The 57671-nt window shown below is 49.6% G+C and carries 49 protein-coding genes, 1 tRNA gene, 1 other RNA gene, 1 riboswitch and 2 other annotated features (2 of these 54 only partly in view); of the genes, 3 read left to right on the plus strand and 48 right to left on the minus strand.

The features are described 5' to 3' along the window. The 6 genes from I2G42_RS01260 to I2G42_RS01285 form a co-directional block, all read right to left on the minus strand. Window positions 1-1228 carry the 5' portion of a 2-isopropylmalate synthase gene (locus I2G42_RS01260; RefSeq protein ID WP_195530637.1) on the minus strand. It extends 434 nt beyond the left edge of the window, so 1228 of the gene's 1662 nt are visible here — the first part of the coding sequence; its start codon is at window positions 1226-1228; its stop codon lies off the left edge, out of view. Between the two features lie 100 nt (window positions 1229-1328). Further along, window positions 1329-1592 (minus strand) — a binding site (T-box leader). Window positions 1593-1717: 125 nt separating this feature from the next. After that, entirely contained in the window at window positions 1718-3322 is a 1605-nt protein-coding gene (locus I2G42_RS01265; RefSeq protein ID WP_055218096.1) for a type 2 periplasmic-binding domain-containing protein, read from the minus strand. A gap of 30 nt (window positions 3323-3352) precedes the next feature. Next, window positions 3353-4258: a carbohydrate ABC transporter permease gene (locus I2G42_RS01270; RefSeq protein WP_055218098.1), complete on the minus strand. Its 906-nt coding sequence runs from the start codon at window positions 4256-4258 to the stop codon at window positions 3353-3355. Window positions 4259-4279: 21 nt separating this feature from the next. Continuing rightward, window positions 4280-5233 (minus strand): ABC transporter permease, encoded by a 954-nt coding sequence (locus tag I2G42_RS01275; RefSeq protein WP_070100779.1) that lies wholly within the window; start codon window positions 5231-5233, stop codon window positions 4280-4282. 404 nt (window positions 5234-5637) lie between these two features. Next, window positions 5638-6660, minus strand: a complete 1023-nt coding sequence (locus I2G42_RS01280; protein WP_055266621.1) for a LacI family DNA-binding transcriptional regulator — start codon at window positions 6658-6660, stop codon at window positions 5638-5640. Between the two features lie 95 nt (window positions 6661-6755). Beyond that, a tRNA-Pro gene (locus tag I2G42_RS01285) sits at window positions 6756-6829 on the minus strand. A gap of 265 nt (window positions 6830-7094) precedes the next feature. Between I2G42_RS01285 and I2G42_RS01290 the strand changes: the two genes are divergently transcribed. After that, window positions 7095-7451, plus strand: coding sequence for a sporulation initiation factor Spo0A C-terminal domain-containing protein (locus I2G42_RS01290; RefSeq protein WP_173858900.1), 357 nt, complete (start codon window positions 7095-7097; stop codon window positions 7449-7451). A 157-nt stretch (window positions 7452-7608) separates the two neighbouring features. Here the strand turns inward: I2G42_RS01290 and ilvC are convergent, their stop codons facing one another. The 29 genes from ilvC to I2G42_RS01435 form a co-directional block, all read right to left on the minus strand. Next, entirely contained in the window at window positions 7609-8628 is a 1020-nt protein-coding gene (ilvC, locus tag I2G42_RS01295; protein ID WP_195530638.1) for a ketol-acid reductoisomerase, read from the minus strand. 157 nt (window positions 8629-8785) lie between these two features. Beyond that, entirely contained in the window at window positions 8786-9292 is a 507-nt protein-coding gene (gene ilvN, locus I2G42_RS01300) for an acetolactate synthase small subunit (RefSeq protein WP_055226439.1), read from the minus strand. 121 nt (window positions 9293-9413) lie between these two features. Beyond that, window positions 9414-11216: a glycoside hydrolase family 2 protein gene (locus I2G42_RS01305; protein WP_195530639.1), complete on the minus strand. Its 1803-nt coding sequence runs from the start codon at window positions 11214-11216 to the stop codon at window positions 9414-9416. A 107-nt stretch (window positions 11217-11323) separates the two neighbouring features. Further along, on the minus strand, window positions 11324-12268 hold the full coding sequence (locus I2G42_RS01310; protein ID WP_022462279.1) for an AEC family transporter: 945 nt from the start codon (window positions 12266-12268) through the stop codon (window positions 11324-11326). After that, window positions 12265-13290, minus strand: coding sequence for an aldo/keto reductase (locus tag I2G42_RS01315; RefSeq protein WP_195530640.1), 1026 nt, complete (start codon window positions 13288-13290; stop codon window positions 12265-12267). Before I2G42_RS01315 ends, I2G42_RS01310 begins: the two co-directional genes overlap by 4 nt. Window positions 13291-13608: 318 nt before the next feature. Next, window positions 13609-14256 (minus strand): histidine phosphatase family protein, encoded by a 648-nt coding sequence (locus I2G42_RS01320; RefSeq protein WP_195530641.1) that lies wholly within the window; start codon window positions 14254-14256, stop codon window positions 13609-13611. A gap of 5 nt (window positions 14257-14261) precedes the next feature. After that, on the minus strand, window positions 14262-16706 hold the full coding sequence (pheT, locus tag I2G42_RS01325; RefSeq protein WP_195530642.1) for a phenylalanine--tRNA ligase subunit beta: 2445 nt from the start codon (window positions 16704-16706) through the stop codon (window positions 14262-14264). 31 nt (window positions 16707-16737) lie between these two features. Beyond that, entirely contained in the window at window positions 16738-17784 is a 1047-nt protein-coding gene (pheS, locus tag I2G42_RS01330) for a phenylalanine--tRNA ligase subunit alpha (RefSeq protein ID WP_022461828.1), read from the minus strand. 165 nt (window positions 17785-17949) lie between these two features. Further along, window positions 17950-18202, minus strand: a binding site (T-box leader). Between the two features lie 72 nt (window positions 18203-18274). Next, entirely contained in the window at window positions 18275-19144 is an 870-nt protein-coding gene (locus I2G42_RS01335) for a YihY/virulence factor BrkB family protein (RefSeq protein WP_195530643.1), read from the minus strand. A gap of 114 nt (window positions 19145-19258) precedes the next feature. Then, window positions 19259-21103: an alpha-amylase family protein gene (locus tag I2G42_RS01340; protein WP_195530644.1), complete on the minus strand. Its 1845-nt coding sequence runs from the start codon at window positions 21101-21103 to the stop codon at window positions 19259-19261. A gap of 252 nt (window positions 21104-21355) precedes the next feature. Continuing rightward, the gene (locus I2G42_RS01345) at window positions 21356-22333 is read right to left on the minus strand and encodes a LacI family DNA-binding transcriptional regulator (RefSeq protein ID WP_055226539.1); all 978 of its coding nucleotides are present in this window, start codon (window positions 22331-22333) and stop codon (window positions 21356-21358) included. A gap of 78 nt (window positions 22334-22411) precedes the next feature. Further along, window positions 22412-23851 carry a SpoIID/LytB domain-containing protein gene (locus I2G42_RS01350; RefSeq protein WP_055226445.1) on the minus strand — a complete coding sequence of 480 codons (1440 nt, stop codon included), beginning with the start codon at window positions 23849-23851 and terminating at the stop codon, window positions 22412-22414. 101 nt (window positions 23852-23952) lie between these two features. Next, window positions 23953-24153, plus strand: a riboswitch (cobalamin riboswitch). 575 nt (window positions 24154-24728) lie between these two features. After that, window positions 24729-25772 carry an aldose epimerase family protein gene (locus I2G42_RS01355; RefSeq protein WP_055226541.1) on the minus strand — a complete coding sequence of 348 codons (1044 nt, stop codon included), beginning with the start codon at window positions 25770-25772 and terminating at the stop codon, window positions 24729-24731. 70 nt (window positions 25773-25842) lie between these two features. Beyond that, window positions 25843-26037: non-coding RNA, 6S RNA (ssrS, locus tag I2G42_RS01360), on the minus strand. A gap of 104 nt (window positions 26038-26141) precedes the next feature. After that, a complete protein-coding gene (spoIVA, locus tag I2G42_RS01365) occupies window positions 26142-27611 on the minus strand; it encodes a stage IV sporulation protein A (protein ID WP_022461834.1) in 1470 nt (489 codons plus the stop codon). A 171-nt stretch (window positions 27612-27782) separates the two neighbouring features. Continuing rightward, window positions 27783-28634 (minus strand): bifunctional 5,10-methylenetetrahydrofolate dehydrogenase/5,10-methenyltetrahydrofolate cyclohydrolase, encoded by an 852-nt coding sequence (locus I2G42_RS01370; RefSeq protein ID WP_022461835.1) that lies wholly within the window; start codon window positions 28632-28634, stop codon window positions 27783-27785. A gap of 87 nt (window positions 28635-28721) precedes the next feature. After that, the gene (locus I2G42_RS01375; protein ID WP_055226446.1) at window positions 28722-29354 is read right to left on the minus strand and encodes a cyclodeaminase/cyclohydrolase family protein; all 633 of its coding nucleotides are present in this window, start codon (window positions 29352-29354) and stop codon (window positions 28722-28724) included. Window positions 29355-29415: 61 nt separating this feature from the next. Beyond that, complete coding sequence (locus I2G42_RS01380; protein ID WP_055226447.1) at window positions 29416-30087, minus strand: DUF3786 domain-containing protein; 672 nt, start codon at window positions 30085-30087, stop codon at window positions 29416-29418. Between the two features lie 94 nt (window positions 30088-30181). Next, the gene (gene acsV / locus I2G42_RS01385) at window positions 30182-32107 is read right to left on the minus strand and encodes a corrinoid activation/regeneration protein AcsV (protein ID WP_055226449.1); all 1926 of its coding nucleotides are present in this window, start codon (window positions 32105-32107) and stop codon (window positions 30182-30184) included. A 134-nt stretch (window positions 32108-32241) separates the two neighbouring features. Then, complete coding sequence (gene acsE / locus I2G42_RS01390; protein WP_022462424.1) at window positions 32242-33027, minus strand: carbon monoxide dehydrogenase/acetyl-CoA synthase methytransferase subunit; 786 nt, start codon at window positions 33025-33027, stop codon at window positions 32242-32244. A gap of 93 nt (window positions 33028-33120) precedes the next feature. Further along, on the minus strand, window positions 33121-34476 hold the full coding sequence (gene acsC, locus I2G42_RS01395; protein ID WP_022462425.1) for an acetyl-CoA decarbonylase/synthase complex subunit gamma: 1356 nt from the start codon (window positions 34474-34476) through the stop codon (window positions 33121-33123). A gap of 37 nt (window positions 34477-34513) precedes the next feature. After that, complete coding sequence (gene acsD, locus I2G42_RS01400) at window positions 34514-35455, minus strand: acetyl-CoA decarbonylase/synthase complex subunit delta (RefSeq protein WP_195530645.1); 942 nt, start codon at window positions 35453-35455, stop codon at window positions 34514-34516. 297 nt (window positions 35456-35752) lie between these two features. Then, window positions 35753-37882, minus strand: coding sequence for an acetyl-CoA decarbonylase/synthase complex subunit alpha/beta (gene acsB / locus I2G42_RS01405; protein WP_022462427.1), 2130 nt, complete (start codon window positions 37880-37882; stop codon window positions 35753-35755). A 15-nt stretch (window positions 37883-37897) separates the two neighbouring features. Further along, window positions 37898-38686, minus strand: coding sequence for an ATP-binding protein (locus I2G42_RS01410; protein ID WP_022462428.1), 789 nt, complete (start codon window positions 38684-38686; stop codon window positions 37898-37900). Between the two features lie 62 nt (window positions 38687-38748). Then, window positions 38749-40641, minus strand: coding sequence for an anaerobic carbon-monoxide dehydrogenase catalytic subunit (gene cooS, locus I2G42_RS01415; RefSeq protein WP_117760360.1), 1893 nt, complete (start codon window positions 40639-40641; stop codon window positions 38749-38751). A gap of 126 nt (window positions 40642-40767) precedes the next feature. Further along, the gene (locus I2G42_RS01420; protein ID WP_022462430.1) at window positions 40768-41538 is read right to left on the minus strand and encodes an ATP-binding protein; all 771 of its coding nucleotides are present in this window, start codon (window positions 41536-41538) and stop codon (window positions 40768-40770) included. A gap of 38 nt (window positions 41539-41576) precedes the next feature. Then, a complete protein-coding gene (locus I2G42_RS01425; RefSeq protein WP_022462431.1) occupies window positions 41577-42509 on the minus strand; it encodes a methylenetetrahydrofolate reductase in 933 nt (310 codons plus the stop codon). Window positions 42510-42644: 135 nt separating this feature from the next. Continuing rightward, the gene (locus tag I2G42_RS01430; RefSeq protein ID WP_117509049.1) at window positions 42645-42827 is read right to left on the minus strand and encodes a CooT family nickel-binding protein; all 183 of its coding nucleotides are present in this window, start codon (window positions 42825-42827) and stop codon (window positions 42645-42647) included. 14 nt (window positions 42828-42841) lie between these two features. Further along, window positions 42842-43192, minus strand: a complete 351-nt coding sequence (locus I2G42_RS01435; RefSeq protein ID WP_055218122.1) for a DUF8180 domain-containing protein — start codon at window positions 43190-43192, stop codon at window positions 42842-42844. 362 nt (window positions 43193-43554) lie between these two features. On the opposite strand from I2G42_RS01435, the gene I2G42_RS01440 reads away from it, so the two are divergent. After that, complete coding sequence (locus tag I2G42_RS01440) at window positions 43555-44376, plus strand: aldo/keto reductase (protein WP_055226455.1); 822 nt, start codon at window positions 43555-43557, stop codon at window positions 44374-44376. A gap of 48 nt (window positions 44377-44424) precedes the next feature. Here I2G42_RS01440 and I2G42_RS01445 read toward each other — a convergent pair whose 3' ends face one another. The 8 genes from I2G42_RS01445 to I2G42_RS01480 all read right to left on the minus strand — a co-directional run bounded on the left by I2G42_RS01445 (window position 44425) and on the right by I2G42_RS01480 (window position 53006). Beyond that, window positions 44425-45081 (minus strand): ATP-binding cassette domain-containing protein, encoded by a 657-nt coding sequence (locus tag I2G42_RS01445; RefSeq protein ID WP_195530646.1) that lies wholly within the window; start codon window positions 45079-45081, stop codon window positions 44425-44427. Next, window positions 45078-45860, minus strand: a complete 783-nt coding sequence (locus I2G42_RS01450; RefSeq protein WP_117760362.1) for an ABC transporter permease — start codon at window positions 45858-45860, stop codon at window positions 45078-45080. Before I2G42_RS01450 ends, I2G42_RS01445 begins: the two co-directional genes overlap by 4 nt. Further along, complete coding sequence (locus I2G42_RS01455; protein WP_242856671.1) at window positions 45838-46920, minus strand: ABC transporter substrate-binding protein; 1083 nt, start codon at window positions 46918-46920, stop codon at window positions 45838-45840. The genes I2G42_RS01450 and I2G42_RS01455 overlap by 23 nt, the downstream gene beginning before the upstream one ends. A 25-nt stretch (window positions 46921-46945) precedes the next feature. Next, window positions 46946-48469, minus strand: coding sequence for a 4Fe-4S dicluster domain-containing protein (locus tag I2G42_RS01460; RefSeq protein ID WP_055266593.1), 1524 nt, complete (start codon window positions 48467-48469; stop codon window positions 46946-46948). Window positions 48470-48658: 189 nt separating this feature from the next. Further along, a complete protein-coding gene (locus I2G42_RS01465) occupies window positions 48659-49672 on the minus strand; it encodes an NAD(P)H-dependent glycerol-3-phosphate dehydrogenase (RefSeq protein WP_195530647.1) in 1014 nt (337 codons plus the stop codon). Window positions 49673-49675: 3 nt separating this feature from the next. Next, window positions 49676-50323: a glycerol-3-phosphate 1-O-acyltransferase PlsY gene (plsY, locus tag I2G42_RS01470; RefSeq protein WP_117760364.1), complete on the minus strand. Its 648-nt coding sequence runs from the start codon at window positions 50321-50323 to the stop codon at window positions 49676-49678. Window positions 50324-50329: 6 nt separating this feature from the next. After that, window positions 50330-51658 carry a ribosome biogenesis GTPase Der gene (der, locus tag I2G42_RS01475; RefSeq protein WP_117760365.1) on the minus strand — a complete coding sequence of 443 codons (1329 nt, stop codon included), beginning with the start codon at window positions 51656-51658 and terminating at the stop codon, window positions 50330-50332. Beyond that, complete coding sequence (locus tag I2G42_RS01480) at window positions 51612-53006, minus strand: DUF512 domain-containing protein (protein WP_055226462.1); 1395 nt, start codon at window positions 53004-53006, stop codon at window positions 51612-51614. Before I2G42_RS01480 ends, der begins: the two co-directional genes overlap by 47 nt. Window positions 53007-53217: 211 nt before the next feature. Between I2G42_RS01480 and I2G42_RS01485 the strand changes: the two genes are divergently transcribed. After that, window positions 53218-54381 (plus strand): ribose-phosphate pyrophosphokinase, encoded by a 1164-nt coding sequence (locus I2G42_RS01485; RefSeq protein WP_022461516.1) that lies wholly within the window; start codon window positions 53218-53220, stop codon window positions 54379-54381. Between the two features lie 85 nt (window positions 54382-54466). Here I2G42_RS01485 and pgeF read toward each other — a convergent pair whose 3' ends face one another. The 5 genes in view from pgeF to lepB are tightly spaced (at most 36 nt apart) and all read right to left on the minus strand, a layout consistent with a single transcriptional unit that may run on beyond the window. Next, window positions 54467-55321 carry a peptidoglycan editing factor PgeF gene (gene pgeF / locus I2G42_RS01490; protein ID WP_226906311.1) on the minus strand — a complete coding sequence of 285 codons (855 nt, stop codon included), beginning with the start codon at window positions 55319-55321 and terminating at the stop codon, window positions 54467-54469. Between the two features lie 13 nt (window positions 55322-55334). After that, entirely contained in the window at window positions 55335-55697 is a 363-nt protein-coding gene (locus tag I2G42_RS01495; protein ID WP_022461514.1) for a YraN family protein, read from the minus strand. A 34-nt stretch (window positions 55698-55731) separates the two neighbouring features. Further along, the gene (locus I2G42_RS01500; RefSeq protein WP_055266587.1) at window positions 55732-56499 is read right to left on the minus strand and encodes a ribonuclease HII; all 768 of its coding nucleotides are present in this window, start codon (window positions 56497-56499) and stop codon (window positions 55732-55734) included. Window positions 56500-56535: 36 nt separating this feature from the next. Further along, window positions 56536-57378: a ribosome biogenesis GTPase YlqF gene (ylqF, locus tag I2G42_RS01505; RefSeq protein ID WP_055226467.1), complete on the minus strand. Its 843-nt coding sequence runs from the start codon at window positions 57376-57378 to the stop codon at window positions 56536-56538. Window positions 57379-57402: 24 nt separating this feature from the next. Next, window positions 57403-57671, minus strand: the end of a protein-coding gene (gene lepB / locus I2G42_RS01510) for a signal peptidase I (protein ID WP_055218369.1). Its footprint extends 292 nt past the window's final position; 269 of the gene's 561 nt are visible here — the last part of the coding sequence; the start codon falls outside the window, past its right edge — the gene reads right to left on this strand; the stop codon is at window positions 57403-57405.

A 57671-nucleotide genomic window follows, 5' to 3' on the forward strand; every position in this document is an offset into this window, starting at 1 on the left:
AGCTCATAGCCTCGCGCATCTTCGCCGGCAGATTCAGGCCGTATTTCGTCTCCAGAATATAGCCGACACCGCCCTTTCCAGACTGGCTGTTGATGCGGATGACGTCTGCATCGTAGTTTCTTCCGATATCGGTCGGATCGATCGGCAGATACGGAACGGTCCAGGTATCCGGTGCTTTCTCCTCGATCCAGTGCATGCCTTTTGCGATCGCATCCTGATGGGAACCGGAGAAGGCTGCAAATACGAGAGATCCGCAATACGGGCTTCTCGGGTTGATGCTCATACCGGTGAAGGATTCAAATGCATGGCAGAGTTTCGGCATATCGGAGAAGTCAAGCTCCGGATCGACGCCCTGCATGTACATGTTCATGCCGACCGTGATAATATCCACGTTTCCGGTTCTCTCGCCGTTTCCGAACAGCGTTCCCTCGATACGGTCTGCTCCGGCAAGGATACCCATCTCTGCATCGGAAACGCCGCAGCCGCGGTCATTGTGCGGATGAAGGGAAAGAACGACATTATCGCGGTATTTCAGGTTTTTGCTCATGTATTCCACCTGGCTTGCATAAACGTGCGGCATGGAAAGCTCCACGGTGCTCGGCAGGTTGATGATGGCTTTGCGGTCTGCAGTCGGCTGCCATACGTCGAGAACGGCGTTGCACACCTCAAGCGCATATTCCGGCTCGGTTCCGGTAAAGCTCTCCGGGCTGTACTCGAAGCGGTATTTCTCGCCGGCCTCTTCTGTCAGCTCTTTTAAGAGCTTTGCTCCCTCAACGGCGATTTTCAGGATGTCTTCTTTCGATTTTTTGAAGACCTGCTGACGCTGTGCATAGGAAGTGGAATTGTAAACGTGAACGATGGCATTCTTGCAGCCCTTTAATGCCTCGAAGGTCTTGCGGATGATATGCTCTCTCGCCTGGGTCAGAACCTGAACGGTTACGTCATCCGGGATCAGATCATGCTCGATCAGGGTGCGAAGGAATTCGTACTCGGTCTCAGATGCTGCCGGGAAGCCGACCTCGATCTCTTTGAAACCAACCTCAACGAGGAGTTTGAAGAATTCTACCTTCTGCTCCAGGCTCATCGGAATTACAAGTGCCTGGTTTCCGTCACGAAGGTCAACGCTGCACCATACCGGTGCTTTGTCAATGCTGTCTTTTTCTGCCCAGTCCATGCACGGAACCGGCGGCATATAATACTGTTTCTGATACTTCTTTACATTCATCATGATTTTTTCCTCCCAGAAAGTGAAATACAATTTATTCTGCCGACATAAATTCGGGATGAAAGCATAAAAAAATCTCTCATCTTCTGTGTCGGCTTCTGACACAAGAGACGAAAGACTTGATATCTTACGCGGTACCACTCCTGTTTTACAGAGATTTTCTCTGTACACTCTGCGGATACGGATGAAACATCTGCATATCCTGCCCTTCTAACGGTGGGTTTCCGTCTGCACCTACTCTTTTTATTCTAAATTTGGGAGCAGCGGCTCTGAGGTCAGTTCCACGGAATTCGTCTGCTGTTTCACATCACCCAACAGCTTTCTGGATTCGGAAGCTCCATGTAGTATTCCTCTTCTTTGCCTTTTTCCTAACTTGGCTCTTATGTTACCATTTTTCTCCATCTCTGTCAAGCGGAAAACGCAGGATTCCGTAAAAATACACCCGCCGGAAAGGAGGCTCCGGCGAGTGCTCTAACGCATGATTTCGTTGTTTTATTTGTTGTACTCTTCCAGGTATTTCTGGTAATCCTCTACCTGTTTTCCGTGGATTTCCTTGAGCTCATCCAGCACATCCTGCAGACCGAGCCCATTGATTTTATCAACGTAGGAATCCCAGTCATCCAGAGATTTTCCGCCGCCGATGACACCCCAGGTGTATTCTTTCATCGCGTCACCGATATCGGTTCCGAGATCATTGTTTACGGTATATGCATCCGGGTTCTTCTTCTCGATGGTCTTTGCATAAGCATCACGGCTGTTCTCTTTTACTTTTTCAAAGAGTTCGGTCGTCTCTTCTGTATTGGCAATGTTGGCAGCATCTTTTCTTGCGAAGAGATCCTGGAACAGGTTGATACCAAGGTTCTGCTCGGTGTTGACTGCACCATCGCCCGGGTTGATGATTTCGTAGGTTCCGTCGCCGTTGTCTTTGTAGTCTCTTCCCTCAACGCCGAATTTCTTGTGAATCCAGTTCTCCGGTGTTGCCATGTCATCAAAGATCGCATACGCTCTTTCCGGATCGGAGCAAACGTTTGTGATACCGAAGTAGCACCATGCTGCGATGGTTGCCGGCTCGTCCTGCGGGTTGCCGTTGTCGCCGCTTACCATATCGATCGGAATCCACTCTGCATCCGGGTTGGAAGCATAGAAGGACTGCATCGTACCGCTGGACGGGTTGTTCCAGGATACCCAGCTGTAGGTTGCGCCGAATCCGCCGTTTGCCATCTCCTCATCACGGTCAGTATCGGTGATGATGCTCGGATCGATGACGCCGTCTGCGTACAGTTTTGCTACGCGTCCCAGCCACTCTTTGCAGTCATCGGTGGTCGGTCCGTAGATGTAGGAACCGTCTTCCAGACGAAGGAAGTCCATACGTCCGTTTCCATCGCCGCTTCCCTGGATCCATGGCCAGAAAGTACGGTAATCGTATCCATCACCATTCCATCCGTAGGTGTCATCCACACCGTTTCCGTCCGGATCGTCGAAGGTAAATTTGTACAGGCAGTCTTCCAGCTCATCCAGTGTAGTCGGAACAGCCAGTCCTAAGTTGTCCAGCCAGTCTTTCCGGATCCACAGAGTCTCACATGCCGGCTCTGCAACGTCGCCCGGGATACGGTAAATTCCGTTGTCTCCGGATGCGTAGAACATAACGCCAGGATCTACGCTGTTGTAGTAGTCAACCATGTTGGTATATTTCTTCATATACGGAGAAATATCCACCAGAAGGCCTGCGTCTACCCATTTCGTATAGTCAGCTTCCATGTTCCACCACCAGATGATGTCCGGTCGCTGTGTCTCATCGCCCATCAGAAGGGAAATTTTGGATGTTGCATCCGACCAGCCCGGCAGTGCGATGATATCGATATCCAGGTTGTAGCGGTCCTCCATCCATTTCTGCATTTCGCTGTCCGGCTGGGTATAACCCTGCAGGCACACGATGGAAAGTTTCATTTTCTCATCCTGATTCAGCACGTCGATCGGTTCATCCGACTCTTCTCTTACGACTTTTCCGCTGTCTGCGGATTTGCTGCTTCCGCAGCCCGACATCATTCCCACTCCCATTACTCCTGCAAGGAGCAGTGCCATCATTCTTCTCTTCATTTCTCTTCCTCCTCTTTTTTATCGTTAAAATCAGCCCTTAACGCCGCCGATCATAACTCCTTTTACAAAGTACTTCTGCACGAAAGGATATACGCACAGAATCGGTACGGTTGCAACGACAACGGATGCTGCTTTGATCGTAGCTGCCGTTACGTTGGTCGTTGCTGTTACGGTAACACCGGCAGACTGCATTGCCTGGTTGGTGTTGGTCAGCATGTAGCGGAGAACCGCCTGCAGAGACCATCTGCTCTTGGTGTTGATATACAGAACGCTGGAGAAGTAATCATTCCAGTAACCGACTGCGGTGAACAGCGCGATGGTCGCGATGCTGGCCTTGGAAAGCGGAAGAACGATTTTTGCAAAGATCGTAACATCGTTCGCACCGTCCAGTCTTGCGGACTCCTCAAGGCTCTCCGGAATTGTGGAGAAGAAGCTTCGCATAATGATTACGTTGTATGCACTGATGAGTCCCGGCAGAATCAGAGACCAGCGGTTGTCGATCAGATGCATGTTTTTGATCAGCAGGTATCCAGGGATCATACCGCCGGAAAACAGCATGGTGAACAGGATCAGAAAGTTCAGTGTTTTCTGGAACGGCAGGTTTGCCTTGGAAAGCGGATATGCGGTCGTTGCGGTAAACAGGGTTCCAAATACGGTTCCAAGTACGGTAACGCCGATTGTTGTAGCGTATCCGGTCCAGATGGACGGATCTTTAAATACTTTTGCGTAGGTGTCCAGGTTGAATCCCTGCGGATAGAGGAATACGCCTCCTTTTGCCGTTGCTTCCACTGAGCTGAAGGACATCATGATGACATGCCAGAACGGGTAAACCATCACGATACTCAAAAGAATAAAAAAGATGTAGTTGAATACGGTAAAAGCTTTCTCTGCTTTTCCACGTTTGATTACGGTACCACCGCTTTTGGATGCTTTCATTTTCATTCCTTCCTTTCTCTCTTAGAACAGACCTTCGTTGCCGGTTCTCTTGGCAACCTGGTTGACGAACAGAATCATGATCAGTGCGACAACAGATTTGAACATGCCGGCTGCTGTCGAGAAGGAATAATCATTGTTGATAATACCCATACGGTATACATAGGTATCAATGATATCCGCTACGTCGTAAACGTGTGAAGTGTACAGCATGAAGATCTGGTCGAAACCGGCGTTCAGAATGTTGCTGCTGCTCAGGATGAACTGGATGATAATGGTCGGTACAATACACGGCAGTGTAATGTTGATGGCCTGTTTCCATTTTCCGGCTCCGTCGATCGCAGCCGCCTCATAAAGCGATGGGTCAATACCGCTGATTGCTGCAAAGTAGATAATCGTTCCCCATCCAAGACCCTTGTAAATATCCGTGATGATCAGCATCGGAACGAAGTATCTTGAATCCGTCAGTACCATGATATGCTGTCTGGTGAGCGTCTGGATCAGGTTGGTGATCATACCGTTATCCGGATCAAGTAATGTCATGATGATACCGGAGAGGATAACCCAGGAGATAAAGTGCGGCAGATAAAGCAGTGTCTGAGAAACTTTCTTAAATGCCATATTTTTCATCTCATTCATCATCAGTGCCAGGATAACCGGAATCGGGAATCCCAGGATCAGTTTTAAAAGACTGATGACAATCGTGTTCCGTAGAACCGGTAAGAATGAGTTTTTAGAAAACAGATCCATAAACTGCTGAAATCCGACCCACTGGCTTTTGGACGGATCGTACTGGTTGTAATCCTGAAATGCAATTTTCAAGCCGTACATCGGGATATACTTGAAAACCGCGAAGAAAATGATTCCCGGAATCAACAGGAAAAATAACCAGCGTCTTTTTACAACTTCGCGTGCGGTTCTCGCACATCTTTCTTTCCAGGTTTCTTTTTTGCCTGAAACTGTCTTTACTTGTGCCATTTCGCTCTCTCCTTTCCTTCCGGCGATACAATGCATTATTTTGCACTATTAATTTTTAATATGTGATATTAACGAGGTTTTTATTCGTGCGTTTTGTTACTTTTGAATATTGCATTTTTTCGCCATCCGTTAATCATATTAAACAATGTTTTCGGACTAAAGTCAAGATTTTTTTGTGCATTTATTGCGTTTTTGTCATTTTTGTTCAGTTTAGCTTTCCTTAATTGCACTATTTTGCATTATTAATTAGTGTTTTTCTACATGGCATTTATGCACGAATTTGAATCATCGCAAAAAGGGAGCCGGAAACGCCCCGGCAGACGGTTTTTCTTCTCGTCCGCCGGGGCGTTTCCGGCTCTCTTTCTTTTTTCATTTTTTCCTGTTTTTTCTATTTCTTTCTATCCCTAGCGCTTGCACGAGGAACGGCGTACCACAACCTCACCCGATACGAGAATCCTCTCTTTCGGCGCTTCCGGGTGCTCCTCCCGCCATAAAAATTCATGTACCATACGGCGGCCAAGCCACTTTGTATCAACGTGAACGGTCGAGAAAAACGGATACAGCATCCGGTCCTCGTCATCATCAAACCCGGTCAGCGCCACATCTTCCGGCACGCGCACACCGATTTTCCGGAAGGACTCTGTCAATCTTTTGGCGATCATATCGTTGCCGCAGACAATCGCTTCCGGCAGGGTATCATAGCTCGCCACAATCTTGTCAAAATTTTCCGGGTAATAAAAATGATCGCTCTCCATATTGGGGCGCACAAGCTCCTCCTCGAGCGGAATGCCCGCCTGTTCCATCGCTGCAAGGAAACCGACATACCGGTCATGCATCGACTCATACGTGCTGCTGTGCTCACTTAGGAAACCGATCCGCATCATGCCCTGCTCGATCAGATGGGACGTCAGAAGACTCACCGGCTGCACACCGTCCACACGCACGATATCGCCCATCGGCCGCTGTTCGATACCGCAGTAATGGTCAAGCTGAAAAATGCGATACCCCAGATTTACCAGTTTCTGCATATATTCCGGCGGCAGCATCTTAATGCAGAAGATTGCATCGATATTTTCATCCAGTCCGAGCGGCAGAATACCGTTCTCTTCCTCACGCTCCGTCACGACCGCAACGCGCGTCTGACAGTTGTTGAGGCTCGCCTCCTCAGAGATGCCGCTCACGACGCGGTCCCAATAAACAGCGGCATCCCGCGTACGCAGAACCATAATATTGTAATGCTTCTCCTGTGGTGCCCGAACCTCTTCCACGTATACATTTTCGCCCAGATACCCATTCCTTTTCGCCATCCGAAGAACTCTCTCCCGTGTCACCGGAGCCACCTTCGGATCATCCTTTAATGCCATGGCAACCGTATTCCGGGACAGTCCCAGCTCCTTTGCCATACTCTGTATCGTTACTTTCCCCATAACTTCCTCCCTGTTTTTTCTGCGCAATTCATTTTTCTCTCGCACACGTCTTTGTCCGTAAGAAAAAAAGTGCCGTAAAACGACACTCTTACCGATCGGGGCAACAGGATTTGAACCTGCGACCTCACGGCCCCCAGCCGTGCGCGCTACCAAGCTACGCCATACCCCGTAATCATGTTTTCATTATACCAGCGAACTTCTGAAAAATCAATGTTATTTTTCCCTCTCCCGTTTCATTACATTCATTTCTTTATTTCGTGTCATATTCTCTTTTATTTTACTATATTGTCACTTTTTCTTTCTGAATATGTAATTTTTCGACGTTTTCCACGTATCATAAGTGAAAGGGGAAAATCGTATGCCATACAAACTTTCACCTCTGGCATGCCCGTCTGCAAAGACTATGTAAAAACTGAATAAAAGGAGACATCGTAATGGAAACTAAAATTTACTTTCTACTACACTCTTTAGGAATTGGTGCAAAATACCGCGGATTTCGCTATCTCGCCTATGGTATCGCTTTATGCATGGAAGACGAAGATTATCTCCTTCGGGTCAGCAAAACGCTGTACCCAAAGATCGCGCAAACGTTTCAGGTATCGTCCTCATGCGTCGAACGAGACATCCGCACCGCTATTTCCGTCTGCTGGACCCGCGGAAACCGTGATCTGCTCTTTTCGCTTTCTGTGCATCCGGTTCTGACAAAACCGACCAATTCCGAATTTTTTGATATTTTAAGTTCTTATATCAAATACTACTGTGCTTTTCCTGCCTGTCGTCAGGAGGCATAAAAAAACGAATACAGAAAAGATAACACTTCCGCGCCCTATCATATTGGGGGATATGCATGGCGCGGAAGTGTTTTTTCTATGATAAAACGATAGAACGAAAAAAGGAGACTGCCCGCAAAGGCAGCCTCCCGATATGGATCATTTGACAGCAAACCGATTAGTTGTTGATCAGTTTGTCTTCGTTGCTCCAGCTGTACAGCTTTCTGATTTCTTCTCCGACTTTCTCTGACGGATGCTCTGCAGCTTTTCTTCTCATAGCACGGAAGTGAGCCTGTCCGCCTGCCGGGGACATATCCAGAAGGAAGTCTTTTGCAAAAGTACCATCCTGGATGTCTGCAAGGATCTTCTTCATGGTCTTCTTGGTCTCTGCTGTGATCAGCTTCGGTCCGGTGATGTAATCGCCGTACTCAGCTGTGTTGGAGATGGAGTATCTCATTCCGGAGAATCCTGACTGATAGATCAGGTCTACGATCAGTTTCATCTCATGGATGCACTCGAAGTATGCATTTCTTGGATCGTATCCAGCCTCGCACAGAGTCTCGAATCCAGCCTGCATCAGGGCGCATACACCGCCGCAGAGAACTGCCTGCTCACCGAACAGGTCTGTTTCGGTCTCAGTTCTGAAGGTTGTCTCCAGAAGACCAGCTCTTGCTCCGCCGATTCCAAGGCCGTAAGCCAGTGCTCTGTCCAGAGCTTTTCCGGTGTAATCCTGCTCAACAGCAACCAGGCAAGGAGTTCCTTTGCCAGCCTGATACTCGCTTCTTACTGTGTGGCCAGGTGCTTTCGGAGCGATCATAGCTACATCTACGTTCTTCGGAGGTACGATCTGTCCGAAGTGGATAGCGAAACCATGAGCGAACATCAGCATGTTGCCCTCTTCCAGGTTTGGCTCGATATCTTTTTTGTACATTGCAGCCTGTTTCTCATCGTTGATCAGGATCATGATGATATCAGCCTGTTTTGCAGCCTCAGCAGCGGTATATACTTTGAATCCCTGTGCCTCTGCTTTTGCCCAGGATTTGCTGCCTTCATAAAGTCCAATAATAACATCACAGCCGGAATCTTTCAGGTTCAGTGCATGAGCATGTCCCTGGCTTCCGTAGCCGATAATTGCGATTTTTTTGCCTTCCAGTAAAGAGAGATTACAATCTTCCTGATAAAAAAGTCTTGCTGCCATTTTATTTTCCTCCATATATATAGAATGTCTTGACCGGCGGCAGGTCGGTCAATTTATACAGCGAAAAGCATTTCTGCCTTTTGCTGTTTGTCAGGGAAATGAACTTTTCTATACAAAAATTTCATTCCTCCAGCAAACGTATGTAATGTGATCTGCGTTAATCGAGGTAACGCACATCGTGGACTCCTCTGGAGAGTCCTGTCACTCCTGTTCTGGCCAGTTCCAGGATTTCGTATCCCTGTACCAGATTCAGGAACCCTTCGAGCTTTGACTGGTTTCCGGTCAGCTCTACAATCAGGCTTTCCTGTCCCACATCCACGATTCTTCCACGGAAGACATCGGAGATGGCGATGACATTGCGGCGTTCATTTTCATTCACACGGATTTTGACCAGCATCAGCTCTCGTCTGACACTCTCGTCCGGCTTCAGCTCTTTGATATCCCGCACATCGACAAGTTTTGCCAGCTGTTTTTTGATCTGCTCCAGAATCATTTCATCACTGCAGTACAGAACAACAGTCATTCTTGTGTATCGCGGGTCTGCTGTCACACCGGCGGTGATCGTCTCGATATTGTATCCGCGTCGGCTGAAAAGACCAGCTACTCTGCTTAAAAGTCCCGGCGTATTATCCACCAGCAGGGATAATGTTCTTTTCTGTTCCATAAACACCAACTTTCCTCCATCCGCAGGCGCCGCGGATTTTCAGCAATTTCTTACAACTTCCAACGCCTTATCCAATATATTAGCAACTTATCCTCGCTTTGTCAACAAAAATTTTACCAAATTATTCTTTTGGGCAAAAATCTTTTGCCTCCTGTGGTTCCCATTTGCACACCTTCCGGTCATACGTAAGGATGCCGTTCGACTCCTCCTCGACATCGGTAAGCTGTGTGTAGACTGCTGCGGCAAGTCCCTGTTCTGTGAGTTCTCTTATCTTTTCTGCCAGTGCATCCATCGCTTTCTGGTACTGTGCCTGGTTCTGGTATGTGCGGTAGCCGAACGATTTTTCGGAGTAGAGATGCTCCTGTACCGGATACGTATAGCCGCCGTATTCAGAAAAAGCAAACGCGCGCTCCTCCGGTTTTACTTTTAACGGACGAAAGTAATTGTGAAGGCTCTTGATGTCCCCCGCTCCCTGATCGTACCAGCCGCTCGCGTGGTCGATCTGCCGCGTCAGATCGAGAGCGCGCACCATTTCTGTCATCTCCCTGGCATCAAACTGTCCCCATCCCTCGTTGAACAGAACCCAGAGCGACACGCACGGTGCATTGTAAAGCTGATGAACCGTCTCGCGGCACTCCCGCTTCCACCACTCTCTTCCCGTTTTTGAGGTCCGCGAAAAGAGCGGATAACAGTTATCCCTGAATTCCGTTGTCACAAACGGCAGTACGGTCGGAAGGTACAAAAGGAACGTCTGGATCGACCGGCCGCCGCCGTTGATCATATCCTGCCACACCAGCATACCGATATGGTCGCAGTGGGAATACCATCTTGCGCACTCAACTTTCAGGTGTTTCCGGATCATATTGAAACCGAGGCGTTTGGCCGTCTTAATGTCATAAACCATCGCCTCATCGGACGGCGGCGTGTAGAGGCTTTCCGGCCAATAACCCTGGTCGAGGACACCGTTCTGGAAATACGGCTTTCCGTTTAAGAGAAGACGCGTGATTCCTTTCTCATCTTTTCCAATGCCGAATTTGCGCATGCCGAAATAACTCTCGATGCGGTCTTCTCCCGCTTCAATGGAAACCCCATAGAGATGCGGATGTTCCGGGCTCCAGCCTGCAAAATTACCGAGAATCAGCTCCGCCTCGTTTTCTCTCGTCTCCCGGACGCAGATCACCTTCGCATCCGGCGCTTCGCTCTCCCGCACCGTAATTTTTTTCGTCAGTCCCGCATCCGGTCCGTTGAGGAAAACCCGTACTTTTACGCTCGCCGTATCATATTCCGGCGTGATCACGATGCGTTCCAGATACGTCTCCGGCACCCATTCCATCCAGACGCTCTGCCAGATGCCGCTCTGCGCGGTGTAAAACATGCCGCCCGGGGTAAGGCTCTGCTTTCCGCGGCCCTTCCAGTCCGTGTCCGTCTCATCGCGCACCTTGACGGCAAGCTCGTTCTCTCCCGTTTTGAGATACGGCGTAAGATCCACTGAAAAAGAAAGATACCCGCCGAGATGGCCTCCGGCACGCTTTCCGTTGCAGTAAATTACCGCATCCTGATCCACGGCGCCGAACTGCAGCAACAGCCGTTTTCCGGCAAGAATTTTGGGAAGCTGAATCGTGCGGAAGTACCACAGATATTCTTTTGGAAGCAGCTGCCGCTTCACGCCGGACGCATCGCACTCCGGGGAAAACGGAACGAGAATTTTTCCGTCCCGCTGTTTTGGCATTTTCTGCGTTTCCGTGAACGCATACTCCCACCATCCGTTCAGATTTGTCCAGTTTTCCCGGCGCATCTGCGGACGCGGATATTCCGGAAACGGGAGCTCTTCTTCCGGATTTTTCCCAAATTCCGTAGAAAGGCGGAATTTTTTTCCTTCCTTTTTTCCAATCTGTAATGCTTTGACCGCATTTTTGAAGTCCATTCTTTTCCCTCTTTTTCTGATTTTTATGATTGATAAAAGCGTGCCCGTACAAAATCCCGGACACGCTTTTGGTGTACTGAAAATCAAAGCGGATATTCACAATCCGGTTAGATAAACGCCAGCGTTTTCATCAGATACAGCCAGAACGTCAGCGTAAAGGCACTGCCGCACGTTGTGAGCATAACGGTGTTTGCCGTCAGACTTCCCTCATGACCCATATTTTTCGCCATGATAAAACTGCTCACCGTCGTTGCGGAACCCAGCATCACAAGGATTGCCACCAATTTTTCCTGACGGAAGCCAAGTATCACGGCGATCGGCAGAAAGACAGCTGCAAGACCGACCAGCTTAATCGCAGCTGCAGCAATCGACGGCCGGATATTCTTTGCCGCGCTCTTTGCCTCAAACGACGCCCCCATCGCAATCAGGCCGAGCGGCGTTGCAAGTACCGCAATATTCTGCACCGTTTTCTGCAGAATCACCGGCTTTGGAATGCGAAGCACCGACCAGAGAAGTCCTGCAGCGATCCCGAGGATAATCGGGTTTGTCACGATATTTTTCGCCGTCTTTTTCACAAAATCTGCCGTGATCTCCTCCCGTTCCGGACGGAATACTGCAAGAACGACAACCGCCATGATATTATACAGCGGCACACTGCTGATGATCATCAGCGGCGCCATGCCGGAATTTCCGTAGATATTCTGGATAAAGGCAATACCAAGGATCGCCGCACTGCTCCGGTACGCCGCCTGGATAAATTCGCCTCTTGCACTTCTCTCTTTTAAGAGATGGGAAAGTCCCCATACCGCAAGAATTGAGAGCAGTGTTGCAAAGAAGCAGAACAGAACGAATTTGATATCCCACACAGCGGAGAAATCAGAATCCGACAGGTCCTGGAACAGCAGCACCGGGAGTGCGATTTTAAACACAAATTTGTTCATTTTGCTTGTGAACGATTCGTCCAGAATACCAACCTTTCGAAAGAAAAGTCCCAAAATCATTGTCAGGAAGATCGGCATCGTCGCGTTCAGGCTGAAGATCAGATTACTCATACCAGTGTTTTTCCTGCCAGTACATTTTTATAATCTTCGTAGTTCTCTTCGAGAAGCTTCGGCGTATTCAGACCGTAGGGACATTTCTTCATGCAGGCGCCGCAGTGGAGACAACCTTCGATTTTCTTCATCATCGCCTGGCCGCGCCCGGTGAGCTGGTTGGCGGACGGGGAACGGCGCAGAAGCAGGCTCATGCGCGCGCAGGTGTTAATCTCAATGCCTGCCGGACATGGCATACAGTAACCGCAGCCGCGGCAGAAGTTGCCGGAGAGCTCTTTCTGGTCTTTCTCGATGATCGTCTTGATTTCATCCGTCATGGCAGGCGGACAGGCAATGTAGCTTAAGAACTCGTCCAGCTCTTTTTCTCTCTGGACGCCCCAGATCGGAAGCACGTTGTCGTACTGATCTTCAAAAGCATATGCAGCCGCGGAGTTTGTGATCAGCCCGCCCGAGAGCGCTTTCATTGCGATAAAGCCGATATTTTTCTCTTTGCATCCCTGTACCAGTGCTTTCTCACGGTCCGTTGCCAGATAGCAGAACGGGAACTGCAGCGTCTCATAAAGACCGGACTCGATGATCTCCTCTGCCACGCTCATGCGGTGGTTCGTGATACCGATGTGGCGGATTTTTCCCTGTGCTTTTGCTTCCAGCATCGCCTCATACAGGCCGGTTCCATCTCCCGGCTTAGGACAGAAGGACGGATTGTGGAACTGATAGATATCGATGTAATCCGTCTTCAAAAGGGAAAGGCTTGTCTCCAGATCCTTCCAGAAGCCCTCCACATCCTTTGCCATCGTCTTCGTAGAGATAAAGACCTTCTCACGCATTCCCTCAAACGCTGCGCCTAATTTTTCCTCGCTGTCGCTGTAGGCACGCGCGGTATCAAAAAAGCGGATGCCTCCGTCATACGCTTTGCGCAGCAGATAAACAGCGTCTTCTTTCGTGACACGCTGTACCGGCAGCGCGCCGAAGCCGTTCTTGTTTACACAGATTCCTGTGCTTCCCAGTGTTACCATGGACATACTTATGTTCCTCCTTTTTCGCTTTCATTGTTTCAACTCACAGTCGGTATTTCACGGAGTCTGACATATCGAAAATAGTTCGACTGTGACTTGCCTCATGTCAGTGGAGAATACCGATTTCTCTCCGCCCGCCACTGCCGTTATGTTTCTTTTAGCAATTCATCCCACCGCTTCAGAAACGGGGGACTTCTTGTCTACTGGTGTTAAAATCCGTTATTTCTATAGTATCACACTTTCTGTCAGACGGCAAACGCGATTTAAAGAGGCAGGCACAAAGGGAAATACTTTCCTTTTATGTCTGCCTCTGAATATCATTTTTTATTTTACTTCTTTATAAAAGTTTACGCAGTCCGACGGATCATAATAGATTTTATTATCCGCAAGCAGCGTGGAAACACCGTTCTGTACTTCGATGATGCTGACCGCACAGTTGTACGGCACGCCGCCGTGCCAGAAGTCGTTCTTGTCTTCATAGACATTGCGCAGCAGCGCACGCATGCAGCAGCCGTGGGTGGCGATCAGGATCGTCTTGTCCTGGAGCTCCGGTTTCGCAGTCAGCTCATGATAGAACGCTTCTGCCCGGTCGCAGACCTCCTGGATCGTCTCTCCGTCTCCCGCCGGGCGGAAGTGGAACGGATCTCTGTAAAAATCGTCGAAGTGTTCAGACGGAATCTCAAAATTGTTTGCCCGGCATCCAAGCCCTTCCCAGGAGCCAAAGGAAAGCTCCATCAGGCGGTCGTCGGTCGTAAGCGGCACATTTCTGCCCGCAAGGACGAGCTCTGCCGTGTGCTTTGCGCGGCGCAGTGGACTGGAAATTCCAAGGTCAAACGGGATATTTTTCAGTCCTTCCGCCGTCACTTTCGCCAGACGGACACCGTTCTCATTCAGCTCGGTGTCCGTCTGGCCCTGCAGTCTGCCTTCTACGTTCCACGCGGTTTCACCGTGGCGCATGATATAAAGTTTCATAAAAATCAGCCTCTCAGTTCGATGTTGAACTCATTCTGCAGTTTCTTGCAGATCTTCTCGACAAATTTCTGTACTTTTTCGAAGTCAAATGCTTCTTCCTTCGGTGCAAAGGTGACGGTGAACGCCATGCTCTTCTTGCCTTCCGGAATCTGGCCGCCCTCGTAAACATCGAACAGACGGATCTCTTTTACGTATTTGTTTGCCTCGCGGATACAGTTCTCTACATCGCCGCAGCTGATGTTTTTGTCCATGACAAATGCCAGGTCACGTTTTTCCTCCTGGAATTTGGAGATCGGCTGGAAGGTGCGTTTTTTGCCGTACCATCTGGAGAGCTCTTTTAAGTCAAGCTCCATGATATAAGCGGAAGTACGCATGCTCAGCTCGTTCTGGATATCGTATGCTGCTTTTCCGAAGTATCCGATTTCTGTACCCTCGCAGAGTACTTTCACTGCCTGATACGGATGCAGGAAGGATTTCTGAACCGGCTCGTAGGTGAACTCAATGTCCATGCTCTCGGCGATAGTGTTGGCGATGCCCTTCATAGTGAAGAAGCTCTCGTTGTTTCCGAAGGTTCCGACGCAGAGAACTTTTCTCTCATCCGGGTAGGATGTCAGCGGCAGGGACTCCGGAATGTAGATGCTTGCTACCTCGAACAGTCTTCCTTCAAGGGTGCCCTGTTTCTCATTTCTGGAAATGGCATTCAGCATGGAAGCTGCCAGTGTGGTACGCATCAGGGACAGATCCTGGTTGATCGGGTTGATGATCTCGATGGCATTTCTCTCTTTTGCATCTGCCGGCAGTTTCAAAAGATCCAGATCTGCAGGGGAGAAGAAGGAGTAATGCATGCACTCGTAGATACCCATGGTGCATAAGGTATTCTTCAGTGCCAGCTCGCCTTTCTGCTCTTCATTGTAGCCGCCCATCGTTACCTGTGCAGCGGAAAGGAAGGTATCGGTTACGTGATCGTAGCCGTACATACGGATGACTTCCTCTGCCACGTCCGGATAGCGCTCGACATCGTTCTCTCCCTCCGGCAGCATATCCTCACGATAAGCCGGAACCTGGATGGTCAGCTCATCGCCGTTGATTTCCGGTGCAAAGTTCAGGTTTTTCATAATGCGGAGAATCTCTGCTTCCGGAACTTCGATACCGAGTACGCCGTTTACTTTGCTGACACTGACGGTCATCGGAGTCGGATCGATGGAGTTTCCGGTGTTCACATCGAAATGGGTACGGGAAACTTTACCGCAGCCAAGCTCTTCCATCAGATGCAGGGCACGTTTCATACCAAGTACGGTTGAATACTCGTCTACGCCTTTCTCATATCTTGCACTGGCATCCGTCGCTTTTCCAAGCGCACGGGCTGTCTTTCTGACGTTGTCGCGTGCGAATTTTGCGGACTCAAACATAACAGCCTCTGTCGTGTCGCGGATCTCGGAGTTTAAGCCTCCCATGACACCGGCAAGTGCAACCGGTTTTACGCCGTCGCAGATCACGAGGTTGTTCTCATTCATTGTGTATTCCTGCTCATCGAGGGTCACAATCTTTTCATTTTCTTTTGCTCTTCTGACACAGATTTCATTGCCTTCCAGATAAGAGCAGTCAAAAGCATGCATCGGCTGGCCGATCTCTTTTAAGACGTAGTTTGTGATATCAACCACGTTGGAGATCGCGGACATGCCGACGAGTGCCAGACGGCGTTTCATCCATGCCGGGGACTCTCCGATTTTTACGTCATATACGTAATGAGCGCTGTAACGCGGGCAGAGTTCCGGAGCTTCCACGCGGACAGAGAAGCCTTCTTTTTCCACATCCGTCTCGGTGTAATCGGTTGCCGGCATTTTTAAAGGTTTTTCCAGCATCGCCGATACTTCTCTTGCGATACCGAGGATACTCTGGCAGTCTGGTCTGTTTGCAGTCAGGGAGATATCAAAGATCCAGTCGTCAAGACCTGTCAGCTCTTTGACATCTGCGCCAAGCTCGGCATCTTCCGGCAGAACAAGCAGTCCGTTGTAGCCTGCGCCCGGGTACAGATCCTCGGTAAGGCCGAGCTCCACGCCGGAGCAGAGCATTCCGCAGGACTCATATCCTCTTAATTTTCCTTTTTTGATGGTCATAACACCCTCGATGGTCTTATGATCTTTTGCTGTTGCATAAACAGAAGCGCCAGGAAGGGCAACCGGGAATTTTCCGCCGGTGTGCACGTTGTCTGCGCCGCAGCAGATCTGCATGGCGCCGTGTTCTCCTGCATTTACCTGGCACACATGAAGATGGGTCTCCGGGATCGGCTCGCAGCCCTCCACCAGACCGACAACAACATTGCTGATGTCTTTTCCCACCTGATAACGCTCTTCTACTTCAAAACCGCCGTCGAACAGTTTTTTCTCCAGTTCTTCCGGGGTAACATCGATATCTACATATTCTTTCAGCCAACTTAACGGTACTAACATATTAAACCTCCAAATTCAAACTGTTTCGTCTTTATTTCTCGTTAATCTGATTTAAAACCCGCAGATCGGAACCGAATAACAGTTTGATGTTGTTGATTCCGTATTTCAGCATGGCGATACGCTCCAGGCCGATACCAAAAGCGAAGCCGCTGTACTCTTCTGAATCAATGCCGCAGTTCTCCAGCACACGTTTGTTTACGATACCTGCTCCAAGGACCTCGATCCAGCCGGTTCCCTTGCAGAGGCTGCATCCTTTTCCGCCGCAGGCGAAGCAGCTGCAGTCTACCTCAACGGACGGCTCCGTGAACGGGAAGTAAGACGGACGGAGACGGGTTGTGGTTCCCTCGCCGTAGATCTTCTGTACGAGTACGTCGAGCATTCCTTTCAGGTCGCAGAGGGTGATGTTTTTGTCGACAACGAGTCCCTCCATCTGATGGAACATCGGAGAATGGGTTGCGTCGTCATCAGACCGAAAAACACGTCCCGGGGAAAGGATCTTGATCGGCGGCTTTTTGTTTTCCATGACATGAATCTGGCCTGCCGATGTCTGGGTACGAAGCAGGAATTCCGGGGAGAGATAGAAGGTATCCTGCATATCTCTTGCCGGGTGATCCTGTGGTGTATTCAGTGCAGTAAAGTTGTAGTAATCGGTCTCGATTTCTCTTCCCTCGTATACCTCAAAGCCCATGCCTGCAAAGATGTCGATGAGCTGTTTGCGGATCAGGGTAACCGGATGAAGGTTTCCGATCGCTGTCTCTTCTGCCGGAAGGGTCAGGTCGATTTTCTCGGACTCATATTTCTTCTGCAGCTCGCGCTCTTTCATCTCCTCTTCCACTTTCTGGAAGCGGCCAAGCGCCCACTCTTTTAACTCATTGACGGATTTACCGTAGTTTGCGCGCTCTTCCGGGGCAATGTTTTTCATTTCTTTCATCAGCCCGCTGATCTTACTTTTCTTTCCTTCCAGATACTCGCTCTTAAATTCATACAGTTCTTTGGAGCTTTTCAGCTCTTCCAGTCCATTTTCAATCTTCTGTTTTAATTCAGACAGATGGCCGGTTAATACACTTTTTTCCTGCATTTGACTCTCCTACTTTCTTTTTCTTGCTTGTTTGATGGTAAATGTGAAAAACAATCAGATACCCCGCTGCAAACAGCGGAGCATCTGATTTTCGTGGCAGTCGCCAGATATCCATGCAAGCATGGCTGCCTGGCTCGTTGCTCACGAAAAAAAGACCCCGCCCCACAAAGGGACGAGATCTGAAATTTCGCGGTACCACCCTGATTTCTGCAGATACTTCCTGCAGACACTCATAACCGGTGCTGTAACGTACACCAAACGTCTGTCCCTACTTGCATTTCCAGTATCCTGCTATGCGTTCCGGACATCTGCTCCAATGCGAAATTTGAAATATTCCTGAACCTGAAGGAGCTTGCAGCCGATGACTCCCTCTCTCTGGCGGAAAAAATATTTCTCTGAACATCTTCACAGCATTTTTCCTGTTAGATTATTTATAAAACTTTCATAAACAATGTTTATTGTACCGTCTTGACCCCCGGATGTCAAGCCATTATTTTCCCGCTTCTTTATTTGTCTCTTTATTTTCCATAAAATGCTCGATCGCCGCGTTCTGCAGTTTCCGCAGTTTATCCTCAAAATACGCGTTGATCTCCGCGCCGATCAGAAGGATCCACATGCAGAAATACATCCAGATCATGATAAACACGATCATCGTCAGACTGCCGTACATATTGGACGCTGCAAGCGCGATGTCGAGGTACATGGAAAATGCAAGGGAAAAAATAGACCAGGCAAGGGATGAGATCAGTGCACCCGGGCACTGGCTCTTAAAGCTCGCCTTCCGGTTCGGAATGCATTTATACAGTACCAGGAACAGAACCGCCAGCACGCCTGTCGTAATCAGGGTACGCATGCCCATGATAGAGGATGTCACGCGCGCCACCATCGGCAGATGTTCCGTCAGCTTATTCTGAATGCGGGTTCCGAAGACCAGAAGCACCAGACTGGTGAGGAATGCAGCGACAAATATCAAGGTATATGCCATGCCCCGCAGCCGGTTGATGATGTAATTACGTGTCTCTGTTACGTGATAAATGCTGTTCAGCCCGTTTGTCAGCGCCGCAATGCCCTTTCCCGCCGACCACAGCGTTGTGATGATCGTAATCGGCATATAGGCAACGGACTGATAAAAGATCTCATTTACAATACCGCCCACGTAGTTCTGGAACTCCGTGGGCAGCATATTGATCAGAACGCTGTAAACATCGTCGCGTGTCAGCGGCGTATATTTTACAAGCGTAACAACCAGAAGAACAAACGGAATAAAGGAAAGAAGAATGAAATACGCACTCTGCGCTGCATAAGCACCGACATGGTCCTCATTCAGGCGCTTCATAAAACCGCGGATTGTTTTTATCATCTGGCAAAACCGCCTTTTCTTTGTTTTCGTGAATCTATCCCATTATTGCACACATCTTGTATTGCAGGATAGCCTACAAAGCATATCATACTTTTCTTTCCTTCGCAAGGGATTTCAATCCCATTTGCGGTAATACCATGCGTAACCGCGGGCTGGAACCGGAACACCGCGCAGAACGCGTTTTTCGCCGGTAAACAGATCCTTCCAGGTGAACTCTCCCATATCGATCCATGCGGTACGGTCCTCGTTGCTGAAGTTGAAGATTCCCGTCACCATCTCATTGCCGGATTTTCTGCAGACGCAGAGAAGTGCGGTATCGTACGTTTCCTCGGTCCAGACATCCGCCTCCCCATCAAACGGACGATATTTGAATTTGAGCTCTTCCATCTTCTTCATCGAAGCAAAAATCCGATTCTGTACCGTTCCTTTTTTATCCTTCTCCGGTTCCAGATCCCAGCGGAAGTGGCCGCGGTGAATATAACGGCTGTCGGATCTGCGGTCGTAGTCCTCGCTCTCCTTGTAGGAGTAATCGTTGACCTGGCCGATCTCGTCACCGCTGTAGATGACCGGAATACCGGACTGGATGAAGAGGTATGCATTCAGCATTTCGATTCTCTGGATGGCCTGTGCCGTCTTCTCTTCATTCTGCTCAAAGCCTGCCGCCTCAAGACCGCAGAGAGAAGCCGTCGTTCCGCAGAGACGCGCATCCTGCAGAACAGGATCGTCGTTGTAGAGCTCTCCTCTTGCATCGCTTCCCTCCACATAGCCGCGGAAGTAATCATTCAGATATTTTTTATGCGGTGCCTCGGCGATGCCGAACTGTTTCAGCCATTCGTAATCGAGGCCCCAGCCGATATCATCGTGGCATCTCAGATAGTTCAGGAAGACATAGTCCTTCGGCAGTCTCGTCACAATATCCATCTGATGTTTCAGCAGGCGGGTATCTGCCGTTGCAATGGTGTGCCAGGTGGATGCCATCGTCGTTACGTTGTACAGCATATGGCACTCCGGTTTTTCCAGAGTTCCGAAGTACGGAACAACCTTTTCCGGCTCCATGACAACCTCGCCGAGCAGCAGAACGCCCGGGCAGACGATCTCGGTGATCATACGCATCATGCGGACAATGGTATGTACCTGCGGCAGGTTACGGCAGGTGGTGCCGAGCTGTTTCCAGATGTATGGAACGGCATCGATGCGGACGATATCGATTCCCTGGTTGACGAGATAGAGCATGTTGTTGACCATCTCATTGAAGACAACCGGGTTCGCATAGTTCAGATCCCACTGGTATGGGTAGAATGTTGTCATGACAAATTTGTGACAGTCCTCTCTCCAGGTAAAGTTGCCCGGTGCCGTTGTCGGGAATACCTGCGGGCAGGTTTTCTCATATTCGGACGGAATGTCGTAGTTATCGAAAAAGAAGTAACGGTCCTGATACTCTTTTTCTCCGGCAAGTGCACGTCTGGCCCATTCATGATCCTCGGAAGTGTGGTTCATAACGAAATCCATGCAGAGACTCATGCCCTGGTCGTGGCATTTTTCAGAGAGTGCAGCCAGATCCTCCATCGTTCCAAGGGACGGCTGTACCGTGCGGTAATCGGCAACCGCATAGCCGCCGTCGCTTTTTCCCTTCGGCGTTGCAAGGAACGGCATCAGATGCAGGTAGTTGACGTTGCACTCTTTTAAATAATCCAGTTTTTTCTCAAGGCCGCTGATGTTATCTGCGAATGCGTCGATGTACAGCATCATACCGAGCATTTTCTGGCTCTTGTACCAGTCTTTCTGTTTTTCTCTTTTCCGATCCAGCGCTTTCCATTTTTTATTCCGCTCTTTGTACCACTGCTCCATGGCTGCACAGAGTTCCTCAAAGCGTCCCTGGCCGTTTGGATACAGCTCACAGTAGAGCCATTTCAGCTCGTCGTAGTGTTTTTCGAGTCTTCTCTGATATTCCACTGTCATGTTGTTTATTCTCCTTTATCTTATTCTTTATTTTGTCACATCATTCCGGTAACGGTAATTCTGTGTTACGTTTCTTCTCTTGCAGTATACCGTTGTGTGAATTATATGTCAACCGTTTACATACCATATTTTTCAACAAATTTCCGGCTTCTTCTTTGTCTTTTTTGCTATTTTTCTGTCTATCGTTTACCGCAGGGCAGAAAAAAACTCCGCGGTTTCTTTTTTCCGCAGAGTTTTCTTTTCGTTTTTGTTTCACGCCGAATCGCGCACCACAAGGCTCACCGGCATGGTCGTCACATTCGGCACCATCTCTCCCTTTCTTCTCCGGTCGATATACGCAATGGAAAGCTCCGACATTTCCTCAATCGGCTGATGAATCGTCGTGATGGAAGGCGTGGTAATCCCGGCGATCACAGTGTCATCAAACCCAACAACTTTAATATCCTCCGGCACCCGTTTTCCCATGGCGTAAAGGCGCTGGAGTACCTGTGCGGCAATCAGGTCACTGCTTGCAAAAATGCCGTCCGTCTCCGGGTGCTCCAGAAGGCCCTTTTCAATATAGGATTCATAGTGCATGGAGCCGTAGCTTAAGCGGTCACTCAAAAGAACTTCCCCTTCAATCCCCCGCTCCCGGCAGACACGCAGGAATCCATCCGCACGCCGGTCCGCCGGCATATCTCTTCCGACGATTCCGCCGAAATGAAGCAGATGGCGGCAGCCGCAGTCCGCAAGATGCGATGCTGCAAGCGCTCCTCCCTGCTCGTTGTCACACTGGATCGTAATGGCCTCCGTATTTTCCTCTCGCTCGAAATTGACGATCGGAATTTTCAGATCATGAAACTTTTCAATCTGCACATCGCGGCTTGCCATCACAACGCCGGTTACACGGTTGGAGATGAACATATCGAGATATTCGGTTTCTTTCTCCGGCTGATCTTTCGAGTTGCAGAGCAGAATCTTGTAGCCCCGCTTTGCCGCCGCGCTCTCGAGTGCACTGATCATTTTACTGAAAAACGGGTGCGAGATGTGCGGAACGATAACCCCGATCGTATTGGAATGCGCTTTTGCCAGGGAACGCGCCAGCTCATTCGGCTGGTAATTCATCTCCTGCATCGCCTGCGTTACTTTTTTTCTTGTCTCTTCACTGATGTATCCGCGGTTGTTGATCACGCGGGAAACCGTCGTCGCCGTAACGCCGGCGCGTGCCGCTATGTCCTTGATTGTCGCCATGTTTCTCTCCTCGTCATTTTCTAACTGTTTTTCACTTTCGCCCATTATAGCACAAAAAATCTGTTTTCGGTGATTTTTTTAAAAAAGGGAACGGCAGTCGCCGATTTCAATGTTCTGGTAAAAATAGCGGAGAATCTCCTCATACGATTTTCCCTGCTCTGCCAGATGTTTCGCACCGTTCTGTGACATGCCGACGCCGTGGCCGTAGCCGCCGCCGTAAAATGTAAAGGAGACAGCCGTTTCCCCTTCTTTTTCCGGAACCACGATAAAGCAGGCACTCGGAAGCAGCTCCATCTCACAGCTTACAGTTCCGTCATTTTTCTGAATCGGCCAGCCTTTCGCCGAGAGGAACTTTCGGATCTGATACTCTCCCTCGATTTCCATGGATCCTTTTTCCCCCTCGATAAGGACGGTTTCTGCCGCACCTCCCTCTGACCGCCGCCGCACCTCAATCCCCGTGATCTCCCCGATTTTCTGATCCGCTGCCCGTTCTGACAGCACATCCGCCGGAATCGTCACCTGCCAGCGGTACCAGCCGTCCTCCACTTCCAGACTTGTGCTGTCCCTTTTGGTGATAAACGATGCAAACGCCTCCTCCGTCTCCGGTTCCTGCTTCTCCCCGCCTACCGTCACGCTCTTCAGATATTCTGCCGTCTCCGCCGTATTCCACACTTCATCCGTACTCGTCTTCCCGCAGGAGGTTGAGAAAAAATACGCCTGAATTGGTTCCCCGCCGCAGGTGATGATTTTTCCTTCTGTCTCCGCCACCGCAGCGTCTGTCTCCGGCTGCGCTTCCATATTGTGGTAGACCTGGCTTTCCACGCTGTCGTCTACATCCGCGTGGTAGTTCTCCCACGTTTTTTCACGAATCCTGGCACACGCATACGTTCTCGCACAGACCGCCTGTGCTTTTAATGCCTCCTTTTCATAGGAGGACGGCATCTCACTCGGCACGACATACCGAAGATACATTTCCAGATCAAGTTCATTTACAACGAGAAGTCCCTCTTCGCTTTTATAGATGACAAAACTTCCCGGATAAACCGTCTCGTCCTCCGGCTTTCCCGTAAGGGAAACCGCCGTTCCCGCCGTCTCATCGGCCGGCACCACATGCACAACTTCCCCGCATTCCTGTTCCGTCACACAGATCGTCTCCTGCGGGGAAGCTATGTATGCGCCGTCGTTCATGGAAAGGCTTGCGTTTCCACGCAGGGACACCTGTTTCTGTGCGTATCCCAGCTTTCCGCAGTCCGTCAGAAGGACACGGATCTGTACCGGTCCGGCTGCCGTTGTTTCTTTTTGTTCTTCCTTTTTACTGTTCAGAAAAGCCGCGTTTTCCTGTTCCATGTTCTGTATCGTCTCCTCCTGCTTTTTGCCTTCCATCGTCTCCGTCCTGCTTTCTGCTGTCGCTGTCTCTTCCGGCGCATCCAGACGGCGCTTCACAACAAACAATAACAGCAGCAGGAGAATCCCCACTCCTAACAGTATCAATTCCAATTTATCATTTTTTCTCTTCATATCTCATTCTATGCACACGGCTTTTTGTCCGATTCCTTTTCTTTTTGCGATTTTTCCTTGACAAATACCGCCCTATGGTATATAGTACGGTTGTGTATAAATTTCATATCAACATCCAGAGTGCATCAAAAGAAGATCCGTCTTTTGGTGAGAGAGGGAATTCAGGTGAGATTCCTGGGCGATCCGGTCACTGTAATCAGGGAGTGAAGCATAACAAATCCATTGTATGTCCGCAACATATGAGAAGGAATGTGGAACGATGATCTGTAAGTCAGGAAACCTGCTCTGTATGCATAGGGTTGATGCTTCCGATGAAAGCTTCCATTCAAAGACTATTATGGGATATGGAATGTCTGAAAATTTTCGATTAGATTTTTAGAAACCTTCGAGCGAGATTTATGCATTGCATTAAACGGCCGGGTAAACCGTTTCAGATTCTGGTTTCGCCTGTTCTTAGTCAGGCGCCATCCTCCGCTTAAAGGTGTCTGCTATTCCGCTTGCAGGTTGATTCAGATGGCGAAGCGGTTACCCACCTCTGAAAAGAATATGACATAACTGGTAAGATTCTGTTGGATTCGAAAACAGGGTCTTTTCTTTTTCTGTTTTTTCAGAATTCGTTTTCTGCATATTTTCCCATAAAAAGGCTCCCCGCCTGCGCTCCTGTTTTCACAGGACGCTGCAGGAAGGGAGCTTTTTTATGCTGTTTCTATAGCAAGACCCGAAAATAATGCAAAAAAGGCAGTGCTGCAGAGCGCGAATTGCAAGGAACAGATTTGAAGGCGTACCGAGGTACGACGAAAATCTGTGACGCAGTAATTCACGCTCTGCGGTGCTGAATTTTTTGCATTATTTTCGAGGATTGCTATAAAATAGGATCTTAGAAAATGAATTTGTATACGGTTGTGGTGTCGTAAGTATCGCCTGCCTCGAGGATCGGTTTCTCCTCACCCTCCTGGTTGATGGCATTCGGCACATACTGAGATTCCAGGCAGAAGCCGTTGCGTTTGTCATAGAATACCCCATTCTTTCCGGTAACCGGAGCAATGAAGTTTCCGGCGTAGAACTGAACGCATGGCAGATCCGTGAAGGCTTCCATGGTGATGCCGCTCTCTTTGCAGGATGCGACTGCCATCAGCTCAATGCTTCCCTCGACAGCCTTGTCCAGGATAAAGTTGTGGTCGTAGCCGCCGGTCAGTTTGAGCTGTTCGAAATCTGCTTCGATCTCTGCTCCGATTGCTTTCTCTCTGGTGAAATCCATCGGGGTTCCCTGTACCGGTGCATGCTCGCCGGTCGGGATGGATGCAGAATCGATCACCGGGCTGAACTGCTCCGCTTTTAAGACAAGTGTCTGGTTCTCAATAGATCCGGCATCGTGGCCTGCCAGGTTGAAGTAGCTGTGGTTTGTCATGTTGACAACGGTATCCTGATCGCAGCTTCCCTCATAGTGGATTTCTACGGCGTTCTCATCGGTCAGGGTATACGTAACGGACACTTCAAAGTTTCCCGGGAATCCCTGGTCTCCGTCCGGGCTCATCAGAACGAAGGTAACGGCGCTGTCATCCGCCTCTTCTACATTCCAGAGGCGGTAATCGTATCCGTCCGGGCCGCTGTGCAGGTTGTTGTTGTTCTCATTTTTTGCCAGCTGGTATGTTTTTCCGTGCAGTTCAAATGCTGCTCCCGCGATACGGTTTCCGTTTCTTCCGATGGTGGCTCCAAAATGGCTTCCGTCGGTCTCATAGCCGGTTACGGAGTCAAATCCAAGGACAACGTCTCTCTTCTTTCCATCCTTATCCGGAACGAGAACCGATACCAGATGTGCGCCGTAATCGGTTACACTGATTTCCATTCCGTTTTTATTGGAGAGCGTGTAGAGCAATGCTTCTTTTCCGTCTTTTGTTGTTCCAAAACCCTGTTTTTTCATGTTCCTTCTCCTTTTGGTTGTATGTAACGTATAAAAGAGAACCATTTTCATGATTCTCTTTTTTCTCTTTTGTAACCCCGGAATGCCGTTTCCCATACTTTGACTCCTAGCAACGCAAGCTAGGTGGGTAGCCGCAGTCATCATTTCTGCCTTCCACTGACGTCTGTTTCCAGGGTGGCCTGACATCCACATGACAATAATAAGCCTCCCGTTTAAAGTAAATGTAGGTTCAAAATAATGAGATCATCGAACATTCCAGGAAGTTACATTTTTCTTCTTTTCTTTTCACAATTCGGATTATACGCTATTTTGGTTCGCTTTTCAAGTATTATTGCACAATTACTCAAAAATATTCGAACAGCTTTTGTATTAAATGATAATACACACCATTCCGCCCCGGCTGTCGTTGACAATTTTCTGCATGGAATCCTGGAGTTTTGCCTGGCCGTCCTCGGTGATCTGGGCGATTTTGCTGCGGATGCCGTCGTCAACGAGCTGCTCGACGGATTTGCCGAAAATGTTGGTATTCCAGATTCCCTCCGGGCTCTTTGCGCTCTCTTTGATATAGGCGATCAGATCCTCCGCCTGCTGCTCACTTCCGACGATCGGCGCAATCTCCGTCTCGATGTTGGCCTTGATCATATGAATCGACGGGCTCACCGATTTAATTTTCACGCCGTATTTGTTTCCCTGATGGATCACGGCTGGCTCCTCCAGCTGAATCTCCTCCCTCCCCGGAATCACGACGCCGTAGCCGCATCCGCGCACTGCATGAATCGCGTCCTCTACCTTGCGGTACTCTTCCCGCTGTGCCGACAGCTCGCGGATCGTCTGCACCAGATCATACTCGCCTTTGATCTCCACGCCGGCAAGTACACTCAGCATTTCATAATAATACTGCTCTTTCACCTCAATCCGCACCTTCACCGTACCACTCGCAAGATCCATCGACTGCAGCAGTGTCTGGCTGACATACTGACTGGCAATCGCTGTTTTTCCGCCCACTGCATCCTTCAGGCGCGTCTTTTCCCTGCACATCTCACGGATCTTCTGCAGCAGCTCTGCCTTCAGCGGATGGTCATCGGCAAGAAGCTCCACCCATTTGGGAATATAAAATTCCATCTGCTGAAGCGGGAACTCATACAGCACCTTTTCGAGCATATGCAGAATATCTTCTTTGCGGAGCTGGTCGCAGTTCACCGCCATCGCTGCCACGCCGAATTTTGTTTCAAGCTCCTTTACCTGCCGCTGTGTCTCCTCCCGGTACGGTTTTTTCGCATTCACAAGAATCAGGAAGGGCTTTCCCTGCTTTTTGAGCTCCGCAACGGTCCGTTCCTCCGCCTGCAGAAAATTTTCCCGCGGCAGCTCGCCGAACGATCCGTCGCACGTCACCATAAGACCGATCGTGGAATGTTCTGCGATCACCTTCTTCGTACCGATCTCCGCCGCCTCCCGGAACGGAATCGCCTGCTCGGACCACGGTGTTTTCACCATCCGCTCCTTCTCATTTTCCAGATTTCCCGCCGCGTCCGGCACCAGAAAGCCGACGCAGTCGATCAGTCGCAGCCGGATCGGATCGCCCTCCCCAAGCTGCAGCTCCACGGCGTCTTTCGGCACAAATTTCGGCTCCACCGTTGTGATCGTCTTTCCCTCCCCGCTTAAAGGCAGGGCATCCCGTACCTCCGCCTGTTCCTTTTCCGAAAGATACGGCAGTGCCAGCACCTCCAGGAAACGGCGGATCAGGGTGGACTTTCCCGTCCGTACAGGCCCCACCACTCCGATCAGGAACTGGCCCTTCGTTCGTTTCTGAATATCGCGGTATACTGAATATGCATCCATGCGCTGTTGTCCCCCTTTTGATCTTTGTTGCTATGTACTGTTATATTCTATGAGCCGGCCCCCTCTCCTATCACCAAAACTGCACTGCCGCGCACGCAAAAAAGGCACCGCCGCCCTTTTTTCGGACGCACAGTGCCTTTTTTCTGTCACATTCTTATCTTCAGCCTATGATCAGCTGTTTTTTCTCATGGCAGCCTCTACCACATGGCCGACCAGAACAGATGTGGTAACGGATCCTACGCCGCCCGGAACCGGTGTGATTGCCTCAACGATCGGCTCAGCTTTTGCGTATGCAACGTCTCCGCAGAGTTTTCCTTCTTCGTTTACGTTGATTCCGACATCAATAACGGTCTGGCCTGCACGCAAGTAAGTATCATCCACAACACCTGCACGGCCTGCTGCTACGATCACGATATCTGCCTCTTTGACTACAGACGGCATGTCTTTCGTTCTGGTATGGCAGATGGTTACGGTTGCATTTTTCTTTAACAGCATCATGGCGGCCGGTTTTCCTACAACGAGGCTGCGGCCTACAACAACAGCTTTTTTGCCGGTGCAGTCGATACCGTAGTGGTCGAGGATCTCCATGCAGGCCTGCGGAGTACATGGCGGGAAGCCCTGTTTTGTTCCGGCGAATACGCCTACCATGGAACCGTCTGTGATACCGTCTACGTCCTTCTCCGGGGAGAGTGCTTTGATGACTGCTGCCTCATCGAGATGTTTCGGAAGCGGACGGAAAATCAGAACGCCATGGATAGAATCATCTTTGTTTACTTTGTCGATGGTAGCCATCAGCTCTTCCTGGGTAACGTCTGCCGGAAGAAGGAATTTCTCGTATGCAACGCCTAAGGTCTCACAGCGTTTGGTTGCTCCTCTTTCGTAGGAAAGGTCATCCTCTCTCTCTCCGACACGGATGATTCCGAGAGTCGGTTTCACTCCTTTTGCTTCCAGCTCTGCTACATTTGCTTTGATCTTCTCATTTAATGCTGCTGTTACTTCTTTTCCTAATAACTGTTTTGCCATTTTTTTATCCTCCGCTTTTCTTTTCGGTCAAAGAGAACTCCTTTTGCAACCCGCTTGCTGCCGGGAAGCTTCTCTGGCCGTTTGTTTTCAGGCTTTCAGTCTTCCCAGTACGTTCTGGAAAATTTCGTCTGCTTTTACGGTATAAACCGCAAGCATCTCATCGCATTTTTTGTTCAGCTCTTCTGCGTATTCCCGGTTTTTCATGGATTTCGTGTTGATATATACATTCAGGGAAGCACCCTCTAAGGCTGCTTTGCAGAATGCTGCGCCAACACCTGCGTCACTGATCGCAAGTGCAGAACCTTTTGCTGCAAATTCTACGATCAGGTCGATTGCTTCGCAGCATTTTTCCATAATTTCCATTGGAACAGAGCAGGCATCCTTCAGCACAATCTCCATGACTCTTGCTTTTTCTGCCTTCTCCTCCTCTGTCTCGCGCGGCATGCCGTATGCTTTGGAGAGCGGTTCAAACACTTCTGCATCGCGCTCGATCAGGTGAAGCAGTTCGTCCTGAAGCGTGGTTGCTTTCGCCATCAGCTCTTTCATTTCCTCTTCGACATCCGCATATTTCTTTTTACCTACTGTCAGCGCACCAACCATGTTGCCAAGTGCTGTGCCGACAGCGCCAACCAGTGCAGAAGCTCCGCCGCCGCCCGGAACCGGTGCTTTGGAACCGAGCACTTCTACAAACTCATTGCAAGGTACTGTTGAAAATCCCATGTTATTTTCCTCCGCTTATTTTTTTCGATCCAGAAGCCATCCTGATGGCCTCAAACCATAACTATTTTGCAGCCAGAGCCTTCAGCATATCAATTGTGACATCTCCCACAACCGCCATATCCTCTCCCTGCGTAAATGCAGCCGGGAAATTGTCCGAAAAGAGGATCTGCGCGGACGGCGGAAACTCATCATCTCCTGCCCATAAAATCAGTCGTACAAAAAGCCCTTTCATAAACTCCAGCTCATATCCGACATCACCGGATGAAATCGCCTGAGCGCCGACACGTTCCATGATCTCACGGAATGCATCCAGCTTTCCGCCAAAGCCAAACGCAAGACGGAACAGACATCTTCCCTGGAACTGTTTAAAATAAACTTCTCCCCACGGAATCTCCCGGTACGTCAAAAATTTTCCGGTAGACGGAGCAGCTCCGCCCTCTGTCAGATAACGCAATACCAAAATTTTTGCATTCGGTTTTTTCTCGAGTGGATACCAGCCAATTATCGGCGAAACACTTCCATCATCTCCAATATGAAATACGTTGTACTCCGGCCACGAAATCCGGTAGGAAACACCCATCAGGGAAACGGTAAACTCCTGTTTTTCCGCATCATACGGAACGTCGCACCGGCTGGAAATCTCTTTTGGATCTGCATTCTGATACACTTCCAGATAATGCTCATACGGAATACGCTCTTTGCTGTCTTTTTCGTAATTTAAGTCTACTGCCATGTAAATCCAATTCCTCTCAAAAAGGTTCGCCACAATTCAAAGCAAAACCACATGTGTTTCACCTTGAATCGTAACAGAAAGTTCTGCTTCCGTTTTATGCTTCCACAGACGGGAACATCGTCGTGTCTGTGTGCGGCAGGAAGCACGCCGCTACAAATTCATCCATATAGGTTGGTACCGTAGAGAGTTCCAGATATGTCATGTTCCGGGCAACCTCATACGTTTTCTTCTCTGCTGCTGTCGATAAAAGCATTGAGTACGCACCAGTCAGGGAAGAGTTGCCGATGTAATGGAATTTTTCCAGCGGGATGTCCGGGAACATACCGATGGTAACGGCATTTTTCATGTTGATGCCGCTTCCGATACCGCCCGCTACGTAAACCTCCTCGATCATGGAAACATCCATATCCAGATAGTTCAGCATCGTACGGATCGCTGAGAAAATCGCGCCTTTGGCGCGGATAAAGTTGTCGATATCGACCTCGGTAATCTCAACATCGCGGACACTTCCAGCCTCCTCCTCAAACGCAATGACATAGCTTCCCATGCCATATTTGTCGTGGCGGATCCGTTTTCCCTCACGGATAAATTTACCCTTCGGATTGACCATCTTCGCGCGGAACAGCGCCGCAATCACATCGATGATTCCGGAACCGCAAAGACCAATCGGCTTCGTTCCCTCATCTCCGATAACATGGTACGAAGGTTCCATCGTCTCCGGATCGATCGTACATTTTTCAATCGCACCGTCGGTCGCACGCATGCCGCAGCTGATATCGCCGCCCTCAAAGGCCGGTCCAGCCGAGCAGGCACAGCTTACCATAAAGTCAGAGTTTCCAAATGCAAGCTCGCCATTGGTACCAAGGTCAATAAAAAGACTCATCTCCGGCCGGTTCCAGATCATGCTGACCAACGCGCCGGCAGTAATATCTCCGCCCACATAGCTTCCGATGTTCGGTGCCAGAATGATATGGGCGTCCGGATGAATCGCAAGATTGACATCCGATGCAAACAGTGAGTTTGTCTTAAAGAAGGCCGGAATATATGGCTCCATCCGAAGCGGATCTGCATTGATGCCCATCATCAGATGCTCCATGGTAGTGTTTCCGGCAATCGCCGCACGGTAAATCTGCTGACTGCTGATTTTCGCTGCGCGGCACATGTTGGAAATCATCGGGTTTAAGGTTTCTTTGATGATTGCATTCTGCAGTCTTTCATGGCCTCCCGGTTTCTGGGATTCAATGATACGGTTGATAACATCCGCACCATACCGGATCTGTCCGTTTCCGGAAGAGGCTTTTGCCAGGATTTCTCCGCTCAGCATATCCACGATCAGTGCAGAAACTGTCGTTGTTCCGATGTCGACAACGAGACCACCGACCACTGCTTTTGCTTCCATTGGAAGCATATCGTATAAAAAGACGTCATTTGCCGTAACCCGGACGACACACTGTGCCTGAAAATGGGATTCCCGAAGGACATCCGGCATTTTTTTCAGTACAGAGTACGGAATCCGTACCCGTTCAAGCCCCGTCGCTGCCTGTACAGCCCAGGTTACTCTCTCGTTATCCGGCATCGTATCATCCAGAGATGGCTCTTCCATTGAGATTTTGATCACCTGCATGCTGTTTTTCAGCTCCAGGCCGGCGTCTGTAATTTTCTTTTTCGTATCTTCAAAAATTGCAATTTCACTCGGTGAACTAAGGTCTGCCACTTTCATGCGGCTCCGGTAAGCGGATGCAATGTCCGGCACTTCCACTTCAACATCGCCCCTGATGGTGCTGACGCACGCCAGTCTCCAGCCATTCTGATATTCTTCCTCAGAAATATGGCGGGTTATTTTGGAATCCAGCTCACCGCTCACAAGACGAACGCGGCATTTACCGCACGATGCGTTTCCGGAACACGGTGCATCGATCGGCACATTGCTCTTCTGCGCTACTTCAAGAAGGCGCTCACCCTCGGTTGCGTAGGTGACTACCGGTTCTCCCTCTTCAAATCGAAAGGTTACTTTTGCCATAATCTGTAAATCCCCCAGTCGTATATATTCTCCGCTGTTTTTTTTCCGCTTTTAGATAGAAAAACCCCTGATGGTGCCTCAGGTTTTCGCAAACGCTGCGGCACCATCAGGGGAAAACCTGCGAGATTTAAAGATTAAAGCTCCAGATAAGAATCTGCATACAGAGTGTTGCCTTTGAATACGTCACAGGATTTAATGGTCTCCATCAGTCTCAGGTCATTCGGGTTAACGATGGCGCTGGTCAGACCCTGCATCATAGCCATAGCTACAAGTGCGGAATCCATGATCGGACGGATGTTTTTCGGCATACCGTTGGAGTTGTTGGAAAGTCCGCCGGTAGAATTCAGTCCCATATCGCTGAACATCTTGATGCACTCAAGAACTTCCATCTGTTTATCCTGCATTCCTTTTACAACCAGGAACAGCGGGTCAAACCACAGATCTGTCGGCTCCATGCCATGCTCCATACCTCTTTCCAGAAGGGTCTGGCAGTACATCATACGCTCGTCGTTGTCTTTTGCAATTCCTTCGCCGTTGCAAAGTGCAATAACGATTGCATCGTTTGCAGCCGCAAGGTCAACGTACTCGATTCTTCCTGCAGCATCTGCAGAGTTTACGATCGGTTTTCCTTTGGAACGGTTGTATACAGAGATACCAGCCTCAATTGCTTTTTTGTTGGATGTATCCAGAGCCAGCGGAACATTGTCAAAATTGCTCTGCAGCAGCTCAACAGCCCATTTCATGATATCCTCTCCATCATTCTCAGCCGGTCCGATGTTTACATCAAGGTAAACGGCACCAGCATCCAGCTGCTGTTTTGCTCTCTTTAAAATTGGCTCTTCATCTCTTGCTGCGAATGCTTTGTTTACAGTAGGAGCTGTAACAGAAAGTCTTTCGCCGATGGTTACAAATTTTGCCATATCTCTTCTCCTTTTCTTTTGGGAATCCCCCATAATTATTTTTTCACGGGAGAAACTTCCGGATACCGGAGTTCCTCCCGGATTTTTTATGTATTACAGTTCTCCGTTTGCCTGCAGATCTTTCATGAATTTCACAAGCTGAACTGCCTCAAGCGGAGCAACGATTACTTCCCATCCAGGAAGTTTGGACTCAATGTCGCCCTTTAATACGGCTACTTTACCAGGAATAATAACTTTTCTGGATTTTACTTTATCTTCTACATTCTCTTTGAAGAACTTGGAGATAGAGTTACCGGAGAATTTACCTGCTGCCCAGGATGTCAGTACGGAAAGTCCGCCGGCGTCGTTGATTACAAGGTTGACCGGAACTCCGGATCTCTCGAGCTCTCCGGATACCAGGAAATAGGTCAGAGCAAAGTCTACTGTGGTCAGGCAGATCGAATTTTCGTCTGCGCCGTTCAGCGGGTAGATGCCCGGCTCTACTTTCATCGGTTTCTGCGGATCGGTAAATACGTTCTGGCGAAGTCCGAATACCGGAAGTGCCTCTGCGTATCCCATCTCCTCAAGAACGATGATGGAACCGTATTTCATGGTGAACAGGGAAAGCAGTGCCTGCTGCATATATCTGTCGCCCTGTGCGATTTTTGCCAGATTTACAATAGACGGATAACCGAAGGTACGGTCTGTATCCTTTAAGGATGCACGTCTTACCTGTACGGTAGTAGCGAAGGTCTCTTTGATGGTCGCTTCTGTGGTATCAAGAACAAGGTTCTTGTTGCCGAGTTTCTCGATTGCTTCTACGGTGTCGTGAAGCTCATCAATGTTTGCGCCGCTAACGCCGAGAACAACGCCTGCCTCTGTGGCAAGTTTGCTCATCTCTTCATAGTTGGATGCATTTGCACCATTCAGGATCGGTTTGCCTGCTTTGCATACTTCCAGAGCAGCTTTTGCAGCGTCTGCGTCCTCACAGCCAAGTACCAGAACTTTTCCGGTTGCTGCTGCTTTCGTTACAAGAGATACGTATTTGTCTACGCCATTTCCGGCATAGTTTACATACAGCATCTCTGCGCACATACGCTCACCGATACGGTCGTAATCAACTTTTTTGTCTTCTTCCAGTTTTGCATCGATCTCTTCGTCAGACATGCAGCTGCAGAGAGATACCGCATAACGGGTTTTGCTTACAAATGTTTTCTCATGACGATAGAGGACCGTCTCTCCGCCAAGAGTGTACTCACTGTCGCCGGTTCCGACTTTGATCGTCTTCATTGGCGGTGCGGTAGCTTCGGAAAGCTGTGCCATAGCGTCGTCAGACATATATGGGCACGCTGAAATATCCATAGCGCCCTGTGCAACCTTCATGGAGAATGCCATACAGGTCGGACATCCGCACTCTTTACAGTTTTTCTTTGGGGTCATTTTAAAAATCTGAATACCTGATAATGCCATAATTCTTTATCCTCCTAATCTCTTCCTTACGTACTGATTACATCAGTTCCTGAATCATTTTGGAAATGGTTGCAACAGACTGTGGATGTTTGAGGATAACTGCATCAGAACCAGAAGCCAGAGATGCGGCTGCTGTCTGAATCTCCATAGAGATTCCTCGTACTTCCTGACTTCCCCATTCCGGAGATTCCTCTTCTGTCGCCATTGCCTCTTTTACATTCCATGTCTCAGAAGCGATTGGAGTAATAATTGGCATCTGCAGCATTTTATCGTCCTGGGATAATGCTGCTGCTTTGATACGGTCCAGTGTAGATACTACGTACTCGTATCCGTATCCGACTGCTGCAGAACCTACGTTCATAACAATGCTGTCTGCGTTAACACCAAGCTGTGTCATAACAACATTCAGCTGTTTTGCAAGGTTGATATCTACAGCGGACTCAGCGCCGACTTTCTGGCTATATGCCAGACCTGCGGCTGCACCAACTGCCTTGTAATCTTCTTCTCTTGCGGACATAACAAGAACGTTTCTTCCCTGCAGAACCTCTGCTACTTTGGTCAGCAGTTCAGAATCTTTCTCTACGTTTTTGCATCCTTCTACAACAAGCGGTACATCTACGGCATCTGCAACTTCTTTGACTGTCTCAATCAGTTCTTCTACCGATTTGTTCAGACCGTTCGGGTCTCCGCCTGCCAGACGAAGGCAGAGGAAATCTGCACCTTCCATAGCTGCTGCTTTTTTTGCAATCTCGCCCATGGTAGCTGCACCTTCATAGTATGCTTTTACGCTTTCCGGTTCTCCTTCCATACCAAGGTCTGTGATTTCAACGCCGACCTTCGGTCCGTTTTTGATTTCACCATCGAAAGCATAGAATGGTAATACGTTTTCTCCGCCAAGAGTTACGGTTTTGTCTCCGCTGCCGATTACAACGGATTTAATTGCTGCATTAAACTTTTGTGGTTTGCGATTAAACGGCATAAAAAAAGCCTCCTTAAAAATAAATTCCATGCAGGTATATCTCCATGATTCCGCTTCATGGACACACCTGTTATTATTTTAACGTTTTTTCCCGGAGAATGCAAGATTTACCAGGATATTTTCCAAGATTTTCTGACAAAAAGTATCCGTTTTCTTTTCGTCAGCCGTTTTTTCCCAGAAAATCACTTTACAGCTGCCGGCATGTGCCGGAAAGGGCTTCCTCCTCCGCTTTGAAATCCCCTCCCAAGCCATGCCGGTCTGCTTATTTTTTCACAGGATAAACCTGTAAAATACGAATTACATCATTGGATCCATGCCAAGTGCCGGATGACCTTTCTCGGTCAGGAATGCAACCAGTGTCTCCGGATCTTCTGCGATGGTCTCATCACCGATCATATCGGTAAAGTTGTCGATACCGTACAGCTCTTTTGCTGTCTCATTCAGTTTCTCTGCAACCTGCTCTTTCAGCTCTTTCGGCATCCATACGATACGGGCAACACCGCCTTCTGCTTTCATAAACTTCTTGGAAGCGATAAAGTGTTTGCCGTGTCCCATGAATCCAGGAGTCTGAACACCGCCGCCTGTCATGGAAGCCAGCTCGGAGAAAGTCATTCCCAGAGGAGTCATGCCTGCGTACTCACGGTTTGCGATGCAGACACCGTTGGAGAACGGCTCGATACCACAGATACACTCGAAGCATCCGCAGGATGTCATTGGTTTTTCCATGATGGAGTACAGAGATACATCATCAAGAGCACCCTGGGAAAGTTTACGAACAGCCTCGTTAACATCCTCGTACTCACCGATTCTCTCATCGATTACTTTTTCTTTTGTGATAACCTGGCAAGGTCCGTTCGGATCCAGCTCGTTGGTAGCTTTTGCATCCAGCCATGAAACAGCACCGCAAAGTCCGAGACGCTCTGGTGTAACAACACATACATGGCTCGGGGAGAATGCCTGGCACATGATACAGCTGTAGTATACCGGTACGGATTCATCTGTCATGGTAGACAGACGCTCGTCACGTTTGTCGAATACCGGGATTGCAATTTCGTGGCGGATCTTGGTACAGTCTTCCGGATTGGTGTAGATCTTAACCTGGCATTTGTCAACAACAGCCTCGAACTCGTTCTTCACCTGTGCGTACAGAACTTCTCCGAAGTGTTTTGCACGGAAGCCTGCGTTGAAAGCTTCTTTGCTGACACGGATACGGATCATATCACGCTGTCCGGTATGCATCACACCTTCGATGCAGTTCAGGTAGCTGTGGAATTTACGCTCAAATACAGGCTCGAAATCCGGCTGCATGCTCTTTCCGGCAACCTCAACAACGTATGCAATGCTGTGCTTGGAACCTACTTCGAACTCGTCGATGTCCGGTCCGATCAGCTCGATCTTGTGATCTTCTACTTCGGAAGCATCTTTTGTCTGAACCAGCTCGCAGCAGTCTACGCGGGAACCGTCAAACTCAACCTGCATATCACCACGGCGGATGATTTCACCCTCGAATGCAGATGCGAATGCAACCGGGATATCAATGTTGGTGATTTTGATCTTGATATCGCGTGCTTCCAGAGAAGTTGCGTTGAATTTGGAAACGTCCTTCTGGATAATAAGGCTCTTCGGAATAGCCGGAACGTCTTTGTCATCGTTTGTGATAACCGGAAAGCCAAGTGCAATCGCACCAGCGCCGCATGCAACGATCACATCATCCAGAGGAGCAAAAGCATTTACGAATGCCGGTACACGGTCTTTGGTGTAGGTCATCAGTGCGCCTGCATCGCCTGCAGTTACGTTACCGAAGATCAGGGCTGCACGGATTGCTACGGATACAGCATGGATAACAGATGTTACGTCTTTTCCAAGCGGGATGACACGTACGTTTGCGCCGGTCTTGTATCCCAGTTCCTGACACTGATCAATGATTCCGCCAACCAGTGTTACAAGAATACCCTGTGCCTGATAGCTCTTAACCAGATCCACGCCTTCCTGTGCGGTCGGAGCGCTTCCAAGGATAACAGCTACGCCCGGGATATCGCCTGTTACAAGCGGCACACCAAGCTCACGGATGATGGCATCGCTTAAATGGCCGTAGCACGGCTCATCATATGGTTTTGCACCGTCGATGTATTTAATTGCCTCGATGAACTCTGCGCAGAGTGCAGTTGCAACACCGGACATAAATACATCATTCAGCTGATTTTCTCTTGTCATCAGAGATTTTACCACGCCAAGAGCCTCTTTCATCTCTTTTAAGTTGGTAACCTTTACTCCTGTTACAGCATAGTAACACGGAAGTGCGTAAGCAGTGTCCGGGAAGCTGACTGCTTTTTCCTCTCCGTTTGCTGCGATTGCGGCATCAACGGCAGCTTCGGTAAGACCGTATACTGCATCATTTCCGCCAAATACTCTCTCGAATAATGTCATGTGTTTTTCCTCCTATCACACTTTTTCCATGCCAGGCATGTTTGACTTATCGATTTTTGTTTTTATTTTCCGTATCTCTTCTACTGCAGCCGCGCTGTAATCATATGGAGACGAACCTTCCCTGTCCGCTTCCATAATTTCCGGGTTGTAGTGGACCATGCCCAGAAGATCCTCCGGGGGGATACGGTCCTGTATGAATGCCTCATCTTTTTCGTCGCGTACTTTGTTTGCCACGACATGAACCTGATGAACGCCAAGCTCTTCGGCCAGACGTTTGACATTCTTATAGGTCTGAATACTTCTTGCACCCGGCTCGATGACTACGATGAACATATCCATGCCCTCCGTCGTTCCTCTTCCCAGATGCTCAAGGCCTGCTTCCATGTCGAGGATGACAACATCCCCTCTGTGAAGGACCAGGCTGTTGATGATTCTCCGCAGCATCACATGCTCCGGGCAGACACAGCCGCTTCCGGCCGTCTCCACGGTGCCAAGCGTCAGGAGTTTGACTCCGTTGTACTCTTTGCTGTATTTATCGGGAATATCACTTACTCTCGGATTTATTTTGTAAAACCGGTTGTCTGCACTTGCCTCGGTGCGCTCTTCGATCAGTTTTCTCATTTTGGTAATCGGAACGATCGAATCGAGGATTTCTTCCGGAAATCCAAGCGCAAGGCCCAGATTGGCATCCGGATCGACATCTGCAGCCAGAACCGGATGGCCTTCTTCTGCATAAAGTCTTGCAAGGGTCGCTGCGATGGTTGTTTTTCCTACGCCACCCTTTCCAGTTACTGCTATTTTCATTTTACACCTTTTCACTTCAAAAAGGGCGGTCTCTTTTTACGTCAGGGACCGCCCTGTCCTTTTTATACGCCGAGTGCGGCACGTTTCTCTTCGATTCGTGCGAGCATTGCATCGCCCAGCTTGTCGATGTCTTTTTCTACTGTGTAAGCTGCCTCAACCCAGTCGCGGACACCGTTGGTCAGAAGTCCTGTTACCTCAGTGGATCCGGATACGTACGGCTCTACGCCAAGGTAAGTATCGATACCGGTTGCTACAACATAGTTTCCGATGGAAACTGCTTTCTCAGACATCCACTCCGGAGCACATCCGACAACCGGAAGCTGGGAAATATTGACATTACCGATTTTAGCAAGTTCTGCTACAAGAACCATCATACGGGAGATATCAACGCAGGATCCCATGTGGAGTACCGGCGGGATATCAGCCAGCTCGCAGACACGTTTCAGGCCTGCACCGCAGAGATCTTTAGCACGTTTGTCCATCAGACCTGCTCTTGCTGCTGCCTGTGCAGAGCATCCGGAAGCAACGATGATAACGTCGTGCGCGATCAGCTTCTTCATCAGCTCGATGTGAGCGGTGTCCGGACGGACTTTCGGGTTGTTGCATCCTACCATGGCAACTGCACCGCGGATAACGCCGGATGCCACACACTGCCACAGCGGCATCAGAGTTCCGGTCTGGTCAACCTGGGAATTGGTTACTTTATCCAGAGTCTTAATGATGGACTCAAAAGAGTATCCCACGGTTGCTTTCTGCTTCATATGCGGGATATGTACCAGCTCCGGTTTCCGGTTTTTAAAGTTTTCAATTGCCATTTTTACGATGGCTTTTGCATTCTCACCTGCTGTTTTTGCGTTGAAACGAATGTATTCTGCATCCGGCATCTGCGCAATCGGGCTGGTGGTAACGAATTTAGTATGGAAACATTTGCTTAAAGGTCCAAGGGCCGGGAAAATACACTGTACGTCAACAACGATGGCCTCGCAGGCACCGGTCAGTACCACGTTTTCCTGCTGCAGGAAGTTACCTGCCATCGGCACGCCGCGGCGCATTGCTACTTCATTGGAAGTACAGCAGACACCTGCTACGTTGATTCCCTTTGCTCCCATTTCTTTTGCATATGCGATCATCTCCGGATCGTCTGCGTATTCGCAGATCATCTCGGAAAGTGACGGATCATGGCCATGAACGATGATATTTACTTCATCTTCTTTCATAACACCAAGGTTTGCCTCGGTTTCGATCGGCTTTGGAGTTCCGAACAGTACGTCAGAGAACTCGGTACCCATCATGGAGCCGCCCCATCCATCGGAAAGTCCGGAACGAAGGGACTGGCGAACGAGTGCTTCCGGAAGGGAAGAACATCCCATATGGGTCATATGAAGAGAACATGCAACCTCACGGTCAATCGCACGCGGTGCGATTTCTTCTCTCTCCCAGATTTCCTGTGTATGCTGCGGAGCACGTTTCAGGAATCTCTGTGTTCCGAACGGTTTACCATACTCTAAAAGAGCCAGCTCGGACATCTCATGTGCCAGATCATAGATATCTTTTCCTTCTGTCTCTACGCCCCACTCTTTTGCAATACGGATCAGTTTCTCCGGATCTTTTACTTTGTAGTTTCCGTTTGGATCAGCCTCATGCAGTGTGTGGCAGATCTCACGGCCATGATCGGAATGTGTTGCGGAACCGCCTGCTGTAAAGCGCAGGAAGTTACGTCCTACAATACCGTGTACATCGCATCCGCAGATTCCTCTCGGTGCCTTTGGTGTAATACGGCAAGGTCCCATCGTACAGATACGGCAGCAGGTTCCCTGCTCACCGAATTTACAGTGCGGGGTCTGGTTTTTTACACGAAACTGCCATGCGTCAGCGCCAACCTTTGCACCATTTTCCAGGAGCTCATTCGTGGCCTGTTCGAATTCTTCTACGCTTGTTAATTTGAATTCGCTCATCTTGTCCTCCTCAAGATTGTATTTTAATATTTTTATGGTAAAAACATCCTCCCATGGGGGATATTTTACTTTTGAAATATCCCTCCGTCTGCAGCGTGTACAAAGCGGAGGGCAGATTCTCTGTTTTTATAAATCAAGGTTTTCTACGATTTTCTTTAATGCCGCGCGTACCGGAGAGTCTTCCGGCAGACGTACGGTTGGTTTTCCGTCACAGTCATATTCATAAACCTGATCATCGTGCGGAACAACGCCAAGGAGAGTTAATCCCTGTTTTTCAATTTCCTCACGGGTTCCCTCATTTAACACGCCATTCGGCGCACGGTTTACGATCAGTCCTACCTGCTTCGGCTTCATATCGCATTCTTTGATCAGCTCCGCGATTCTCGCAGCGGCCTGTACTCCTCTTCTTGAGCAGTCACTGACCAAAATAGCTGTATCCATTCCCGGAAGTATACCACGGCTGATATGCTCCATGCCTGCCTCGTTATCCACAACCATGAAGGGGTAATTCGGATACAGCTTTGCAAGCTGATTCTGCAGAAGTCCATTGACGAAGCAGTAGCAGCCTTTTCCCTGTGTTCTTCCCATCACAAGCAGGTCAAAATCATCTTCCTCAGTCAGAGCGCCTGCAAATTTAAATTCCGCATAATCTGCCTTGCTCATACCTGCCGGAATCGGGTTTTTGGATGCCATCTCTGCACGGGCAATCTCCTCCCGGATATCTCCAAGGGTAGCTTCTACTTCTACACCGAGTACCTCATTCAGGTTTGAGTTTGCGTCCGCATCAACTGCAAGAACAGGACCTTTTCCTGACTCGCAGAGATACTGGATCAGCAAGCCGCATAATGTTGTTTTTCCAACGCCGCCTTTTCCGGCGACAGCTATTACGTGTGCCATAAAAATCGGATGCCTCCCAAATTCAAGTAATTAATTCATTAAACCAGTGTGCAAAGGCCGGATCTGTCGATGATTTCAGATACGTCTTTCCATTTATTCAGTGCATACAGATGAATTCCATTGACACCGAGTGCACGGTATGCATCAATCTGTTTTACGGTATATTCGATACCCTCTTCTTTGAACTCTGCAACTTTCTTGTCGTAGAATACGTCGAACGGTTTGCCCTCTGCATCTTTTGCTGCAAATGGGTTCGGGAACAGCCAGTGTCTGGAGATCATTCTGGAAAGCTCTCTGTCCATAACACAGCCGTTTCTGGAAAGTGCCATGTTGATGGTAGCTGCCTGATCCAGGATCGGCATAACTCCAACGTCTACCGGCATGGTGATTCCTGCTTTACGGATTGCATCGAGCCAGTATTTGAACTGCTCCATATCCCAGCAGAGCTGTGTCATGATGTAGTCAGCTCCGTTGTCCTGTTTCTGTTTCAGAACTGCGATATCAGACTCCAGACTTCTGCAGGAGATGTGGCCTTCCGGTGAACCTGCAACAGCGATTTCAAATTTGTCGCCGTAGGTATCACGTACGAATTTTACAAGATCCGTAGCGTAGTCAAAGTCACCGCAGGTTGTGGTCTCGCCAAGCGGAATATCACCGCGCAGTGCCAGCATGTGGTCTACGCCGTCAGCCAGATACTGATCCAGCTGTTCTTTAATTCCTTCTTTTGTGTTTTTGATAACGGTGAAATGAGTAACCGGTGTGGTTCCGGCATTTTTGATCATCTGACATACTTCACGGTTTGCTCCGACGTTTCCGCCGCCTGCTCCGTATGTACAGGAAATGTAAGACGGGTTGTACTTCATCAGGTGGTCGATGGTACCCGGCAGATTCTGCAGTCCCTTCTCTGTCTTTGGCGGGAACAGCTCAAAAGACAGAAGGGTCTTGTTTTTCATCTCTTCTGAAAGTTTCATAATTCAATTTACCTCCGCTTTAATATAATATATTCCTATTCTAAGTCCCGGTTCGCCTGTTCTGTTTGTTCCGATTCGCAGACCCCGGGGTCTTAAAACCGCTTTTATAGAATAACTGGTTCCGTCAACCAATTATCATTCACAGTCCAGCTCTACGATGCTGTTTGCAAGATCTACCATTTTGATCTTACCCTGCAGTCTGATCTCTTCGCCCAGGATGTCGCGGATGAGAACGTATTCTCCATCGACATCGATGCGGCTTACATTTTTACAGACAACTGTGTTCTCCGGATTTTTGTATACCGTTGCAAGGCACATAGCTTACGCCTCCTCTACTTAACTTCTTTCAAATGCTCTTTTACAAGCGTCAGTGCAAGGGACAGGCGCATATTGCCTTTCTGGAAATCGGATACTCCCTCCCTGATCTGTTTTGCGGCGTCCGCCATTCCGGCTTTTTCCAGTTTGTCGGCCATCTCGTCGAGTTCTGCTGCGTGATGTTCATTGTGCTGCAGCATATAGGTTAAAAGGGCAAGATTCTCGTCCTTGCATTTTTCTTCGGAACCGCATGCATTGCAGGCATGTCCGCAGTCTTCTCCCTCGTGATGATGGTCATGGTGATGATGGTGCTCGTCGTGAGCTCCGTGCGGAATGGGATTTCCATTCTCGTCATATAATAAATGCATAATATGGCCTCCTCTGTCCCCGTTTTTCTGCTCTGCCGTCCGTTTCGTCCGCTTTTGTTTTCCTGAAACGTCCTGCAGATTGTACAGGGAATGATAAATAAATATCAATTCAAGCTTATTATACTCTATTTCATGCACAAAATCAATACGGCCTCCACAAAATTTCTGTACAATTCGCCGTACAGGCCGTCCTGGCATCCTTCTTTTTTCTTGCGTGGCTTGTTATTTTTTTCATTTCCCGATTGTGTTAAACTTTTTTAATATATTTGGTCTGATTTCTTTAAATTTTCATGTTATACTAAACATAATTATGAGAGAAATACGGCAGAATCTTTTTTTGATTCAAGATACGGAGGGTTTTTATGGCACTTTCTATTCCAACCATCACATTGAACGACGGCAGAGCGATGCCGCTTCTGGGGCTTGGCACTTACAAATCGACAGAAAAAGAGGCAGAAAAAGCAATTGTCACCGCGGCAAAATACGGCTACCGTCTGATCGATACCGCCTCCTCCTATAAAAATGAGGACAGCATCGGCCGCGGGATCCGCGCAAGCGGGATTCCGCGGGAAAACTTTTTTATTACCACAAAGGTATGGAATACCGCGCAGCGGGTCGGTGATATCGAAGGTGCCTTCAACCGCAGCCTCGACCGTCTCCGTCTCGACTACGTTGATCTTTACCTGATTCACTGGCCAGTGCCGGGCTGCTACCCGGAGACATGGCGCGCACTCGAAAAAATCCGCGAATCCGGGCGTGCAAAATCGATCGGCGTCAGCAACTTCGAGGAGCCGCACCTTACCGCCCTCTTTGAATTTTCCGGCGTCATCCCGGCCGTCAACCAGATCGAATGTCATCCGCTCTGGAACCGGAAACCGCTCATCGCTTTCTGCCGTTCACATGGAATCGCCGTTCAAGCGTATGCGCCGCTCGCAAGAGGTCTTTATCTGAACCGTGAGATTATGCAGCAGCTGGCAGAAAAGTATGTACGCACTGAAGCGCAGATCGGTCTCCGCTACCTCGTCCAGCAGGGCATCAGTGTCATCCCGAAATCGACACATCCAGACCGCATCTTTACCAACGCGGATGTCTTCGACTTCGAACTTTCTGAAGCCGACATGGCGCTCATCGACACGATGGACGAACAGCTCCGCTCTGCTTCCATACCGGATGACCTGCTGTAACTGCGGATTCACAGAAAAAGCAGCACAGAAAATCTGTTTCTTTCCGTTTCAGATTTCTGTGCTGCTTTTTCTGTTTCTCTTTATTTCGAGGATACCATCCAGTCTGCTGCAGGTGCAGATCCAGTCCCCCATTGCTTCGGCTTCTTCTAAATCATGCGTGACCAGAAGCATCGTTTTTTCTTTTCCTTTTCTGCGGATATAGTTCATCGTTTTCTTTTTCGTCCCCGCATCCAGTCCCCGGAACGGCTCATCCAAAAGGAGGAAATCTGCGTCCATGCGCATGGCCCGCAGAACCGCCACCCGCTGGCGCATGCCGCCCGACAGTTCCGATACAGCCTGGTTTTCACAGCCCGAAAGGCCGAGTTCCTCCATCTCCTCCACAAGATGACGGAAGCTTCTTTTTTCTTTTCCAAACATGCGGCGCCTTACCGAGAGCTGGATATTGGCTGCAGCTGTCAGTTCTTCTGCCAGCCGCGGTTCCTGAAAAACCATACTTTTTCTTAAGGCTTCCAGTCCCCCGATTTTTCCGCCGTCCGCCTGCTCCAGGCCTGCCAGAATCCGCAGCAGGGTTGTCTTTCCCGCCCCGGAAGGAGCCATCAGACAGGTCACTGCTCCTTTTTTCAGTTCCATCGTAAGATTCGAAAAAATAACGTGTTCTCCATACGCTTTTTTCAGATGGCAGATTTCAATCGTATCTTCTCTCATTTCATCACCAGCATTCTTTTTTCCGCAAGATCCATTCCTTTTAAAACAGCTTTTTCGAGACAGAAGCTGACGTACACGATCGCTGCCGTCCAGGCAAAGAGTCCCGGTGTGTCGAGATATATTTTTGCCTGATACAGATGCTCTCCGATGGATCGGTTCGGAATGCCGATTACTTCTGCTGCCGTTCCGGCCTTCCAGCAAAGGCCGAGGGAAAGTGAACATCCCGTCCGGATATATGGGTACAGCTGCGGCAGGATCACCCAGCGCAGCCGCACCGGCCGCGGAACCTGAAAAACGTCTGTCATCTCCAAAAGCGCTGTGTCCAGTTCCCGCAGGCCGTTCCGCGTGTTTGTATACAGGATCGGAAATACCATCAGAAACGAAATCACAACCGAAAGATTCTTCGACGAAACCCATATCAGGATCAGAATCACAAAAGAAGCGACCGGCACTGCTTTCACTGCTGCAACCAGCGGCGTCAGGAGTTCTTCTGCAATGGAAAACCGACCGGCAAGTGCAGCTCCTGCAATTCCCGCCGCCGCACCAAGAAGGAATCCGGCTCCGATGCGTGCTCCGGAAAACAGCAGGGACTGCCAGAAGAACGGTTCTGTTACAAGCGTAAAAAGGCGTTTCAAAACAGCGGCAGGAGATGCCAGAAGGATCTCCTGCCCGACAAAAACACTTGCCGCCTGCCAGATCATAAGCCAGAACACGATCGGCCAGCGCTTCGTTTTTCTCTGTTTCTCTTTTTTGTCTTTATTCGGAATAATAGAAGTCATCTCCTGGAAGTTCTCCTCCGACTGCCTCCGGGTTCTGGTCTTTGAGTACACCGAGATAACCGGAAAGCTTCTCTTTCATCTCATCACCGGTGATGCAGACAATGTTGCATGCCGGAAGCGCTTTCTTTGCGACTGCCTCCGGAACAATGTCATAATCCCCGATCAGTTTTGCCGCCTCATCCGTGTTTTCGGTTACGTAGGATACGGATGCCCGGTAAGCTTCCATGAAGTCTGCAACTGCTTCCGGATGCTCCTTGGCAAAGGCAGTGCGTACAACGGTAACACCTGTCACCAGTGTGCCCGCTGTTCCTTCGGACTCCTGGATTTTGTTCCATTCTTCGGTCAGGTCAAGTGCGGTGCGCAGCGTTTCTTTTTTCGTCTGTGCCGTCGTTACAAACGGCTGCGGCAGCATGGCGATTCCATCGGCATCTTCTGCAAGTGCTGCCACGCACTCGGCGTGTTCGCTCTTCCACTCGATCGTTACGTCCTCACCCGGTACGAGGCCGTTCTTTTCGAGGATATAATTCAAAGCATACTCCGGAGTTGCACCTTTGCCGCCCGCATAAATGGTTCTGCCTTTCAGATCCGCAATGGAATGTACGGTATCGCCGTCCTCGACGATATAAAGGACACCGAGCGTATTGACTGCGAGCACCTGCACGCCGCCGTTTGTCTTGTTGTAGAGTACGCTTGCAAGGTTCGCAGGAACCGCGGCGATATCCACCTCTCCCTGTACCAGTTTTGCGCTGACCTCATCCGGGGCAGCGGCAAGTTCAAACGTGTCCGCAGGTGACTCTTTGCTGTCGTTATCGCTCATCATTTTTACCATTCCCATGCTGGTCGGTCCTTTTAATGCAAGCACATGGACCAGTGTCTCATCTTCTGTTTCCGATGCCGCTGTGCTGCTCTCTGTCTGCGTACTTTCTGATACTGTACTTTCTGATCCTGTGCTTTTTGTCCCGCTGCTCTCCGACTTTGTCTCTGTCTGGCCGCATCCTGCAAACAGAAGTACCATTGCAAGAATCGCTGCCGCAAAGCCCATCTTTCTTTTCTTTTTCACTTTTTTCTCCACCTTGCTGTTCTTTTTAGTCTACCAGCTTGTCCAGTTCTTTTACATATTCTGTCTGGCTGGAAATCTTGTGTTTTGCCTGCGCCGCATATTTGTTGACTGCCGCCTGTGACTTTTTGATTGACTGCATCGTGCCGGCTCCTGCCACGCATCCGCCCGGACAGGCCATGCCTTCGAGAAGATAACCGTTGTACTTTCCGGCCTTTGCCATTGTCAGCAGTTTCCGGCATTCCTTCAGACCTTCTGCATTTGCCATCTTGATTTCGCGGTCCGGGTATTTTTCACGGATTACATTTTCCACAGATTTTGCAACGCCGCCGGAGACAGCAAAGTTTCTTCCGTCCACCGATGCATCGCTGACGCCGTCCGGATCTTCCTCAAGTGCACTCACATCTACCTGGCGCGCATCGAAAATGCCCGACATCTCTTCAAACGTCAGAACGAAGTCCACCTCACTGCGGACAGACCGGCGCATGGCCTCCAGTTTTTTCGCCGCACACGGTCCGACAAAGACAACCTTCGCATTCGGATTGTGTTTCTTGATCAGACGCGCCGTCAGCGTCATCGGGGTCAGTGCCATCGAGATACAGCTTGCGTAATCCGGGAACAGTTTCTTCGCCATTACAGACCAGGCCGGACAGCAGGATGTCGCCATAAACGGCAGTTTCTCCGGAACTTCGTTCACAAAATCCTCTGCCTCCTGTGCCGCACAGAGATCCGCTCCGATCGCAACTTCAAAGACATCCGCAAAGCCGAGCTTTTTCATCGCCGCACGCAGTTTTCCAGGCGTTACTTTCGGTCCGAACTGGCCGACAAACGCCGGTGCCAGCGCTGCATAGACGCGCTCTCCCGACTGGATCGCACGGATTACCTGGAAGATCTGGGATTTGTCCGAAATAGCGCCGAACGGGCAGTTGACGAGACACTGGCCGCAGGATACACATTTCTCGTAATCGATATCCGCTTTTCCGTTCTCGTCTGAACCGATGGCATCCATTCCGCAGGCTCTCGCACACGGACGCTCCTGAATGATAATAGCCTGGTATCCGCATACCTTGGCACACTGACCACATTTGACGCATTTATCCTGATCAATATAGGATCGTCCATTGGTGCGGTCCAGCGTAATGGCCTTTTTCGGACAGACTTCCACGCACGGATGTGCAAGACATCCCTGACATCCCTCCGTGATCAGAACCCGTTTTTCATGACAGGCGTTGCATGCAAATTTGATGACATTAATGAGCGGCGGTGTATAATACGTCTCCGCCTGGTCCGCCAGTTTGATATTGTCCGAGATCGGGGCGTGCTCTGCCGCGCTTCTGCACGGAAGTCCCATTGCAAGGCGAAGCCGCTCTCCTACAATCGCCCGCTCCAGAAACACATCATTTCTAAAATTTCCGACCTCACCGGGAATTACACGGTAAGGAATTTCCTCGATCGTCTTTTCCACCGGGGAGTCCACGTCATACGCCATTTTTGCAACTTCCGTAAAAATGGCATGGCGGATTTCCTGAATTCTTGTTTCTACTCCTCTCATTCTTTCTTCCTCCTGCTGTATTTTCCTCCGCATCTTTTCAGTTAAAATTATTCCGCTTTCTATTACTATACTTGATTTCGAAAGTATTGTCATCTTTTTCCCGTATTTTTGCTGAAAAATTTCGGTCTGCACAAAAAAAAGAACCTGCCGTCTCTGTATCATTTCACAGAAGTGACAGGTTTCTTATTTTTACCGCTCCCAGAGATCCGGGGCGAGTTCGTCTTTTTTCATACGCTGCATCAGTTCATCCACAGCCTGTTTCGGGTTTTTGTTTTCAAACAGAACCTGATTGACTGCCTGAATGATCGGCGTTTCGATTCCGAATTTTTCTGACAAGGTAAGCCCCGCTTTTGCGGAATAGACACCTTCAACAATCATTTGAACCTCATCCATCGCCTGCTGCATTGTTCTTCCCTGGCCGATCAGATATCCTGCTTTCCTGTTCCGGCTGTGTACGGACGCACACGTTACAATCAGGTCACCGATGCCGGAAAGGCCATAGAAGGTTTCCGCATGGGCACCCATCGCCGTGCCGAGCCGTGCAATTTCCGCGATCCCGCGGGTAATCAGAGCCGCTTTCGTATTGTCGCCGTAGCCAAGACCATCCGCCGTTCCGGCTGCCAGTGCGATGACATTTTTCAGAGCTCCGCCAAGTTCAATTCCCGTGATGTCCGGGCTTGTGTAAACGCGGAAGACCGGACTCATGAACACATTCTGCACATACAGTGCGCTCTCGCGGTCATGCGCGCCGACAACGATCGTGGTCGGCAGGCCGCGGCCGACTTCCTCTGCGTGGCTCGGTCCGGAGAGAACAACGACATTCGCTCCCGGCACTTCCTCCTCGATGATCTGAGACATCGTCATCAGGGTATCGGCTTCCACGCCTTTTGCCACATTGACGATGAGCTGGCCGTCCGGAATATCCGCCGCATACTTTTTACATGTGGTTCGCACGTACGGGGATGCTTTTGCCATCACAAGGATGTCCTGTCCGGAAAGGGAGCCGCGCACATCGCAGGTGAACTTCATTTCATCCGGCAGTTTTACGCCCGGAAGCTTCGTTAGATGCTCTCTGTGTTCCTTTAAGCTCTCAATTTCCTTTTCATTTTCCGAGCAGATCGTCACGTCATGCCCGTTGTTGCAGAGCAGGAGGCCGAGGGCGGTTCCCCAGCTTCCTGCTCCGATGATGCTAATCTTTGCCATATTTTATTTCTCCGACTTTTTGGATAAATACGTTTTCCGCTCTGTTCCCGCGATGAGACGCTTGATGTTTGCACGGTGCTCCCAGAAGGCAAGCACGGCAAGAAGTGCGATCACCACGTACATCTCATAAAGATACGGCGGTTCCAGCGCAAAGCAGCCCGCCTGTCCCATGATAACGGCCATTGCAAAAAAGACAACGTAAACCATCATGGAACCGAGGGAAACATAGTGTGTTACTGCAAGATTCAGGAAAAACAGCGCTGCACAGACCAGCGTGATTCTCCAGTCAAATGAGATAATCAGACCCGCGGTCGCAGCGATTCCTTTTCCGCCGCGGAAGCCTAAGTAAAACGGGAAGTTGTGGCCGAGAATCGTTCCGGCCGCAGCATACACCGTCAGCAGTTTCAGTATTTCCGGGTGCGATGCACCGAAGATCAGGCGTACCGTCAGGACCGCCAGAATGCATTTGATGCAGTCGCCGGCAAGCGTGATGGCGCCTGCTTTTTTCCCTAAAGTCCGGAGCGCGTTGGTCGTTCCTGCGTTTCCGCTGCCGTGTTCCCGGATATCAATTCCCTTCGTCCTTCCATAAATATATGAGGTCTGAAAAAGGCCAAATGCGTATCCGATCAAAAGGCATATGATCCGTACCATAACTCTTTACTGCTCCTTCTCTTTTCGTTCTCTGATGATGAATTTCAGCGGTGTGCCGCGGAAGCCGAACGACTCTCTGATTTTATTCTCCAGATATCGAACATAGGAGAAATGCATCAGTTCTTTGTCGTTGACGAAAATAACAAATGTCGGCGGTTTGACCGAAACCTGTGTCATGTAGTAGATTTTCAGTCGTTTTCCACGGTCTGACGGCGGCTGCTGCATTGCCATTGCCTCGGTCAGAATCTCGTTCAGGACACCGGTCTGTACGCGCAGGTTCTGGTACTGCAGAACCATGTCGATCGTCTCGAACAGCTTCGGAAGACGCTGTCCTGTCTTCGCAGAGATGAAAAGAAGCTCTGCATACGGCATGTAAGCCAATGTATTTCTTACTTTTTCGGTAAAGCGGTAGATCGTCTTGTCATCTTTTTCCAAGGCATCCCATTTATTTACCGCAATGATCATACCTTTTCCACGCTCATGGGCGATACCGGCAATTTTGGCATCCTGCTCGGTGACACCCTCGGTTGCATTGATCAGAAGAACGACGACATCTGCGCGCTCTACGGCAGATACTGTACGGATGATGCTGTACCGCTCCAGCTCCTCTTTGATCTTGTTTTTCTTTCGAAGACCTGCGGTATCGATGAAAATATATTCATTTCCATTGTGCATGATCGTGGTATCGATCGCATCGCGCGTCGTTCCGGCGATGTCGGATACGATGACACGGTTCGAGCCCAGCAGTTTGTTGACCAGGGAGGATTTTCCGACGTTCGGTTTTCCAACAATGGCGATGCGCGGAATCTCGCTCTCCTCCTCGTTTTCCATCTCCGGATCAAAGTATCCTGTCACCTCATCGAGCATATCGCCGATGCCGAGCTTTCCGGATGCGGAAATGGCGTGCGGCTCTCCGATGCCGAGGTTATAGAATTCATAAACATCCATCATCTGACGGTCGAAGTTGTCGACTTTGTTGACCACCAGCACAACCGGCTTGCGGCTTCTTCTGAGCATATCAGCTACTTTTGCATCGGCATCTACAAGGCCCTGACGGACGTCAGTGATGAAGATGATGACATTTGCGGTATCAATGGCGATCTGCGCCTGGTCTCTCATCTGGGAGAGAATGATATCTTTGGATTCCGGCTCAATACCGCCGGTGTCTACCAGCGTAAATTTGTGGTTCAGCCACTCCACGTCGGCATAAATACGGTCACGGGTTACACCCGGTGTGTCTTTTACAATCGAAATATTGTCTCCGGCTAATACATTAAACAGGGTGGATTTACCCACGTTCGGCCGGCCCACAATTGCTACAATCGGCTTGCTCATACATTGTTCTCCTTCTGTGTATCGTCTCCTGGTTTTCCTCCACAACGGCTTTCACCAGGTCGCTGCCCGGCTCATCGATAATCTGTACCGGTGTTTTCAGGCGCTCTTCCACCTCTTCCACCGTCACATCGTCGAGAAAGACGTTTTTTCCCGAACGGAGCATGTTGCACGGAAGCAGCAGGCAGTCGCCAAGATCTCTTCCCTCTAACTGCTCCATCAGATCCTTTCCGGTAATCAGACCGGATACGGTAATGGATTCTCCAAAGAAATAGTTGATAATCGTGACAACCTCCGCCTGTACATTCGGATATTTTTCACGAATTTTCTGCATGTGTTTTTCCAACGACGGCGCCGCAGCTTTTCCGGTCGCAATCGTTACATGGCGGTGACGGTCATCCCCTTCTCGTTTCGAAAGTTCTTCCGCAACCTCGTCCTCCAGAAGCCGGAGCATTCCCACTCCGTTTTCCAGCTGGATATAGCCATCGTAATTTTCCTCCTCCGGGATCGGCTCTCCCGCCAGCAGATACCATTCATCACCAGCATGGATAAAGTGAAGTCCCCACTGTTCATACAGCTTTTTCTGCCATTTGTGAATCGTGGCAAGAACTTCTTTTGCATCCTCCCTGGTAAACGGTTCCAGAGGCGCCAGTCCGTCGCGGTACTTCGAAAGTCCGACCGGGACAACCGAAACACTTTTCAGATGCGGCAGATATTTTGACAGATCCGAAATACTGCGCTCCAGCTCTGCGCCGTCGTTGTATCCCTTGCAGAGCACAATCTGTCCATTCATCTCGATTCCCGCCTCGTAAAGGCGCTGGACCTTCGGAAAGATATTGCCCGCAAAACGGTTGTGCAGCATTTTGCAGCGGAGCTCCGGGTTCGTTGTCTGGAACGAAATATTGATCGGTGCCAGATGGTAGCGGATAATCCGGTCGATATCGTGGTCGCTCATGTTGGTCAGTGTAATATAGTTTCCCTGCAGGAAGGACAGACGCGAATCGTCATCCTTAAAATACAAGGTGGGACGCATTCCCGGCGGCATCTGATCGATGAAACAGAAAATGCAGTTGTTGCTGCAGGAACGGTACTGATCCATGAACTCGTTCTCGAATGTGATGCCGATTTCCTCGTCGTACTCTTTTTCAATCTCCAGATCCCATTCTTCCCCGTTTTTCTTCCGGATCGTGAGTTCCAGATAGGAGTCGTTGGTCTGGAAATGGTAATCAAAAACGTCCTCGATTTCTTCCCCGTTGACACGAAGCAGTTCGTCTCCCGGTTCCAGTTCAAGCTCTTCGGCAATACTGCCCGGTTCTATTTTCTTTATGATGTGTTTCGTTTTGTTTTTCACAGATATTACGTTATGGCCTTTCCTTTTCCTTCATTTTCTGTCCGAAAGGCAGCAGAACTCTGCATAGCCAGCGGACATTCATTCATTATAATAACAACAACCTGCACAAAAAGCAAGGATTCTTTCGTTTTTTGCTTGACGCGCCCTTTCCCAAGATGATATAAATAGGAAGTAAATGGTTTGTAAAAAATGTCGATTACTGGAGGTTTGTATGGCTAATTTAGATTTACTTGAAAATTCCATTCCGGTTGCTCCGTTAAAGCTCGCAGCTCTGCCGGGCAGTATGGAAATGGCAAAAAAAGTCGATTCGTATCTGGTTCAGTTCCGTAAAGAGCTCGCCGAGCGCCGCAACGGGGTTTCCTTTTCCGGATATTCCGAGGATTCTTTTCTGATTGACTGCGAGTGCCCGCGTTTCGGTTCCGGCGAAGCAAAAGGAAAGATCAACGAATCCGTCCGCGGTGCCGATCTTTACATCCTGGTTGATGTCTGCAACTACAGCATCACTTACAAGGTCTGCGGCTACGAGAACCACATGTCACCGGATGACCATTATCAGGATCTGAAACGTATCATCGCTGCTGCAACAGGAAAAGCACACCGGATCAACGTAATCATGCCTTTCATTTATGAAGGAAGACAGCATAAGCGCACCAAACGTGAGTCTCTCGACTGCGCACTTGCTCTGCAGGAGCTGATGAACATGGGTGTTTCCAACTTTATCACCTTCGACGCACACGATCCTCGTGTCATGAACGCAATTCCGCTCGGCGGCTTTGACAACTTCATGCCAACCTACCAGTTTTTAAAAGCCCTTCTTCGTTCCGTTCCAGATCTGACGATCGACAACGATCATCTGATGATCATCAGCCCGGACGAGGGAGCGATGGCGCGTGCCGTATACTTCTCCAACGTGCTCGGCGTCGATATGGGTATGTTCTATAAGAGAAGAGATTACTCCACCATCGTAAACGGAAAGAACCCGATCGTGGCACATGAGTTTCTCGGCGATTCCGTAGCAGGAAAAGATGTTGTCATCATCGACGATATGATCTCCTCCGGTGAGAGTATGCTCGACGTTGCAAAACAGGTCAAAGAGCGCGGCGCTGACCACGTCTTTGTCTGCACCACCTTCGGCCTCTTCACCGATGGTCTGGAGAAATTCGATGCTTACTATGAGAAAGGCTATATCAGCAAAGTCATCACCACCGACCTGACCTACCGTACACCGGAACTCGTTTCCCGTCCTTGGTATGAGCCGGCTGAGATGAGCAAATATATGGCAAGCATCATCGATACGCTTAACCACGACGTATCCGTTGCAAAAGTACAGTCTACGACAGAGAAAATCAATAAGCTGCTGGCAAAACACAGATAATCGATTTTGTGTCCGCCGGATGCATACAGCAAAAAAACGGATCTGTTTTTTCCAGGTCCGTTTTTTGATGCTTTCTATTCTGTTTTCAGACCAGGGAAAGGAATGCCGCGAGGTTTCCTCTTTTTCCCTTCGATGCACGGTGGGAATACAGGAAATCCGGGTTGCAGCAGGTGCAGAGGTTCGGCAGATGAATCTGCTTCTCCGGCACTCCTGCCGCAAGAAGGATCTGATGATTCGCCTCCCAAAGATTTAACTGGTATTTTCCATCTGGTTTTCCGCAGAACAGTTTCTCATGCAGTGTTTCCGGGAATGCTGCCCGGAACTCTTCGATCACGTCACCGCTCACCTCGTAGCATTCCTGGCAGATCGACGGGCCGACGGCTGCGATCACATCTTTTGCTTCTGTTCCAAACCGTTCGTGCATCGCATCGAGCGTTGCCTGTCCCATCTTGTGGACCGTTCCACGCCAGCCGGAATGTGAAAGTCCAATTGCACGGTGCACCGGGTCGACAAAGTAGAGCGGCACGCAGTCCGCATAGAATGTCGCAAGTACGACGCCCGGCTCGTCAGTGATCATACCGTCAATATCATGAAAATCGCGGTCTCTTGTCACGCCGCTGCCGCAGTCTGCTTTCGTCACATAACGGACCTTCGTTGTGTGTGCCTGATCGGAGGTAACAATGTTTTCCACTTCAAACCCCGCCGCCTCACAGAATCTTCTGTAATTCTCCCGCACATTCGCCGGATCGTCGCCGCGCGAAAAGCTGAGATTCATGCTGGAAAGATGTTCCTTACTCACCCCGCCGATCCGTGTGGAAAATGCATGGCGGATGCCCTCAATTTTCTCAATCGCCGGCCAGGTCAGATAGACCACGCCGTTTTCCGCCTCGTTGACATGCATCGTTTTTTTATCGTTTTGTTTCCATTGAATTGGTATCATAAAAACTCCTTTCCTACCAGCCGCTCCCCTGATAATAAAACGCGTTCGCATAGACGCGGATCTCCTCCGGTGTCTCTGCCACGACGTCGAAGCGGCAGGGCACATCCATCGGGATCTGGTGGAGCATGCGGTAGTAATCTGCTGTTTTTGAAATTTTCTTCTGTTTCTTTCCATCCACGGCGCTTGTCGGGTCTCCGGCTGTCCGGCCGGTGCGGTATTTTACTTCGATAAAAATGTATGTGTCGTCCTGTTTTGCGATCAGGTCGATCTCACCGAAGCGGCACCGGAAATTCCGCACCAGGATGTGATATCCCAGGCTTTCCAGATATTCTGCCGCACGGCTCTCCTGTCTCGTTCCTACTTCCCGCTGATTCAAATGCGATACCCTCTCCTTTTTTGATGCGGTGCCTTTACACGAAATGGCCGATAAACGACTGCCGGTGGATCGGTGACGGGCCGATTTCTTTTAAAGCAGCGATATGCTCTGCCGAACCGTAGCCCTTGTTCGATGCAAAACCGTAGCCCGGAAGCACCTTGTCGTACTCTTCCATCAGGCGGTCCCTTGTCACCTTCGCAACAATACTTGCCGCCGCAATCGAAACACTCTTGGCATCTCCCTTGATGATCGGCACCTGGCGGATGTCCACCTGCGGGATTTTCACCGCATCGTTTAAGAGCACATCCGGCTTCACGGAAAGCTTGCTGATCGCCTCCCGCATCGCCTCGTACGTTGCCTGTAAAATATTGATCTCGTCGATCCGCGCCGGGGAGGCATAGCCGATGCCGACGGCCACTGCCTCGCGCATGATCACATCGTACAGCTCGTCGCGTTTTTTGGCCGTCAGCTGCTTGGAATCGTTCAGATACAGGATTTTACTGTCGCGCGGCAGAATGACCGCACCTGCGACCACAGGGCCCGCCAGAGGGCCTCTTCCGACCTCGTCGATGCCGCAGATCCAGCCAAGATCCTCATATTTGTGCTCGTAGATCTTCATCTGTTCCGTGCGCTCGCGCTCTTTTTTTAAGGCCTCTTCCTGTTTCTGGTATTTTTGAATCAGATTTTGTACGCCGGCACGGGAATCCTCTTCATATTCCAGATAAAGGGCGGGCAGCTCCGTCTCCGAAGCTGCCGCAAAAATTTCCCGTATGGCGGATATCGATTGTTTTTTCTCTGTCATCGTTGTTCTCCGCATTTTTTATTTTGATAAATCCATTTATTCCGGTTTTTCCAGCGTGATTCTGCCGAGCTTTCCGCTCCGGAAATCATCCATCAGAAGCCGTGCTGCTTTTTCGTAATCGAGCTCATTTCCCTTTTTCAGGCAGCCGCGCACACGCGCAATCTCACCCAGGATTTCCACACGATCCGTCATGCCTTCAAAGCCAAAGCGTTTCTCCAGCGTTCCCGGATACTCTGCCGTCAGATAATCGATGACGGACAGCGCCAGCTCCTCCACGTTCAGGATCTCATCGTTGATGGAACCGATCATCGCAAGATGCAGTCCCACCTGCTGGTCCTCAAACTTCGGCCACAGGATACCAGGTGTGTCCAGAAGCTCCAGCTGTTTGCTCAGACGGATCCATTGTTTTCCCTTCGTGACGCCCGGTTTGTTTCCGGTTTTCGCACAGGCTCTGCCCGCATACGCATTGATAAATGTCGATTTTCCGACGTTCGGAATACCGACAACCATCGCGCGGACCGGACGGTTCAGGATGCCGCGTTTGCGGTCGCGCTCGATTTTCTCTTTGCAGGCCTCCTGTACGGCGCTGTTAATCGCTTTCATGCCGGCTCCGGAACGGGAATTGACCTTCACAACAGAATATCCCTTTCCCTTGAAATATTCCATCCAGGCATCGTTTCCGCGCTCATCGGCAAGGTCCGATTTGTTCAGCAGGATCAGCCGTGCTTTGTTCTTTCCAAGTTCATCTATATCCGGGTTGCGGCTCGCTGCAGGAACTCTCGCATCGACCAGCTCAATCATCAGGTCGATGAGCTTTAAGTCTTCCTGCATCTGTCTGCGGGCCTTCGTCATATGACCCGGGTACCACTGATAATTCATGTTTCTTCTCCTTCTATGCTGCGTTTACACGAAACCGATTTTCTTCCACGGCGAAATCGTAAACCAGAGCTTTCCGACAATGCGGTCCGAATCCACGAGTCCCATGCCGTTGTGGCGGCTGTCCTCGCTGTTGTTCCGGTTGTCGCCGAGCACAAAGTACTGTCCCTTCCCGACCGTGATCGGCTCGGAGGCAAGTCCCGCGTTTGTGATGGCCGGAAATTCATCTTTTTCATTATAGACTTCCCCGTTGATGAGGATCTGTCCGTCTTTGATCTGTACCGTCTCGCCCGGCA

This window comes from Fusicatenibacter saccharivorans, assembly GCF_015557635.1.
GTDB classification, from domain to species: Bacteria; Bacillota; Clostridia; order Lachnospirales; family Lachnospiraceae; genus Fusicatenibacter; species Fusicatenibacter saccharivorans.

What these genes read in the sequence shown, in the direction of transcription:
- I2G42_RS01265 (WP_055218096.1), bottom strand. Translation starts at nt 3,322, where the DNA reads ATGAAGAGAAGAATGATGGCACTGCTCCTTGCAGGAGTAATGGGAGTG.
- I2G42_RS01270 (WP_055218098.1), bottom strand. Translation starts at nt 4,258, where the DNA reads ATGAAAGCATCCAAAAGCGGTGGTACCGTAATCAAACGTGGAAAAGCA.
- I2G42_RS01275 (WP_070100779.1), bottom strand. Translation starts at nt 5,233, where the DNA reads ATGGCACAAGTAAAGACAGTTTCAGGCAAAAAAGAAACCTGGAAAGAA.
- I2G42_RS01280 (WP_055266621.1), bottom strand. Translation starts at nt 6,660, where the DNA reads ATGGGGAAAGTAACGATACAGAGTATGGCAAAGGAGCTGGGACTGTCC.
- I2G42_RS01290 (WP_173858900.1), top strand. Translation starts at nt 7,095, where the DNA reads ATGGAAACTAAAATTTACTTTCTACTACACTCTTTAGGAATTGGTGCA.
- ilvC (WP_195530638.1), bottom strand. Translation starts at nt 8,628, where the DNA reads ATGGCAGCAAGACTTTTTTATCAGGAAGATTGTAATCTCTCTTTACTG.
- ilvN (WP_055226439.1), bottom strand. Translation starts at nt 9,292, where the DNA reads ATGGAACAGAAAAGAACATTATCCCTGCTGGTGGATAATACGCCGGGA.
- I2G42_RS01305 (WP_195530639.1), bottom strand. Translation starts at nt 11,216, where the DNA reads ATGGACTTCAAAAATGCGGTCAAAGCATTACAGATTGGAAAAAAGGAA.
- I2G42_RS01310 (WP_022462279.1), bottom strand. Translation starts at nt 12,268, where the DNA reads ATGAGTAATCTGATCTTCAGCCTGAACGCGACGATGCCGATCTTCCTG.
- I2G42_RS01315 (WP_195530640.1), bottom strand. Translation starts at nt 13,290, where the DNA reads ATGTCCATGGTAACACTGGGAAGCACAGGAATCTGTGTAAACAAGAAC.
- I2G42_RS01320 (WP_195530641.1), bottom strand. Translation starts at nt 14,256, where the DNA reads ATGAAACTTTATATCATGCGCCACGGTGAAACCGCGTGGAACGTAGAA.
- pheT (WP_195530642.1), bottom strand. Translation starts at nt 16,706, where the DNA reads ATGTTAGTACCGTTAAGTTGGCTGAAAGAATATGTAGATATCGATGTT.
- pheS (WP_022461828.1), bottom strand. Translation starts at nt 17,784, where the DNA reads ATGCAGGAAAAAAGTGTATTAACCGGCCATCTGTCTGAATTAAAACAG.
- I2G42_RS01335 (WP_195530643.1), bottom strand. Translation starts at nt 19,144, where the DNA reads ATGATAAAAACAATCCGCGGTTTTATGAAGCGCCTGAATGAGGACCAT.
- I2G42_RS01340 (WP_195530644.1), bottom strand. Translation starts at nt 21,103, where the DNA reads ATGACAGTGGAATATCAGAGAAGACTCGAAAAACACTACGACGAGCTG.
- I2G42_RS01345 (WP_055226539.1), bottom strand. Translation starts at nt 22,333, where the DNA reads ATGGCGACAATCAAGGACATAGCGGCACGCGCCGGCGTTACGGCGACG.
- I2G42_RS01350 (WP_055226445.1), bottom strand. Translation starts at nt 23,851, where the DNA reads ATGAAGAGAAAAAATGATAAATTGGAATTGATACTGTTAGGAGTGGGG.
- I2G42_RS01355 (WP_055226541.1), bottom strand. Translation starts at nt 25,772, where the DNA reads ATGAAAAAACAGGGTTTTGGAACAACAAAAGACGGAAAAGAAGCATTG.
- spoIVA (WP_022461834.1), bottom strand. Translation starts at nt 27,611, where the DNA reads ATGGATGCATATTCAGTATACCGCGATATTCAGAAACGAACGAAGGGC.
- I2G42_RS01370 (WP_022461835.1), bottom strand. Translation starts at nt 28,634, where the DNA reads ATGGCAAAACAGTTATTAGGAAAAGAAGTAACAGCAGCATTAAATGAG.
- I2G42_RS01375 (WP_055226446.1), bottom strand. Translation starts at nt 29,354, where the DNA reads ATGGGATTTTCAACAGTACCTTGCAATGAGTTTGTAGAAGTGCTCGGT.
- I2G42_RS01380 (WP_055226447.1), bottom strand. Translation starts at nt 30,087, where the DNA reads ATGGCAGTAGACTTAAATTACGAAAAAGACAGCAAAGAGCGTATTCCG.
- acsV (WP_055226449.1), bottom strand. Translation starts at nt 32,107, where the DNA reads ATGGCAAAAGTAACCTTTCGATTTGAAGAGGGAGAACCGGTAGTCACC.
- acsE (WP_022462424.1), bottom strand. Translation starts at nt 33,027, where the DNA reads ATGGCAAAATTTGTAACCATCGGCGAAAGACTTTCTGTTACAGCTCCT.
- acsC (WP_022462425.1), bottom strand. Translation starts at nt 34,476, where the DNA reads ATGGCATTATCAGGTATTCAGATTTTTAAAATGACCCCAAAGAAAAAC.
- acsD (WP_195530645.1), bottom strand. Translation starts at nt 35,455, where the DNA reads ATGCCGTTTAATCGCAAACCACAAAAGTTTAATGCAGCAATTAAATCC.
- acsB (WP_022462427.1), bottom strand. Translation starts at nt 37,882, where the DNA reads ATGACATTATTCGAGAGAGTATTTGGCGGAAATGATGCAGTATACGGT.
- I2G42_RS01410 (WP_022462428.1), bottom strand. Translation starts at nt 38,686, where the DNA reads ATGAAAATAGCAGTAACTGGAAAGGGTGGCGTAGGAAAAACAACCATC.
- cooS (WP_117760360.1), bottom strand. Translation starts at nt 40,641, where the DNA reads ATGAGCGAATTCAAATTAACAAGCGTAGAAGAATTCGAACAGGCCACG.
- I2G42_RS01420 (WP_022462430.1), bottom strand. Translation starts at nt 41,538, where the DNA reads ATGGCACACGTAATAGCTGTCGCCGGAAAAGGCGGCGTTGGAAAAACA.
- I2G42_RS01425 (WP_022462431.1), bottom strand. Translation starts at nt 42,509, where the DNA reads ATGAAACTTTCAGAAGAGATGAAAAACAAGACCCTTCTGTCTTTTGAG.
- I2G42_RS01430 (WP_117509049.1), bottom strand. Translation starts at nt 42,827, where the DNA reads ATGTGCCTTGCAACGGTATACAAAAATCCGGAGAACACAGTTGTCTGT.
- I2G42_RS01435 (WP_055218122.1), bottom strand. Translation starts at nt 43,192, where the DNA reads ATGCATTTATTATATGACGAGAATGGAAATCCCATTCCGCACGGAGCT.
- I2G42_RS01440 (WP_055226455.1), top strand. Translation starts at nt 43,555, where the DNA reads ATGGCACTTTCTATTCCAACCATCACATTGAACGACGGCAGAGCGATG.
- I2G42_RS01445 (WP_195530646.1), bottom strand. Translation starts at nt 45,081, where the DNA reads ATGAGAGAAGATACGATTGAAATCTGCCATCTGAAAAAAGCGTATGGA.
- I2G42_RS01450 (WP_117760362.1), bottom strand. Translation starts at nt 45,860, where the DNA reads ATGACTTCTATTATTCCGAATAAAGACAAAAAAGAGAAACAGAGAAAA.
- I2G42_RS01460 (WP_055266593.1), bottom strand. Translation starts at nt 48,469, where the DNA reads ATGAGAGGAGTAGAAACAAGAATTCAGGAAATCCGCCATGCCATTTTT.
- I2G42_RS01465 (WP_195530647.1), bottom strand. Translation starts at nt 49,672, where the DNA reads ATGGCAAAGATTAGCATCATCGGAGCAGGAAGCTGGGGAACCGCCCTC.
- plsY (WP_117760364.1), bottom strand. Translation starts at nt 50,323, where the DNA reads ATGGTACGGATCATATGCCTTTTGATCGGATACGCATTTGGCCTTTTT.
- der (WP_117760365.1), bottom strand. Translation starts at nt 51,658, where the DNA reads ATGAGCAAGCCGATTGTAGCAATTGTGGGCCGGCCGAACGTGGGTAAA.
- I2G42_RS01485 (WP_022461516.1), top strand. Translation starts at nt 53,218, where the DNA reads ATGGCTAATTTAGATTTACTTGAAAATTCCATTCCGGTTGCTCCGTTA.
- pgeF (WP_226906311.1), bottom strand. Translation starts at nt 55,321, where the DNA reads ATGATACCAATTCAATGGAAACAAAACGATAAAAAAACGATGCATGTC.
- I2G42_RS01500 (WP_055266587.1), bottom strand. Translation starts at nt 56,499, where the DNA reads ATGACAGAGAAAAAACAATCGATATCCGCCATACGGGAAATTTTTGCG.
- ylqF (WP_055226467.1), bottom strand. Translation starts at nt 57,378, where the DNA reads ATGAATTATCAGTGGTACCCGGGTCATATGACGAAGGCCCGCAGACAG.